The organism is Paenibacillus alba (assembly GCF_013204855.1).
In the GTDB taxonomy this organism is placed as follows: Bacteria; Bacillota; Bacilli; order Paenibacillales; family NBRC-103111; genus Paenibacillus_E; species Paenibacillus_E alba.
This window is the reverse complement of record NZ_JABMKZ010000045.1, coordinates 1-57,671: the sequence shown is the minus strand read 5'-3', so window position 1 is coordinate 57,671 and position 57,671 is coordinate 1. Positions and strand designations below refer to the sequence as shown.

At 45.9% G+C, this 57,671-nt stretch carries 45 protein-coding genes, 1 riboswitch and 1 other annotated feature (1 of these 47 running past the window's edge); of the genes, 8 read left to right on the top strand and 37 right to left on the bottom strand.

Going from position 1 to position 57,671, the window contains the following annotated elements; genetic code table 11:
* From HQN90_RS33225 to liaF, 13 genes are all read right to left on the bottom strand, one after another.
* Positions 1 to 787 carry the 5' portion of a DUF1800 domain-containing protein gene (locus HQN90_RS33225; RefSeq protein ID WP_173227078.1) on the bottom strand. Its footprint begins 533 nt before the window's first position, so 787 of the gene's 1,320 nt are visible here — the first part of the coding sequence; the start codon lies at positions 785 to 787; the stop codon falls past the left edge of the window.
* Between the two features lie 135 nt (positions 788 to 922).
* Positions 923 to 1,474, bottom strand: coding sequence for an NADPH-dependent FMN reductase (locus tag HQN90_RS33220; protein WP_173227076.1), 552 nt, complete (start codon positions 1,472 to 1,474; stop codon positions 923 to 925).
* 177 nt (positions 1,475 to 1,651) lie between these two features.
* Complete coding sequence (gene glnA / locus HQN90_RS33215) at positions 1,652 to 3,076, bottom strand: type I glutamate--ammonia ligase (RefSeq protein WP_173227074.1); 1,425 nt, start codon at positions 3,074 to 3,076, stop codon at positions 1,652 to 1,654.
* A gap of 244 nt (positions 3,077 to 3,320) precedes the next feature.
* A complete protein-coding gene (aroF, locus tag HQN90_RS33210) occupies positions 3,321 to 4,364 on the bottom strand; it encodes a 3-deoxy-7-phosphoheptulonate synthase (RefSeq protein ID WP_173227072.1) in 1,044 nt (347 codons plus the stop codon).
* A gap of 139 nt (positions 4,365 to 4,503) precedes the next feature.
* Positions 4,504 to 5,019: a DUF2062 domain-containing protein gene (locus tag HQN90_RS33205; protein ID WP_244208876.1), complete on the bottom strand. Its 516-nt coding sequence runs from the start codon at positions 5,017 to 5,019 to the stop codon at positions 4,504 to 4,506.
* A gap of 60 nt (positions 5,020 to 5,079) precedes the next feature.
* Positions 5,080 to 6,036: a 4-hydroxy-3-methylbut-2-enyl diphosphate reductase gene (locus HQN90_RS33200; protein WP_079409312.1), complete on the bottom strand. Its 957-nt coding sequence runs from the start codon at positions 6,034 to 6,036 to the stop codon at positions 5,080 to 5,082.
* A 46-nt stretch (positions 6,037 to 6,082) separates the two neighbouring features.
* Positions 6,083 to 7,564, bottom strand: coding sequence for a sensor histidine kinase (locus tag HQN90_RS33195; protein WP_173227070.1), 1,482 nt, complete (start codon positions 7,562 to 7,564; stop codon positions 6,083 to 6,085).
* Between the two features lies 1 nt (position 7,565).
* Positions 7,566 to 8,255, bottom strand: coding sequence for a response regulator transcription factor (locus tag HQN90_RS33190; protein ID WP_079409314.1), 690 nt, complete (start codon positions 8,253 to 8,255; stop codon positions 7,566 to 7,568).
* Positions 8,256 to 8,377: 122 nt separating this feature from the next.
* Positions 8,378 to 9,985: a S1C family serine protease gene (locus tag HQN90_RS33185; protein ID WP_173227068.1), complete on the bottom strand. Its 1,608-nt coding sequence runs from the start codon at positions 9,983 to 9,985 to the stop codon at positions 8,378 to 8,380.
* A gap of 142 nt (positions 9,986 to 10,127) precedes the next feature.
* Complete coding sequence (locus HQN90_RS33180; RefSeq protein ID WP_173227066.1) at positions 10,128 to 10,541, bottom strand: YugN family protein; 414 nt, start codon at positions 10,539 to 10,541, stop codon at positions 10,128 to 10,130.
* A gap of 86 nt (positions 10,542 to 10,627) precedes the next feature.
* Complete coding sequence (locus HQN90_RS33175) at positions 10,628 to 11,278, bottom strand: response regulator transcription factor (RefSeq protein ID WP_173227064.1); 651 nt, start codon at positions 11,276 to 11,278, stop codon at positions 10,628 to 10,630.
* Positions 11,262 to 12,335: a sensor histidine kinase gene (locus HQN90_RS33170; RefSeq protein ID WP_173227062.1), complete on the bottom strand. Its 1,074-nt coding sequence runs from the start codon at positions 12,333 to 12,335 to the stop codon at positions 11,262 to 11,264. Before HQN90_RS33170 ends, HQN90_RS33175 begins: the two co-directional genes overlap by 17 nt.
* 9 nt (positions 12,336 to 12,344) lie before the next feature.
* Complete coding sequence (liaF, locus tag HQN90_RS33165; RefSeq protein WP_173227060.1) at positions 12,345 to 13,469, bottom strand: cell wall-active antibiotics response protein LiaF; 1,125 nt, start codon at positions 13,467 to 13,469, stop codon at positions 12,345 to 12,347.
* A gap of 271 nt (positions 13,470 to 13,740) precedes the next feature.
* Between liaF and HQN90_RS33160 the strand changes: the two genes are divergently transcribed.
* A complete protein-coding gene (locus tag HQN90_RS33160; protein WP_173227058.1) occupies positions 13,741 to 15,030 on the top strand; it encodes an ammonium transporter in 1,290 nt (429 codons plus the stop codon).
* A gap of 41 nt (positions 15,031 to 15,071) precedes the next feature.
* Here the strand turns inward: HQN90_RS33160 and HQN90_RS33155 are convergent, their stop codons facing one another.
* The 5 genes from HQN90_RS33155 to HQN90_RS33135 form a co-directional block, all read right to left on the bottom strand.
* Positions 15,072 to 15,449 carry a hypothetical protein gene (locus HQN90_RS33155; RefSeq protein WP_173227091.1) on the bottom strand — a complete coding sequence of 126 codons (378 nt, stop codon included), beginning with the start codon at positions 15,447 to 15,449 and terminating at the stop codon, positions 15,072 to 15,074.
* Between the two features lie 78 nt (positions 15,450 to 15,527).
* Positions 15,528 to 17,054 carry a methyl-accepting chemotaxis protein gene (locus tag HQN90_RS33150; RefSeq protein WP_173227056.1) on the bottom strand — a complete coding sequence of 509 codons (1,527 nt, stop codon included), beginning with the start codon at positions 17,052 to 17,054 and terminating at the stop codon, positions 15,528 to 15,530.
* Between the two features lie 320 nt (positions 17,055 to 17,374).
* Positions 17,375 to 18,028 (bottom strand): 3D domain-containing protein, encoded by a 654-nt coding sequence (locus HQN90_RS39425; protein WP_275942642.1) that lies wholly within the window; start codon positions 18,026 to 18,028, stop codon positions 17,375 to 17,377.
* 177 nt (positions 18,029 to 18,205) lie between these two features.
* Positions 18,206 to 20,140 carry a threonine--tRNA ligase gene (thrS, locus tag HQN90_RS33140; protein ID WP_173227054.1) on the bottom strand — a complete coding sequence of 645 codons (1,935 nt, stop codon included), beginning with the start codon at positions 20,138 to 20,140 and terminating at the stop codon, positions 18,206 to 18,208.
* Positions 20,141 to 20,485: 345 nt separating this feature from the next.
* The gene (locus HQN90_RS33135; protein ID WP_173227052.1) at positions 20,486 to 21,448 is read right to left on the bottom strand and encodes a putative sporulation protein YtxC; all 963 of its coding nucleotides are present in this window, start codon (positions 21,446 to 21,448) and stop codon (positions 20,486 to 20,488) included.
* Positions 21,449 to 21,627: 179 nt separating this feature from the next.
* Here HQN90_RS33135 and HQN90_RS33130 point away from each other — a divergent pair, with 179 nt between their 5' ends.
* Positions 21,628 to 22,728 carry a GGDEF domain-containing protein gene (locus HQN90_RS33130; RefSeq protein WP_173227050.1) on the top strand — a complete coding sequence of 367 codons (1,101 nt, stop codon included), beginning with the start codon at positions 21,628 to 21,630 and terminating at the stop codon, positions 22,726 to 22,728.
* Between the two features lie 233 nt (positions 22,729 to 22,961).
* Here the strand turns inward: HQN90_RS33130 and HQN90_RS33125 are convergent, their stop codons facing one another.
* The 6 genes from HQN90_RS33125 to metA form a co-directional block, all read right to left on the bottom strand.
* Positions 22,962 to 23,570 carry a class I SAM-dependent methyltransferase gene (locus HQN90_RS33125; protein WP_173227048.1) on the bottom strand — a complete coding sequence of 203 codons (609 nt, stop codon included), beginning with the start codon at positions 23,568 to 23,570 and terminating at the stop codon, positions 22,962 to 22,964.
* 43 nt (positions 23,571 to 23,613) lie between these two features.
* Complete coding sequence (locus tag HQN90_RS33120) at positions 23,614 to 23,796, bottom strand: DUF4083 family protein (RefSeq protein ID WP_173227046.1); 183 nt, start codon at positions 23,794 to 23,796, stop codon at positions 23,614 to 23,616.
* Between the two features lie 355 nt (positions 23,797 to 24,151).
* A complete protein-coding gene (gene mqnC / locus HQN90_RS33115; RefSeq protein ID WP_079409336.1) occupies positions 24,152 to 25,288 on the bottom strand; it encodes a cyclic dehypoxanthinyl futalosine synthase in 1,137 nt (378 codons plus the stop codon).
* A gap of 135 nt (positions 25,289 to 25,423) precedes the next feature.
* Entirely contained in the window at positions 25,424 to 26,596 is a 1,173-nt protein-coding gene (locus tag HQN90_RS33110) for an aminotransferase class V-fold PLP-dependent enzyme (protein ID WP_173227044.1), read from the bottom strand.
* Positions 26,593 to 27,762 (bottom strand): aminotransferase class I/II-fold pyridoxal phosphate-dependent enzyme, encoded by a 1,170-nt coding sequence (locus tag HQN90_RS33105; protein ID WP_275942643.1) that lies wholly within the window; start codon positions 27,760 to 27,762, stop codon positions 26,593 to 26,595. The genes HQN90_RS33110 and HQN90_RS33105 overlap by 4 nt, the downstream gene beginning before the upstream one ends.
* Before the next feature lie 36 nt (positions 27,763 to 27,798).
* Positions 27,799 to 28,743: a homoserine O-acetyltransferase MetA gene (metA, locus tag HQN90_RS33100; RefSeq protein WP_173227040.1), complete on the bottom strand. Its 945-nt coding sequence runs from the start codon at positions 28,741 to 28,743 to the stop codon at positions 27,799 to 27,801.
* Between the two features lie 101 nt (positions 28,744 to 28,844).
* Positions 28,845 to 28,973, bottom strand: a riboswitch (SAM riboswitch).
* A 240-nt stretch (positions 28,974 to 29,213) separates the two neighbouring features.
* Between metA and HQN90_RS33095 the strand changes: the two genes are divergently transcribed.
* Together HQN90_RS33095 and corA are read left to right on the top strand one after the other, a co-directional pair.
* The gene (locus HQN90_RS33095; RefSeq protein WP_079409339.1) at positions 29,214 to 29,441 is read left to right on the top strand and encodes a hypothetical protein; all 228 of its coding nucleotides are present in this window, start codon (positions 29,214 to 29,216) and stop codon (positions 29,439 to 29,441) included.
* A gap of 305 nt (positions 29,442 to 29,746) precedes the next feature.
* Positions 29,747 to 30,682, top strand: a complete 936-nt coding sequence (gene corA / locus HQN90_RS33090; RefSeq protein WP_173227039.1) for a magnesium/cobalt transporter CorA — start codon at positions 29,747 to 29,749, stop codon at positions 30,680 to 30,682.
* A gap of 77 nt (positions 30,683 to 30,759) precedes the next feature.
* Here corA and tyrS read toward each other — a convergent pair whose 3' ends face one another.
* Entirely contained in the window at positions 30,760 to 32,016 is a 1,257-nt protein-coding gene (tyrS, locus tag HQN90_RS33085) for a tyrosine--tRNA ligase (protein WP_173227088.1), read from the bottom strand.
* Positions 32,017 to 32,069: 53 nt separating this feature from the next.
* Positions 32,070 to 32,328: a binding site (T-box leader), on the bottom strand.
* A 64-nt stretch (positions 32,329 to 32,392) separates the two neighbouring features.
* Positions 32,393 to 33,406, bottom strand: a complete 1,014-nt coding sequence (locus tag HQN90_RS33080; RefSeq protein WP_173227037.1) for an HRDC domain-containing protein — start codon at positions 33,404 to 33,406, stop codon at positions 32,393 to 32,395.
* A 198-nt stretch (positions 33,407 to 33,604) separates the two neighbouring features.
* Between HQN90_RS33080 and HQN90_RS33075 the strand changes: the two genes are divergently transcribed.
* Positions 33,605 to 33,898, top strand: a complete 294-nt coding sequence (locus tag HQN90_RS33075) for a DUF3055 domain-containing protein (RefSeq protein ID WP_079409342.1) — start codon at positions 33,605 to 33,607, stop codon at positions 33,896 to 33,898.
* A 58-nt stretch (positions 33,899 to 33,956) separates the two neighbouring features.
* Entirely contained in the window at positions 33,957 to 34,274 is a 318-nt protein-coding gene (locus HQN90_RS33070; protein WP_173227035.1) for a hypothetical protein, read from the top strand.
* Between the two features lie 75 nt (positions 34,275 to 34,349).
* Here the strand turns inward: HQN90_RS33070 and HQN90_RS39110 are convergent, their stop codons facing one another.
* From HQN90_RS39110 to HQN90_RS33040, 5 genes are all read right to left on the bottom strand, one after another.
* Complete coding sequence (locus tag HQN90_RS39110; protein WP_246362955.1) at positions 34,350 to 38,999, bottom strand: alpha/beta hydrolase fold domain-containing protein; 4,650 nt, start codon at positions 38,997 to 38,999, stop codon at positions 34,350 to 34,352.
* 13 nt (positions 39,000 to 39,012) lie between these two features.
* On the bottom strand, positions 39,013 to 40,575 hold the full coding sequence (locus tag HQN90_RS33055) for an extracellular solute-binding protein (RefSeq protein ID WP_173227033.1): 1,563 nt from the start codon (positions 40,573 to 40,575) through the stop codon (positions 39,013 to 39,015).
* A gap of 12 nt (positions 40,576 to 40,587) precedes the next feature.
* A complete protein-coding gene (locus HQN90_RS33050; RefSeq protein ID WP_173227031.1) occupies positions 40,588 to 41,649 on the bottom strand; it encodes an SGNH/GDSL hydrolase family protein in 1,062 nt (353 codons plus the stop codon).
* Positions 41,650 to 41,837: 188 nt separating this feature from the next.
* Entirely contained in the window at positions 41,838 to 43,247 is a 1,410-nt protein-coding gene (locus HQN90_RS33045; RefSeq protein WP_173227029.1) for an extracellular solute-binding protein, read from the bottom strand.
* Between the two features lie 116 nt (positions 43,248 to 43,363).
* The gene (locus HQN90_RS33040) at positions 43,364 to 44,848 is read right to left on the bottom strand and encodes a tagaturonate epimerase family protein (protein ID WP_173227027.1); all 1,485 of its coding nucleotides are present in this window, start codon (positions 44,846 to 44,848) and stop codon (positions 43,364 to 43,366) included.
* A gap of 179 nt (positions 44,849 to 45,027) precedes the next feature.
* Here HQN90_RS33040 and HQN90_RS33035 point away from each other — a divergent pair, with 179 nt between their 5' ends.
* A complete protein-coding gene (locus HQN90_RS33035) occupies positions 45,028 to 45,882 on the top strand; it encodes an AraC family transcriptional regulator (RefSeq protein WP_173227025.1) in 855 nt (284 codons plus the stop codon).
* Positions 45,883 to 46,198: 316 nt separating this feature from the next.
* On the opposite strand, the gene HQN90_RS33030 is transcribed toward HQN90_RS33035, so the two are convergent.
* The 3 genes from HQN90_RS33030 to HQN90_RS33020 all read right to left on the bottom strand — a co-directional run bounded on the left by HQN90_RS33030 (position 46,199) and on the right by HQN90_RS33020 (position 51,436).
* Entirely contained in the window at positions 46,199 to 47,086 is an 888-nt protein-coding gene (locus HQN90_RS33030; RefSeq protein ID WP_173227023.1) for a 5'-3' exonuclease, read from the bottom strand.
* Positions 47,087 to 47,220: 134 nt separating this feature from the next.
* Positions 47,221 to 48,333 carry a response regulator gene (locus HQN90_RS33025; RefSeq protein ID WP_173227021.1) on the bottom strand — a complete coding sequence of 371 codons (1,113 nt, stop codon included), beginning with the start codon at positions 48,331 to 48,333 and terminating at the stop codon, positions 47,221 to 47,223.
* A 4-nt stretch (positions 48,334 to 48,337) separates the two neighbouring features.
* Positions 48,338 to 51,436, bottom strand: coding sequence for a hybrid sensor histidine kinase/response regulator (locus HQN90_RS33020; RefSeq protein ID WP_338042418.1), 3,099 nt, complete (start codon positions 51,434 to 51,436; stop codon positions 48,338 to 48,340).
* A 297-nt stretch (positions 51,437 to 51,733) separates the two neighbouring features.
* Here HQN90_RS33020 and HQN90_RS33015 point away from each other — a divergent pair, with 297 nt between their 5' ends.
* Positions 51,734 to 53,074: an alpha/beta hydrolase family protein gene (locus tag HQN90_RS33015; RefSeq protein WP_173227019.1), complete on the top strand. Its 1,341-nt coding sequence runs from the start codon at positions 51,734 to 51,736 to the stop codon at positions 53,072 to 53,074.
* 98 nt (positions 53,075 to 53,172) lie between these two features.
* Here the strand turns inward: HQN90_RS33015 and ssuE are convergent, their stop codons facing one another.
* From ssuE to HQN90_RS33000, 3 genes are all read right to left on the bottom strand, one after another.
* A complete protein-coding gene (ssuE, locus tag HQN90_RS33010; RefSeq protein ID WP_173227017.1) occupies positions 53,173 to 53,715 on the bottom strand; it encodes an NADPH-dependent FMN reductase in 543 nt (180 codons plus the stop codon).
* A 160-nt stretch (positions 53,716 to 53,875) separates the two neighbouring features.
* Positions 53,876 to 57,076: a glycosyltransferase family 39 protein gene (locus tag HQN90_RS33005; RefSeq protein ID WP_173227015.1), complete on the bottom strand. Its 3,201-nt coding sequence runs from the start codon at positions 57,074 to 57,076 to the stop codon at positions 53,876 to 53,878.
* Positions 57,077 to 57,159: 83 nt separating this feature from the next.
* Positions 57,160 to 57,387, bottom strand: a complete 228-nt coding sequence (locus HQN90_RS33000; protein ID WP_173227013.1) for a DUF7667 family protein — start codon at positions 57,385 to 57,387, stop codon at positions 57,160 to 57,162.
* Between the last annotated feature and the right edge of the window lie 284 nt (positions 57,388 to 57,671).

The following is a 57,671-nucleotide window of genomic DNA, read 5'->3' as shown; positions in this document are numbered from 1 at the left end:
CTACTTGTTGAACCCAGCTTTCAGAAGGGTTATCCGCGGCAAAATATTTGAGCAGTTTGGTTGCCAGAAAGGTGGACAGCGTCTTCTGGTGGACAATAATGTCAATGGCCGCTTCCGAATCCAAATTCCCTTTCTCTCCGAGCAGCTGCTTCATATCATTATCATGCTGCTTTTGATTAAAAGCGACCGTATTGTCCTTCTTGTCGTACGTCCAGCCAGTGAACGCGCGTGCCGCTTCCTTGACGTCGTTTTCTGTATAATGACCAATCCCGAGGGTGAATAGCTCCATCACCTCACGGGCGTAATTCTCATTTGGTTTTCCTTTTTTATTGCGATTCACATCCAGCCAAATCATCATAGCGGGATCTTTGCTAATCGCAAGAAGCAGATCTTGAAAGTTGCCAAGAGCAAACTTACGAAACAATGCATTCTGTTGAACCATTAAGGCAACATCATTGACTTTGTAATTCGCCGTTGCAAAATGGCCATGCCAAAACAAGGTCATTTTCTCAACCAGCGGCGCGTCCGAATTAACCATCCGATAGAGCCAATACATTTGCTGGTCAGCCAATTGCATAGGGTCCAGCGCTTTCTTCCCATCAGCAGTTAATTGATCAAATGGAATTAATACAGATGCTTGTGTTAGCAAGCTTTCACCAGCTATTAGACGGCGTACGGTCTCCTCACGACCATACGCTACACAAGCGGCGATCTCTTCTTGCGTAGCGCCAAATCCGGCACGAAGCAATAAATGAACAACTTCCTTGTTGGTCCAGGGTAAGCTCATAATTTCCCTCCTCGCCCTAATTTCCAAACTGTACCATACAAATATGTCAAAAGTGTGTGGAAAGCAAAAAAATAAACCGAAAATTCCGGTTTATTTGGGATCATTTATATGAAGTTCATTTATCGTATGGCTTTCTTACGAATTGACAGATAATTGTTTCGTTAAATCAAGGAAAGAACTTACGACACGTCGAACCCTTTTATCTACATCCGGGTGGATGTCGCTATGCGCCACATCAGCTTGAAAGCTTTTTCGTTGATCGCCGCCGATGGATAACCATTCTGGGCAATTAATGCCATGAAGGTTGCGTACAATCGTTTGCAGCTGGGTTAAGGAGCTAACGGCAATCGCTCCGCCTGCCGAGCTGACGGATAATACAGCTTTATTGTGGAAATAGTCCTGACTAATATGATCAAGCGCGTTTTTAAGTACGCCTGAAATTCCGCTATGATACTCCGGCGTTGCAAGAACAATACCCTCGGCTTCATGCAGCGCATGCTTGTACGTCTCCAAAGCCTCATGACCGCCGTGAGCATCATCCGGTGAATAAAAAGGAAGCGGAGATTGGTACAAATCAATCAGCTTGACCTGATGACCCTCTTGCTGGATCAGGTGCTGAATATATTGGCCTAACTTAGTACTTGTCGCTAATTTCTGATTACTTCCTGCTACAATGGTTATTTTCAACTTTCATCGTCCTTTCTTGCATCCATATCGTTCTACTATTATACAACATTTGCTATCAAATGGAATGGCTAATTGATAACTATTATTAGGAAAGTTTAATTATAAATAAGAGCCGCCTCTTCTATATTTACAATAGAAGAAACGGCTCTTTCGTTATTCATGTATAAGTGCTAATGATTAGCAATCGAAGTAAAGGTTGTACTCGTGCGGGTGAATACGGATTGCAACAGCTTTCGCTTCGCCACGTTTCAATTCGATGTAGTTATCGATGAAATCTTGTGTGAATACGCCGCCTTCGATCAAGAAGTCGGAATCAGCTGCAAGTGCATCCAACGCCTCATCCAATGTACCTGGAACGCTGCGGATTTCAGCTTTCTCGCTATCTGACATTTCATAGATGTTTGTATCGAAAGGACCGTATCCAAGAGCACGTGGATCGATTTTCTTTTTGATACCGTCAAGACCAGCCATCAACATTGCCGCGAAAGCAAGGTATGGGTTAGCTGTGCTGTCTGGTGTACGGAACTCAATACGACAACCTTTAGGTGTCACAGCTGCGATTGGAATACGAACTGCTGCGGAACGGTTACCTTTGGAGAATACAAGGTTAACCGGAGCTTCGTAACCAGGAACTAGACGTTTGAAAGAGTTTGTGCTTGGGTTCGTCAAAGCGATCAAAGCTGGCGCATGGTAAAGGATACCACCGATATAGTTGATTGCCATTTCACTTAAGTTTGCATATGCTCCTTTTTCATAGAACAAAGGCTCGCTTCCGTCGAAGATGGACATGTGAACGTGCATACCGCTACCATTGTCACCAAACAGTGGCTTAGGCATGAAAGTTGCTACTTTACCATATTCTCTAGCTGTGTTAGCAACGATATATTTGTATTTGAGCAGGTTATCTGCTGTTTTCGTCAATGTGTCAAAACGGAAGTTGATTTCAGCTTGACCAGCTGTAGCTACTTCGTGGTGGTGACGCTCGATGCGAAGACCTGCGTCAGCAAGCTTGTTACACATTTCAGAACGAATGTCTTGTTGGGAATCCATCGGAGCTACTGGAACATAGCCGCCTTTAACTGGAACTTTATAACCAAGGTTGCCGCCTTCTTCTTTACGGCCAGTGTTCCAACCTGCTTCTTCGGAATCAACTTCGAAGTAGGATTTGTTCATGCCATTTTCGAAACGAACGTCGTCGAAAATGAAGAACTCGGATTCTGGTGCGAAGAATGCTGTTGTACCTACACCTGTTGTTTGCAAATATTCTTCTGCTTTTTGAGCAATGCTGCGTGGATCGCGATCATAACGCTCGCCTTCAGGCGTATGGATGTTACTCATGATAATCAAAGTTGGATGAGCTGTAAAAGGATCAACGTAGGCAGTTTCTGTATCTGGCATCATTACCATGTCAGATTGTTCAATACCACGGAATCCTGGGATGGATGAACCGTCAAAAGCTACCCCATTTACGAAAGTATCTTCGTCTACTTCAGTAGCAGGCAAAGAAATATGCTGTGCTTTACCGGAAAGACCTACGAAACGAAAATCTACCCACTCGATGTTTTTTTCCTTGATAAGGTTCAACACGTTTTGAACTGACATTTAAAAAACCCTCCCATTTCCGTACATTCAACGTACTTTACATGATTAATGTTCAACTTTTGCTTGTTATCTTGCACATATTATATAGCGATATAGCTTACACAGTCAATACTTATGTCAGGTATTTTTTATTGATGTGTAAGCTAATCTTACACTATTTCATATAATTGTCGCATATCCAAAAATAGGAAAACTGGTTTTCTTCTATAGAGAAGAAAACCAGTCTTCGGAAAACAATTGGCGATTAGACCAAAACAGTCTCTTTTTGTGTATCGAACTTCTTACCAAGAAGTGGTGCCAACTTCTCAAGATCAACAAGCAGTTTGGCGAATTGCTCTGGGAACAGGGATTGTACGCCGTCACCTGTCATGGAATTATCGGGATCCGTATGCATCTCGATAATAAGACCGTCTGCTCCGGCAGCTACGGAAGCTTTGGTCATTGGCACAACAAGTTCTCTGCGGCCTGTGCCATGACTTGGATCTGAGATGACCGGAAGATGGCTCAATTGTTTAAGTACAGGAATTGCTGACAAATCCAAGGTATTGCGAGTGTACGTTTCGAATGTTCGGATTCCGCGCTCACATAACATAACATTCGGGTTCCCGCCAGCTAAGATATATTCGGCTGCATTGAGGAATTCGTCATAAGTTGAACTGAAACCGCGTTTCAGCAAGACAGGCGTTTGAATCGTTCCCAGCTTGCGAAGGAGGTCAAAGTTTTGCATGTTGCGTGTCCCTACTTGCAGGATATCTGCGTACTCCGCGCATACATCCACATATTCCGGCGTCATGACTTCTGTAATTGTCAGCAGGCCATGCTTCTTGCCCGCTTCTGCCATCATGATCAAGCCTTCAACGCCTACGCCTTGGAAGCTGTATGGCCCTGTTCTCGGTTTGAATGCGCCGCCGCGTAGAACCTGACCGCCTGCCGCTTTGACTAGACGAGCAATTTCATCGATTTGTTCCGGTGTTTCTACCGCACAAGGACCACCCATGACAACTAGCTGTTCGCCGCCGATTTCAACGCCTTTGATCTTAATAACGGTGTCAGCCGGATGGAAGTCACGGCTTGCTAATTTGTAGGACTTAGAAATTTTCACGACTTGTTCAACTCCTGATAATTGACGTAACTGTTCTGCCAGCTTAGGATCTGCTTGACCAATAATGCCGATGACAGTTCGGTCCTCGCCTTTGGAAACATGAGCTGTGACACCTTGTTTCTCAATAATTTGGACAATTTCCTGAATACGCTCATCTGTTGTGTTATGGGATGTAATGGCGATCATATGGACACACTCCTTTTGTTATATGGGCTATTTCACTATATCACTTCAACGCTTGTTCGCTTCTATGCTTCTACGCTTTTAACCACTAAAGTAAATATACAACGCTTGACGAATATTCGTCAAGCGTTAATTTATTTGCTTATTCTTTTGTATGTGAAGCTACTAGTTGATCCTTGCGGAGTTTGCGTTTTTCTTTGCGACGATTCGAATGATACTTAAGCAAGAGCATGACCGGGAAATAGGCGATGAGTCCAAGAATGGTTCCCACAACCATACCGCCGACAATCAAGTCCAAGCCGCTCCTAATAATATTAGAGAGCATATGCGGTAAATGATGGATCAGGTAAACCTTGAAGTGCTTCGGCACCAGCCAATCTCCGACTTGCTTGTTCAGGATTGAGAACGGGATATAAATGATTTTACCAAACACAAAACCAATCAGCGCCGCTGGCAAATTAGCCCTTAGTAAGTAGACCAAGGGAAAGATAAGAACGAAAGCAAAACCTGCCGTAGGCAAAGTAAACATTTCTATGGCTAAGCCAATGGAAAAACCTCGCGCTACCTTAGACGGACCGCCTTTGGCCCGCAGAAGACCTAAATATTTATATCTAAACCAGCGTTTTGTGCTTTTCCAATCGTAGCGAGTTTTCATCATTTTCACCTTCTGAGTGCTCTGCATGCTGGTCTCAATCCCGCCCTGTGGAATAATGAAGGTTTACTCACTGCTGGCTGCTTTGGTTTTCACAGCCGGAATGAGCTTCTTCATATTAATAGTACGTGTAATTCCCCAACTGGTTTCATCTTTCGGATCATAAGCTTCCAGGTAAGTTATGACTTCTTTGGTAATAGGAGTCGGAGTTGAAGCGCCTGAGGTTACACCCACCTTCCGCACGTTTTCCAACCAATGACGGTTCATTTCGGAGACATCAGATATTCTATACGCTCTGACTCCTGCAATTTCCTCTGAAACTTGCGCCAGACGATTCGAATTGTTGCTTTTCGGATCTCCGACGACGATCACAAGATCGACTTCCTTCGCTTGTTCCGCCACCGCTTCTTGTCGCACCTGCGTGGCAAGACAAATTTCATTATGAATTTCAGCTTTTGGAAAAAGCTCCAACAACCGATTCATAATGTGCTTGATATCCCACTGACTCATCGTTGTTTGATTCGTGATGATAATACGCTGTGCTCGAATGTTCAGAAGATTAGCTTCCTCAACCTTCTCGATCAAGTGCACATGCCCAGGAGCTACGCCAACAGCACCTTCCGGCTCAGGATGGTTCTTCTTGCCTATATAGATGATCTCATAGCCATCGGCTACTTTTTCACGAATTAAATCGTGCGTCTTGGTAACATCCGGACAAGTCGCATCAACAACAGTCAGCCCTTTATCCCTTGCCCGGCGTCTGACTTCAGGTGAAACACCATGCGCTGTGAAGATGACAGTCCCTTGCTCAATTTGTTCAAGAATTTCAAGACGGTTCTCACCATCAAGGGTAATAACTCCTTCTTCTTTGAAGAAATCCGTCACATGCGCATTGTGAACAATCATGCCTAATATATAAATAGGTCTGGGAAGATTTAAGTTTTTAGCTGTTTGCATAGCAAGTGCCATAGCGTCTACGACACCATAACAATAGCCTCTTGGAGATATTCGAACGACTTCCAATTCTTCCACCTGCCTGTATAATCATATTTCCTTTTATTATAGCTGATTACACAGGCATAGGAAAGTTAGCCGGCAACCAGATCATAAAGCTGCTGCCTTCATCCTTGCGAGTTGTTACTTCGACAGAGCCGCCGTGTTCATCTATAATCCATTTGGCAATGGATAAGCCAAGTCCCGTACCGGTTGTTAAGCCTCGTGATAAATCAGCGCGATAGAATCTGTCAAAAATATGAGGAATATCTTCCTTATCCATTCCTATTCCCGTATCGGTAATTTGGATACCAATAAAATTATGCGTACTTGATACCTCGAAAGATACGGTCCCCGAAGGTGTGTACTTAAAAGCATTTTCAATAAAAATAAACAACAGCTGCTGCAAATAGTCACGGTTGCCCTGTACAACTGCGTTGTCCAGAGCATCCAGCTCGCCAACGCGCCAAACGGCTGTATGTTCCAGGAGTTGTGCTCTCCTCGTCACTTCCTGCACAAGCGGCAGCATCTCAACCGGCTTCTTCTCCATAAGAATACCCGCATCCGCTCTGGCCAGTGCCAGCAGATCGTTGACCAGTCGGCTCATGCGCTGAGCTTCTCCTGCAATGTCATGCATAGCCTCCAAGGACATCTGCATCTGCTCCGGTGTAGAGAGCTCTGTACTTCCAGATGTTTGTTTCCACATCTTCTCAAGCAAATCAACATTGCCGCGGATCGTTGTAAGCGGAGTTCTCAGCTCATGCGAGGCATCCGAAACAAATCTGCGCTGAGCCCTGTACGCTTCATCCAGCTCCAGGTAGGTGATCTGAATTCGGGACAACATCCCGTTAATCGTTTGGGTGAGACGACCTATTTCGTCCAAGGGTCCCTCGTATAAGATCCGTTTCTCCAAATCATCACCGCTGCCAATCTGGTTTGCGGCTTCAATGACGCGTTCGATCGGCTTAAGCGCTTTACGCGCTAAGAACCAACCTAAGGAAGCTGCTACGATAATCGTTAGCAAAGCCCAAATAAAGAGCGTATTTCTGAGCGTTATGGACGTTCGCTCATAGCTGCCAATCGGGACAGCCGCTTGAAGGACACCGATAAGCTGGTCCTGTCCATTAGCTTTCCCCCAGATTGCTTGATGATAAATAAGGAAATCTTGTCCAAGCACCTTCGTTTTTTCAAAAAATCCATCATCACCCTGCTGCAATCGTTCAATCACATTTTTCGCTAACGGCAAGGTCACATCATAAAACTGCAAGTTGGCAGAACGATTAAAGCTTTTGAGCGCCACATTATATAATTGCAAAAACGTATTCGTTGAATAAAAATCTCTGCTTTCCAGTTCCAAATCAACAACAAGCCCTTTTTGGGAAAGGGCGAAGCTCTTCTGAATACGTTGAGAGGTATTGCCCGCTTCTCGCTTGACATCCTGCCGAATTTGGTCATAAAGAAAGTAATTCAAAAAAAAGTAAAGAACAATCCCAAAAAGCAGCATAGTCAACGCCAATATCCCTGAATACCAAAGCGTTAGTCGGAGGCGAAGAGACATCTTAATTCTCTCCTCTCAATACATACCCTGCTCCCCGCACCGTTTGAATTAATCGTTTATGGCCGAATTCCTCTGTTTTTTGGCGCAGCAGCGCAATATAAACCTCAAGAACATTGGATTCGCCACTGTAATCATAGCCCCATATTTTTTCCATAATAACGTCTCGGGACAGCACTCGTTTCGGATTCTGCATGAATAAATGCAGCAAATCAAATTCCTTCGTCGTTAACTCAATCAGCTTCTCGCCACGGAAAACCTCACGCGTATCAAGATCCAAAATGGTATCTTCATAATTTAGACGATTCGTCTGCTGCTCTGGACGCTCCATTCTCCGCCTAAGAAGAACACGCACTCTTGCCAGCAGTTCCTCCAATGCAAAGGGCTTGACCAAATAATCGTCAGCACCAAGGTCCAGGCCTTTGACACGATCACTAATCTCATCTTTGGCCGTCAGCATAAGAATCGGCACCTCGCTGCCGCCTTCACGAACACGGCGCACTACTTCCCAGCCGTCAATATGCGGCATCATAACATCTAGAATGAGCAGGTGAGGCTCTGTTCTCAACATTTGCTTAAGCCCATCAGCACCATTGCTTGCTGTCTCCACCGAATATCCTTCAAAAGCCAAGCCACGTCTAAGCATAGACGTAATTTTCTCGTCGTCATCGATTACCATAATGTTTTCTCTCATCGGTGAGCCCCCTTCTTTTTCTTTCTATTGTACCAAATTCCACCACAAGCAAAAAGAAGCAGAGCCTGCAAGCTTGCGGCCGCGGGTCTCCACTTCCTTTTATACTTACTTTAGGCCATCTCTTATTCAGCAGGTGTTTCCGCTAGCGAGTTTTTGTCCCCAACGGTTACAGGCACTTCCATACGTTTGCCATCGCGAATAAGACCTAAGGTTACTTTGTCGCCTACCTTCGTACCTTGAACCTTCGTGATTAACTCTTGCGAATTTTTCACCTTGGCTCCATTAATATCTATAACCACATCATATTGGCGCAATCCAGCTTGGAAAGCAGGACTTTTCCGTTGAACACTGCCAACCAATGCCCCATCCGTGTTAGAAAGCTTCAGTTCGCTTACCCAGTCTTTGCCGATGTCTTGAAGGCCAACACCCAAGTAAGGAACAGGTTCTTTCGGAATTTGAACGTTGTTTTTAAGGTTTTCAAGAACGGAAGAGATCGTGCTAGTCGGAATCGCAAATCCGATACCTTGTGCTTGAGAGCTAACCGCTGTGTTAATTCCGATAACTTCCCCATTCAAGTTAAGCAAAGGTCCGCCGGAGTTACCAGGGTTAATGGAAGCATCTGTTTGGAGTAAATGCTTGTATTCGCGAGTTCCTTTGGAATCCGGGATGCTGATTGGACGTTCCTTCGCACTCAGTACACCTACAGTTACTGTATGGTCAAAGCCGTACGGGTTACCGATAGCCACAACCCAATCGCCTACATTTACATCTTCTGCTTTGCCCAGTGGAAGAATCGGGAATTCTTTGTCGCCTTCGATTTTGAGGACAGCCAAGTCCAAATCGTAGCTGTTCCCTAATAATTTAGCCTTAAACGGCTTATCGTAGCCTTCAACTGTTACTTGGATTTCATCAGCACCGTCTACAACATGCTCATTGGTCAAAATATAACCAGTTTTTTCGAAAATAAACCCGGTTCCCATGCCTGCTGGCTGCAATTCACCAGTACCGGAATCTTGTTTGTTGCTCTTGGGTGTTGTACTGCCGCCGCCGTTATCCCCAAAGAATTGACGGAAGAACGGATCGTCGAAAAGGGAGTTGCCACCGTTACTGCGAGTAGACTGCTTTGTTTTCACCAAAGACTCCACTTTTACGATCGCAGGACCTGCGTTCTGAGCAATCGCCGCAATGTTCCCCGGACGAACAACATCCAGTCCCACATTTTTCACTTCGCCGCCGCTGCCATTCGATCCGTTGGTCGAAGATACCGTCGTACTGCCTGATGCAAGCGGTTTAGAATTGCCTGTAAACATGTTCATCTTATCAGCGGTAAACATGAGAGCTCCTACAACCAATGCCCCAGCCATGAAAGCCGCGAAGACGCTTTTCACGGATGAACGTTTCTTTGCATGATTCGGATCCCATGGCCCTTGTCCCTGTGAATTCGTCACATCCGGTCCGAAGCTGAAGGGACGCAGGTTTTTGGGAGGCGTTACTTCTACACTGGAAGTTCCCTCAGTTCCTGATGCGGAGGTCACCAAAGATTCTTGTTCATTATTTTCATTGAAAGCCGACTTGTAGGGACCATAGGAATAGTAGTAAGAAGGCCGCTCTTTGTTCGGATCCTGTGGCTCCTGATGATTGGCATTGTCAGGCGTTTCCTTGTTCATGTTATCGCTATTGTTGTTCTGCGACTTAAAAAAATCGCTATAGTCTTTTTTGTTATCTTCCATGGTCTTACCTCCGATTGTTTAATAAAGTTATAAGTGCATGTACTTGTTGGTTGATGTCTTTGTTGTCTGTAGCTCTATCATGCACCCACAACCTTAAACGAATATTAAAAAACAATAAAATGGAGGTAAAAAAAGGGCTTTATTACTGGAGCCAAGCTTGCTCTACTTTTTGAAGCAATCCCGTCGCTTCCTTCACCCATTTATCTTCAATGTCGGCATCCGCGTCCAGCGGAGTTTGGAACTGATCAATGAGCGCGCCATAGGTTTCCGCTTCCGCCTCTTGATCAAGCCCTTCATTATATACATGCTTCAGCACAAAAGGAGTTCCGACCTCAACTATCGCATCGGTAGCTTCTGTATCCCCGTCGATTCTTCCCGTGACGACTTGAAAAGGAATCCGCAGCCACACTTTATGACCTTCATCCAAAGAGCGATCGAAATAACCATGATCGTACTCCCAATTACCGCCTAAGGCAAAATCGAATTCATGCAAATGATCACGTACACTGTCAAAGGATTCTTGCACTTGCTCCAACGTTGATGATAAAGTTTTCATTCAGGCACTCCCTTAGCGCTCATATTATTTGTCCTTACGCATAGAGTGTGCCAAATTGTAGTTTTTATGTGTGATTAATTCCTTATCTACACCCAGCCTTTGCGATGAGCAAAGATAGCAAGCTGTGTTCGATCCTCTAGTTCACATTTCATTAGAAGGTTGCTGACATGGGTCTTGACCGTTTTGATACTGATAAAAAGTTCTTCCGAAATATCCTTATTACTTTTCCCCTCTGCAATCAAAAGCAGTACTTCTCTCTCTCTTGAGGTTAAGCCTTCTTCTGCCGGCAGCTCATTGCGCTGTCTGATGCCTCTTGTGAGCGCCAACGACACTTCCGAATTCATCACAGGCATGCCGCGGTAAGCACTTTGAATCGCATGAATCAATTGATCCGACGAAACCGTCTTCAGCATATAGCTGATGGCTCCCGACTCCACTGCTTCAAGCACCTTCGCTTCCTCTAGAAAGCTGGTTAGCATAATGATCTTCGTCTGCGGAAACTTGCCTGAAATTAATTTCGTAGCACCAATCCCGTCCAGCACTGGCATCGTAAGATCCATCAGGATCACATCCGGAATACGTTCAACTGATTCTTGACTTAATTTATCAAATGCTTCTTGCCCATTGCTGGCTTCCCCTACGACTTCCAATCCTGGCTCCAAGGAAATGTACGTTCGCAATCCAACTCGAACCATATCGTGATCATCAACAATCATAACTTTAATGTTCGGACTCATTCGTTTCTCCCTCTCTCTCCTTCAATACAGTAACAGATTGGCCTGTAAACCTCGGAATGCGCACGCGCACTCTTGTGCCCGATCCTAATTTGCTGTCAATCTCAACTTCCCCTCCGAGCTTTTGCGCGCGTTCCCTCATGGTCGATAAGCCATGTGAGGCGGAAGGAATATCTCTTCGTTCAAAACCTTGCCCGTCATCCTGTAATTGAAGCACATACTGGTGCTCCCGTTCATAAATGGATAGCCGTATCTGTTTAGCTGAAGCATGCTTCACGACATTCGCAAGGCCTTCTTGAATAATGAGGAAAAATTGATGCTCGATCGCTTCCGATATAGATTCACGCAGCGAAACGTCAAGCTGGCCCTGCAGCTCATGATTCCGGCAATATTCCGGAAACCACTTCTCCAGGGCTTCTTGTAAGCTCATATCATTCAGCTCAATCGGTCTTAATTGGGAAATCAAACCACGCATCTGCTTCTGGGCATGATGAGACATTTCGATAAGCTGACTCATCACGGACGGAGCTGCGCTTGGATTTCGCTCCAGAATCTTCGGCAGCGAGGAAGCCGACATATGAATGGCAAAAAGCTCTTGGCTAACAGTATCATGCAGATCCCGCGCCAGGCGCCGTCTTTCTTCCATAACGGCATTCTCCGTTAATTCTTGATCACGTATCGCTTCAGCTTCGCCCAGCTGTTGCAGCAGTTGAACGCGTTCTTCAACGGCAGAAGCCATTTTGTTGAAAGCATCATATAAATATAAGAACGGTTCAACTGGCTCCATCTCAATACGACTGGAGAAATTCCCCTTGGACAACTCCAGCATAGCCACATGGAGTTCATCCACCTTGCGCTGCCAGCGTTTGGTCGCCACGTATCCTACCGTTAAGCAAACCGCAAGAATAGCCACAAGGAACCACATGCGAAAATTCCAATTGGCTAGCTCTGCACTATAGTATTCAAGGACTACATATATACTTAAAACCGTAAGCAAACTGGATATAAGAAAGTAATTCAGCAGCTGCCACTTCATATTGAACATTCGCAATTTGTACATGCCCCATCCTCAACCAATCTTTTTAATAGTAATGTCTCCGATAAACATACTCGTTGTTACGATTAGTTTCCGATCTGCTTCTTCATATTGCGAGGTTTGTGTTCTAACGCTTCGCAAGAAACCACTCTCGCGGCGGTCCAGCACTTTCATATCACCAATGAAAGAACTCGCCATGACTCGAACCTCGACATCGATATCATTCGGGATAAAAATTTTCACATCACCGATAAAAGCCGTAACATGAATGGTGGTTTCACCCAATGGGATAGAAGCACGCGTAAGATCAATAACGGAATCCCCAATAAAGTGCGAGATCTGAATCGGTTTCAGTTCCCATGCTTCTTGGCCAAGATGCACATCACCGATAAAGCCATGGCGATGAAGCACGTCACCATTATCAAAATTCCTTACGAACTCATCGTATTTGTGCTCTTGATGATGAAAAGCATGTGTCTTCGGCTGACGAGGCGCATGAGGTTTCACGGCAGGATCCTTCGTTTCGGGCGATGCACCGATCTCCCATTCCTCGAGATGCTTGTCACGAAACTCGCCATGAATATCCTTGAGCACAGCCTTTTCTTCTTCACTAAGCTCACGCTTTGCTTCATTAGAAGGAAATGCTGCTTCCTTGTTCTTGTCAGTGCTCGCCCCTGACTTGGTTTCATTCCATTTGGGCTGGTCCCAAGGGTTCCGATGCTTATCATCATGCTGCCGTCTTCTTGCTTCTCGTCTTTCCCGTCTGAGCTCTTCTTTGGCTTCTCGAATAGATGGCCACTCCGGGGATTCCTTCCGGCTTGGTTTGAAAATTACATTCAAGCCAAACAAAATCAGGGCAACTGGCGCAAGAAACTTAAACATTTCTCCCAGCGACAGGTTAGTTACATGTAAATTTTTGAGGAGAAAGATCGTCCCAACGCCACATACGAGCAAGCTCCAAATCGAACCTCCCCAGTTATATTTGCGCTGCCAAACGAAGCCTGTCAGTCCATAAATAATCAGAATAACAGGCCAGTAAGTGGAAAACATATACGCAAGATCAATCTCAATTAACCCCATTTGATTAAGTAAAAAGAGGGTACCTGCCGTCACAAGAACAAGCCCCCAGATTATCCGTTGAAACATGTGCGGATTCATACGTTCTTCCTCCATTTGTGTCCATCATCGTTAAGCTTACCTCTAGTCTATAAGATACGAGCCAGATTGAAAAGAGACGAAGGATTGAAGGCCGCCTCGGTCTTAAGGCTGAGTTTTGATTGGTAAACTTGGAATACCTCACATAGCATTTCGAAAAACGAACAATATCGTTCTCATGTTATGTATTCTTACGCATTTCGTTGACATGTTTATCATCAGAACCGTATAATTGGTGCAAAAGAATGCGTCTACTATGAGGAGAGATTAGAGTATGGCTACAATCCAACAGCTTTCCAGCGGTCTAGATACCATCTGGGTTGTTCTGACAGCTGCCATGATTTTATTGATGGAAGGCGGTTTCGCCTTGCTGGAAGCAGGCTTTGTCAGACAGAAGAATGCGGTAAGCATTATTATGAAGGTATTTGTTGACATCGCCTTCGGAGCTCTTATATTTTATTTCATTGGTTTTGGCCTTATGTATGGAAAAGATGCCGCAGGACTCATCGGAACGACAGGCTTCTTCATGGGAGGAGATTTGACACATATCGCCCTTAATATCTCACATGAGACTTATTGGCTGTTCCAATGCGCCTTCGTTATTGCTGTTATCTCCATTGTATCGGGCGCTGTTGCCGAACGTATCAATTTTCGGGCTTACATTTTGTATACGATCGCAATGACAGGCTTTATATATCCAATAGCAGGCCATTGGGTGTGGGCGATTAACGGGTGGTTAGGCAAACTCGGCATGATTGATTTCGCCGGTTCCGCCGTCATCCATGGACTTGGCGGATTCTCCGCGCTAGCCGCAGCGATCATCATAGGTCCAAGAATCGGCAAATTCTCGCCGGATGGCACCGCTAATATCGTGCCCCCCTCCAATTTGCCGCTGGCCTCGGTCGGCGCTTTCATTCTATGGTTCGGTTGGTTTGGCTTTAACTCCGGCAGTACCCTGAGCGCTACCAACACGTCGATTGGGCATATCGCCGTAACGACCATGCTGGCAGCGGCAGCAGGAAGTGCAACCTGCATCTTGTTCACCATGATGCGATACCGCAAAGCCGATCCACCGATGGTCATCAACGGCGCTCTTGCAGGTCTGGTTGGCATTACCGCAGGGTGTGCCTTCGTTAGTGATGTTGCCGCCATCCTTATCGGGGCTGTGTGCGGGATCTCCATGGTCTATGCGACAGAAATGCTGGAAGCCAGACGAATTGATGATCCCGTTGGCGCCTTCCCCGTTCATGGCATTAGCGGCAGCATCGGAACGTTGGCTGTTGGATTGTTCGCACAACCGGACAGTATTCGTGAAGGGACTGCGGGATTATTTTATGGAGGCGGCTTCAGTCTGCTTGGGGTTCAAGCTTTAGGTTTAGTTACGGTTTGCGTCTGGGGCTTTGCTATTACATGGGGATGTCTGAAATTAATTAATCTCATCGTCCCGCTGAGAGTCACCCGCGACGAAGAGCTTGTAGGACTTGACGTTGGCAGTCACGGCGTCCCGGCTTACAGCCAAGAAGATGGATTCCTGGACTTGCAGCAATTGAAGAACGGAAAGTAACAACGAAAAACCCTTCCGCTTCGGAAGGGTTTTATCTTATATTAGGAGAGTAATTCTTCAATATCATCCGGTATTGAAACGACATCGCCGGGTTTGGATTCATTCATAATTTGTCTGACATGGGCAATTTCAGCACGCAGCTTTCTCACTTGCTCCATAGGTTTCTTCACATAATGAATATATTCGACAGCAAGATGATGATCCGGCTTTTTGCCAGAGAACATGCGGCGAAGAGAAGACATGGTCTGATAGGCGCGTTCTTCTTTCATTCTTTTCACTTCATAGCGCTCAACAACCTGTTCAATCTCTAAGACTTGCTGCTCCTTGCGGGTAATGTAAGCTTCCAAGAAAGGAAATACCTCTGCAGCCTTCCTAGGTGTTCTATGAGGATTTCCGTCCAATCGCAAAGCATTCAGCATCGTCACTCACCTGTCTCCCCGTGTCAAGATTCATAACAGTAATCTTATTTTACACTAAAAAAACAGATTTGAGAACCATTATTTCAGAATTAAATCGATTCCTACAACGCCAATCGGGGTACCCATGTCATCTATTATCGCTTTGGATAACGTAATGCATGGTTTTTTGGTAATAGCTGACACATATTCTTGCGAAACGAAGAGTTCTCCTCCCATCGCCCGCTTCCACCATTCTCTCCCCTTGCCATTGACCAAGCCCGCTTCAGGCATCGAAAAAATGAACGTGCCATCGGCGCGATTCGACCAAATCGCTTCTACGCCTTCTGTTTTCTTCAAAATAGCAGCTAAATGTGCAGCATGCTGGCTATCCAACAATGAAGTGATGTCAGGTTGTAGCACAAGAGCGCTCAACATTTGTTTGATCTCTTGAATATTAACATCGAGGACCCCTTCTTTGCTTTTCAGTCCGACGGTTTGGATCGCCTGAATCAATTCAGCAGAGGAGCGGTCTAAATTCTGATTGATACGCTGCAGCATGGATACTTCTTGGCGCTGCTTTTTCATTTGCTCCAAGGTAATCTCCACACTCAACATCGTCTCATTCATCAAATCAACCACTTGCCCAAGGGAGGATCTTGTCCCAGTAACTAAGGACGATTGCTGCTGCGTCGAGCTCGTCGTACTAGCGACAAGATTGTTCACATGAACAATTAATGAGAAGATCGTATCAATCTTTTCTTTCATAATTTTCATTTCGGCTATGCCGTGAGAGACCGATGCTTTCTCTTCGGCAACAGCCGCTACGACTTGCGAAACGCCACTCTCGATGGAAGCAAGGATTTCGGAGGATTTCGTAACCGCTTCATGGCTTTGAGTTGCAAGCTTCTTAATTTCCTGCGCTACAACAGAAAAGCCTCTGCCATGTTCCCCAGCGCGTGCTGCTTCAATGGAAGCATTCAGAGCAAGCAGCGAGGTTTGCGAAACCACTTCGGCAATAAATGTATTGATTTCTTCAATTTTGGAGGTATGTCCGGTCAGATCCAGAATTTTTCTCTGCATCGTATCATTATTCCTATGTAGATCATTCATCACTTCATCCGTTGCATTCAGGGAACGACAGACATCCACAACAGTATCCTTGGTTTGTTCGCTCTCATTATGCATATGCACGGAAGAACTCAAAATTTCATCGGCCGCAGCGGCTACTTGCTGAATCGCGGCAAAAGCTTCTTGTAGCTGCCCAACTGCTTGATCACTGCGGATTTTCAAGTCCTCTTCCCCTTGAATCGAAGAATCCGCTATCTGCAGCAAATGTCCAATGGACCGATTTACTTCCTCCACAGCAGCAGCCAACCTATCTGCAACGACTTGAGACTCTTGAATAAAAGTCCGAAACTGCTCTTGTTGGTCCTGTCCTTGGTTTCTCGATTTCGATGATTTGATACTCAGCCATGTTAAAATACCTATAAACAAAAAAACAGCCAAAGCGGCAGCCGTAAACCAACGTGATGCAGATGATGCAGATAATAAAGCGCCTACACTGACTACAATACCAATGAAGATTAAACCAAAGAACCAAGCTCTTTGTTTCGACTCTGCCTGCATAAGCAACTGGCACTCCTCCCCGAAGAACCTTAATGTTAGTTTTTGTTACATTATATCGAAAATAGGAGGAGATGAAAAGAAATAAAAACAGAGATCGAGCCCGATCTCTGTTTTTACTATGTTTGCTTACACCTTATTTGTTTTGGTTTTGCGTATTTGTTTGTTGCTGCTTGTTTGGCACCGATGTTTCACTGGCAAATTCTACGTCTTGAGCTGCTTTTTTGCTGTTTTTGTTCTTAGCCATGTTCAATCACCTCCTGTATGTATAGAGTTTCCCAAACAGGATATTTTATGATGGAAATGTTTAGCGAAATTGAACTTTATAGCGCTTTGGCCGGTGCAAGAATCTCATCCTTCAATTGATTCCAGATGAGCTCTGTCACCTTGCCATGCCCCTCTTTGACAACGAAGACCTTCACCGTCTTCTTGCCCCACTCTTTGTATACTTGGTCTTTGGTGTCGAAATAAAGATCAATCTTCTTTCCTTTAATCGCACTTCCAGTGTCCGCGACAACCCCATAGCCATACCCAGGTATAAACAAGACGGTACCTAGCGGAAATACACTCGTGTCTGCGGCAATGGTGGACAAAGCTTTATCATCCCTTTTCACCTTAATACCCGAATAAGTAATCCCATATTCCGGATGATCCGGATTCTTTCCCGTCGACTCTTTGCCGGCGAAATAGCCTGTTGCGGTCACCTCAACCGCCCTGAGCTTGGACAAATCGGAGTCCAGTTTCGGCACATAGCGGTAATTGATTTGTTGTTGTTGGCGTTCTTGCACGACCGGCATTGAAACAGGTTCCGTATTTCCTGAAAGCTCCATCCGCTGCGGTGTTTGTATATGCGTGACGGTTTCCCCCGTCGTGTAGCTACCTTGATGGCTTGATGCTTGTCCAAACAGCGCAATGAGAACATTTACGATCATCCATACCCCCAACCATCGAGGTTGAGTAATTAGTTCCCTAAACATTGTTTTAATACCTCCCCTACTATTGCAGGTTCTCCAGTTCATTCCAGCTTTAAACCTCCATATGCAGACTCACTGTTTAAGATGTCCTCCCTACGCTCCCTTATACATACCCAAATGTCGAAATTTGAAAACAAAAAAAGCAGAGAAGAAAGTCTTCTCTGCTTGAGATATTACTTATTATAGTTTTTTACTAATTTCCTCATTAATCATCCCAATGACTTGCTCAATCGGATGCGTACCGAGATCTCCTTGACCGCGTTTGCGGATCGACAAGCTTTCATTCGTCACTTCATTTTCTCCGACGACAAGCATGTAAGGAATTTTCTCCAGCTGTGCTTCCCTGATTTTGTATCCCAGCTTCTCATTGCGATTGTCTGCTTCTACACGGATACCGGCAGCTAGCAAACGCTCTGTAACTTGATTCGAATATTCTTCGAATGCCGGGGAGACCGGAATCACCTTCGCTTGAATCGGCATCAACCAAGTTGGCAATGCACCTGCATAATTTTCAAGCAAGAACGCTGTCATACGTTCCATTGTACTGATAATCCCTCTGTGAATAACAACAGGACGATGCTTCTGACCATCTTCACCTGTGTACTCCAGTTGGAAACGTTCTGGCAGCAAGAAATCAATTTGCGCAGTCGAAAGCGTTTCTTCTTTCTTCAGAGCTGTTTTGATTTGAACATCCAGCTTAGGTCCGTAGAACGCCGCTTCCCCTTCAGCCTCGAAGAATGGAAGACCAAGCTCTTCAACAACCTCACGCAGCATGCGTTGGGAAGTCTCCCACATTTGATCATCTTGGAAGTATTTCTCTGTGTCCTTCGGATCGCGGTAGGACAGACGGAAACGGTAGTCGGTAATCCCGAAATCAGCGTAAACTTGACGAATCAAGTTCACAACACGCGAGAATTCTTCTTTGATTTGGTCCAAACGGCAGAAAATATGAGCATCATTCAACGTCATCGCCCGAACACGGTGAAGACCGGTTAACGCGCCTGACATCTCATAACGGTGCATCGTGCCAAGCTCAGCAATCCGGATCGGAAGATCGCGGTAGCTGCGCATATCACTTTTATAAACCATCATATGATGCGGACAATTCATCGGACGAAGAACAAGTTCTTCATTGTCCATGATCATTTTGGGGAACATATCCTCGCTGTAATGCTCCCAGTGCCCGGAAGTTTTGTATAATTCAACGTTGGCTAATACAGGTGTGTATACGTGCTGATAGCCAAGACGCTCCTCTAAATCGACAATGTAACGTTCCATGGTACGACGCAATTTAGCGCCGTTTGGCAGCCAAAGCGGCAAACCTTGTCCTACTTCACGGGAAAAAGCAAACATTTTGAGCTCTCGGCCCAATTTGCGGTGGTCACGTTTCTTGGCTTCTTCCAAGAGGTGGAGATGCTCGTCCAATTGCGCTTTTTTAGGAAATGCGGTACCGTAAATACGCTGCAGCATTTTGTTTTTCGCATCTCCGCGCCAGTAAGCTCCGGCAACGCTCAGCAATTTGAAAGCTTTGATGCGGCCTGTCGAAGGCAAATGCGGTCCGCGGCACAGATCAAAAAATTCCCCTTGATCATAGATCGTCAGAACAGCATCCTCGGGCAGATCGCGGATCAATTCCAGCTTAAACGGATCTTCCATTTCAGTGAAAATACGAAGGGCTTCTTCACGGGAAACAACACGGCGAGTGATCGCCAGATTTTCGCCGGAAATGCGCTCCATTTCCTTCTCAATTTTCACCAAATCCTCCGGATTCAGTGGAGTTTCCAGATCAATATCATAGTAGAAGCCGTCTTCGATGACAGGTCCGATCCCTAATTTGACCGCTTTTTCGCCATAAATGCGTTTAATCGCCTGCGCCATTAGATGTGCTGTGCTGTGACGATACATCTCTAAGCCAGCTTCGCTATCCAGCGTCAAAATTTCTACGTCTGCATCTTGTTCCAGCGCGAAGGAGAGATCAACCGATTTCCCGTTCACTTTTCCACCTACGGCATTCTTCTTCAGTCCGGATGAAATGGACTCTGCCACTTGTTCAATTGTCGTTCCCACTGCATATTCTCTTACAGCACCATCTGGTAATTTCACTTGTACAACCATCTTCGTTCCTCCTAGATATTCATTTGAACGCAAAAAAGCACACTGCATCCCATAAGGGACGAGTGCGCTCAGCTCGTGGTTCCACCCTAGTTCGACTCGCTGCTTACCCGCTCAGGCAAGACGAATCCTCATCAGCATTCGGTAACGGGAATGATTCCGGTATTATATACTATCAAGCCTACAGATTAGGTTGAATTCCACAATACGGCTACAAAGGGGTAAACGATCCGGTTCACTGAAGGAGATTCCAGCCTAGTCTCCTCTCTCTGAGCAGTTCTTGCAGAAAGTTCATGTCTTTGATCTTAACGCCTTCGTTCATTATTATAATTGGCTCTTTGCCCAAGGTCAAGGGGATAGTTGATCCTGATGCTTCGCTTCGCCCAGATAGATGTCGCAAGTCCGACAATAGGAGCATACGGTTGTCCGATCCTCGAAGATTTGCCGAATTGTTTTGATAATCGTCATTTCCGGATCCCGTGTGTGAATGTAGATATTGGCGGGAGACACCGTAATTAACGTACTGACGATCATATCTTCGAAGTTGATATCCTTCTCCAGCACCTCAAGCTTAAACGAAGCATCAAATTCGTTCGCATCTATGAGCTCAAGCCGATCATTCAAAATAATAAACTCATGACCGCCCTTATGAATCAAATGAGCCACAGGAATCTTGGCTTCCTGAATGTAGACAAAATATTGCAAAAGGGAAATAAATTCTTGATATTGCCGATCCATCATGAACTCATCTATGGCATATTCCGCTATTTCTCTAAGCTCATCCGTATAGTCCTGCAATCGGAACTTGAGAAAACCATCCAAACTTAATCGCGAGGTTTCCTCCAAAGCAAGCAAAAGCTGATCCGACAAAACTTGCTTGCGCCGCAGCCGTCCGCTAATACCGCTATTTAGCAAAGAAGCTTCCTCTATCACAGTCTCCGTGTGCAAAGATTGCTTACAATAGCTTTCAATAGCCTCAACATCTTCTTTGCCTTCGTATTTAAATTCTTTCATTATTAGATTCCGCAGGATTGTGGACTCTTTGTCCACCATAATATGCTCAGCCAAAGCATCTGCCAGACAGGGACTCACTTCCTTGCGAATTGCAGCAACATCCTTTTCATCTATTAAGGCTTCAATATGCAGGGAAGCGTGCGTCTCGAATACTTCATAGTGAACAGACAACCCACATTCAACGATATGTAAAAGCTTGAGCTCACTTTCAATTTGAGCGCTTAGCGAACGTACATATGGTTCTTCCGCTTTCATCACAATGATTGCAAACAGTTCCATGACCTCACTCCTTTCCATCACTACATCCTCCTCTTAAGAGTATATGGTCGATAAGAAGCAGATATACAACGAACAATTTGCCATTTCTTTTCAGTAATTTTTGTCAAATCTTTAGGTAAAGTTATTCCAATCACGCAGATATTCATGTTATGATACGGTTAATAGTGCTTAAGTAGCATATTTTGGAGTGGGTACCTATGCAAATGGACGCATCTAATCAACATAAACAGGACTGGAACCGGAAGTTACTTAATGCCTACTGGTTGCTTGTATGGATACAGTTGCCTTTCCAACTTCTTTATGCCATTTCGGAACAACAAGATTTAACCTTCATCATTAATCGGCTGATCATTCCTCTACTCATCATGATCCTCATCATGTTCCTACTTGAATTCATTAACATGTACAGTAAAATGCTATTGGACTACTACATCATCAGCGGAGGCGCTGTTTTAGCTTTTACCCTGATTTACTGCAATCATGATTTGAAACTTGCTCCACTCTATCTATTTCTCCCCATCCTTGTTTCTATTTTTTACTTTCAACTATCCAAAATCATTTATACTTTAGCGCTTTCCCTCGTTTCCATTTCAATTCTTTATTGGATCAAATTAAGCGTATTCTCGGATTATCATGCCATCGATTTGCTTACCGTCATTCCCGTCCTGATCGTTGTTTCCATCATAGCTTCAGGGATTATGAAGCGCGGCGCCGAAATTCTCGATAATCTCAAAGCCACCACAGAGCTTAAACAAGAACTAATGATCAAAAATATCATTATGGACAAGCTGTCCAAGACGGATGCCTTAACTGATCTTTACAATCACATCACCTTCCACGAGTATTTAGACGAGCTTATCCAGCAAAATGAAGCCGGTCAGTTCTGTATCCATATTGCCGTACTCGACATCGATAATTTCAAAAAAGTCAACGATACGTATGGTCATCGAGCCGGAGACGCCGTCTTGAAGAGTGTCAGCAGTACGTTAAAAAACCGCGTTGGTCTCAATGATTTCGTTGCCCGATATGGCGGAGAAGAGTTCGCTATCATCTTCACGGAGAAAGACACGGATGAAGTATTCGAGCTGCTGGAACGTATCCGCTGGCAAATTTCCCAGATGAAATATGAGGAACTACATGGCCAATCTGTCACCATTTCCATCGGGCTCAGCGAGTATCGGCCAGGGATATCCAAGGAATCTCTTTTCGCCGGCGCCGATCAGTCCTTGTACACCGCTAAGAAAACAGGCAAAAATAAAACCGTTATTCATAACGCGCCTCTGAAGGAAGCCAAATGAAGATAAATGGGATTTTCGCTCAAATCGTGTGAAAACAGAGAAAGCCTGCGATTATGCAGGCTTTCTAAGCTTTTCTACCCTGAAATCGTGAAAAGCTCTCAAAAGGATGCATAATCGCAGGCTTTTCACGATTTCACTCATTCCCAAGTCGAAAAAGATGCATATTTGCAGGAAATATGCCGAAATGTACGACGTAAGCCAATCTGACAGCTTGTGCAAAACTGGAGCTAATCCTATCTTTCAAAACAACCTTCAATTACGATCTTTTCCTTACCATAGTAATCTATGGCATGTTCGCCTAGTTCAATCTCTTTCCATCCCTCAAATAGTTCTCTACACGAATCAATACTATAAAAGTATCTGTCAATCACATGCACTTTTTGCGCATCTTCATCGTTAACAGAATTTAATCGTATTAGGAATAGTCCTTTATCGCTTAGCATTCTTCTAACTTCACCCAAAATCTGTTTGAACAAGTTAACATCAAAATAGTGTAGTGACAAACTAGCTACAATAAACTCAAACCCACCATCCTCAAAAGGAAACTTGTTTTGCGTATCATGATGCAATATTTGAACGGTAGGAATGTTAGATTCGACAATTGACAAGGCAACCTCTGAAAAGTCAGTTGCAGTCACTTTGAATCCGTTGCCCACCAAAAATCTAGTATCATTTCCACTACCACATCCAATTTCAAGGACTTGGTTGAACCCTCTATCATGTAGGATAGGAAGGTAGCTTTTCAACCATGAATTCGGTTCAAAATATTGAATCCCTTTTTCCTTAAATTGACTAAATTGCTCATTCCACATGTCTAAAGCATTACGCTTCGAAATAGTCATATTGCCCTCCTAACAGTCAATGCTGCGTACTTAAATCGCATATTTAAGACCTATCCTTACCAAGCAATTCAATCACTTTATCAAGCTTCTTACCCATTTCAACATCGTTTTTCTTCTTCCAATTAAAATATCTTATGCCACTTATCAACGCAACTACTAGCAATACTATCAAAAGTAACGAAATCAGCTGCATTAAACCAGTTATTACTGAAAACGAATAGGCCATCTAGTATTTTCTCCTCTCAACGTATCAATAAATTCATCAGTTAACATAAAGCATGGGAGCTTTTGATTAAGATAGCAGCCATATCCATGAATCCAAAACAAGTATCGGCAATAAAACCATTTTACCTTTTTATCCCTATTGTACCATTTGGCTTAACGCTTAGTTAATAATTTATCGCTCATTAAGTTTAGTGTCGCTGGTCTAAAGCGCATAGGGTATCCTCCATGAGTTCACGACAAAAAACAACGCATATCCATACTAATCCCACCAGTGGATTTAATATTAGATAAGCGTTGTAGTTATTACACCTATAAAATTTTCACCCTATAGTTCACGAATTGCCCTTTTTCATCCCTTAGTTCTGCATTACGAAATCTTTATCAATCTTCACATTCACGTCATCAAACACACGCAAAGTCTGGTACTTCGTATTCCGCTGCGCAGGAATTTTGCCTGCTTGACGGATGATATCGAGCGTCGAACTCACGTTGACTTTGTGCGTTGTGCCCGCCGCGGAAACGACGTTCTCCTCAATCATCGTGCTGCCGAAATCATTACAGCCATAGCTGAGCGTCTGCTTCCCAACCTCAGGTCCCATCGTGACCCATGAGGATTGGAAGTTCGGTACATTGTCGAGCATAATCCGGCTAATTGCCAATGTTTTCAAATATTCTTCCGGCGTCACTTTCTCCGCCTTCATGTTCGTATTGTCCGGTTGGAACGTCCATGGGATGAATGCCAGGAACCCTGGTGTATTCAGCTTCTGATGAATAACATCGTCCTGTGCATCACGAATGCGCAGCATATGAAGCGCGCGCTCTTCCATGGATTCCCCGAATCCGATCACCATGGTGCCGGTTGTATGCATGCCGATTTTGTGAGCGGTTTGCATGACGTCCATCCAATCGCGCCATGATCCTTTGAGCTTGCTGATTTTGCGGCGAGTCCGGTCATCCAGAATTTCCGCACCGCCGCCAGGCAAGGAGTCAAGCCCAGCTTCATGCAGCTGACGAATAACTTCCTCTAACGATAAACCGTCAGAAACATCTTTCATTTTCATGATTTCAGCAGGAGAGAAGGAATGCATCGTGATGTCAAAACGCTTCTTGATCTCGCGCAGAATGTTCGTGTAGTAGCTGAATGGCAAGTTCGGATTGGTGCCGCCCTGCATAAGGATCTCGGTGCCGTCTACATCAAGTGTTTCTTGAATCTTTTGGAAAATCGTTTCATCCGGCAGCACATAACCTTCCGCTGAGCCCGGCGCACGATAGAAAGCGCAGAAACGACAGTATACGTCACAGATGTTTGTATAGTTAATGTTCCGGCCAATAACGAAGGTCGTGATCGGGTCTGGGTGCCATTTCTTCATAATCTGATTGGCTGTATCGCCAATTTTTTCTATTTGATCGGATTCGAACAGCGTAATGCATTCTTCTACATCAATTCGTCCGCCTGACTGCGCTTTATATAAAATGCGATCGATCGGTTTCATAGCAACTCACTCCTTTAATTTCTAAAAGCTTGTATCCATTCATCGTATCATATTCATGCCAAAAAAGCAGCAAATGCTGCTTTCCTAGAGGATGTACACGTTTTAAATATGACTAATTTTCGAAAAACAGACGCACTAACCCCGCAGTGCTTGTTCCAAATCTTCTATAATATCTTCGATATCTTCCAAGCCAACGGAATACCGTACAAGACCGTCTGTAATGCCTCGCAATAAGCGAACTTCCTTCGGCATCGCAGCATGGGACATCATCGCCGGATATGAGAGGATGCTTTCAACAGCCCCCAAGCTTACGGCAACGAGCGGGATACGCACTTTGCTGAGCAGCTGCTTGGCACGCGCGCCAGAGCCAACATCGAAAGAAACGACAGCACCATACCCGAGAGACTGCTTCTCGTGTACCACTCTACGAGGATGATTAGGAAGCCCTGGGTAGTAAACAAATTCGATATCCGGCTGCTCGGAGAGCCACTGAGCTAGTCTGCGGGCCCCTTTTTCAGATGCTTCCATACGCGCCTGCAAGGTTTTCATCCCGCGGATCAGCAGCCACGAATCTTGAATTCCCAGCACATTTCCCATGCCATTCTGGATTTGCTTCATCCGACGGCCCAGACTGTCGTTAGCCACTACAGCTAATCCAGCAAGTACGTCACTGTGCCCGCCAAGGAATTTCGTAGCGCTGTGAAGGACGATATCAATACCGAGCTCAATAGGACGCTGGTGGTACGGTGTCATGAACGTATTATCGAGCATTGTCAGCAAATCGTGTTCTTTGGCAAAAGCGGCGATTTCGCTAATATCCGTAATTCTCAGTGTTGGATTCGACGGTGTCTCGATGAAAACTGCTTTAGTGTTGGAACGAAGAGCCGCACGGACTTGAGCGATATCGGTCATGTCTACGAACGTAGATTCAATCCCCATACGACTCATAATCGTTGTCAGCAGCCGATAAGTGCCCCCATATACGTCTTCCGTACAAATAACGTGATCTCCTTGAGAGAGCAGCATTAGCGCAGATGAAATCGCCGCCATGCCTGAAGCGAATGCGAAACCGCGGGTACCACCTTCCAAGAGTGCTATGTAGTCTTCCAACGCTTGACGTGTCGGGTTACCCGAACGCGTGTAATCGTACTCTGGAGAAGTTTCCAAATCTGCTTGATGGAAGGTAGAGGCTTGGTACAAGGGCACGCTGGATGCCCCTGTCGCCTTATCAATCTCCCCGCCAAAGTGAATCAGTTTCGTTGCGAATTTGCCTTGAGGCTTGCGTTTGTCATCAGATGGATGGTTCATGAAAGGGATTCTCCTTGGATTTCGGCTTGGGCTTGACTTAAAGCGTTGGAAAGGTCGGCGATTAAGTCGTCAATATGCTCGATACCTACCGAGAACCGCAGAAGACGATCGTCTACACCGATTTGCTGACGAATCTCAAGCGGAATATCCGCATGGGTTTGCACTGCAGGATAAGTCATTAGAGATTCAACGCCGCCTAAGCTTTCCGCGAAAGCAATCAATTGAATATGTCGCAGAATCGGTTCAATCAATCTGGCATCCGTTACTTTAAAAGAGAAAATTCCTGTATTCCCGCTTGATTGTTTATTTTGAATCGCATAACCAGGGTGTGATTCCAACGCTGGGTAGAAGACTTCATCAATGAGCGGATGCTCTAGCAAGAAATTCGCAATCGCAGTTGCATTCAGCTCATGACGCTCCATGCGCAGCGCGAGTGTCTTCATGCCTCTCATCAAAAGCCAACTGTCTTGCGGCCCAAGGACGGCTCCGATGGAGTTGTGCAGGAACGCCATTTGCTCGGAAAGCTCTTTGCCCTTCGTCACGATGAGGCCGGCGAGTACGTCATTGTGGCCACCCAAATATTTGGTCGCACTATGGATGACGATATCTGCGCCTAATTCGATCGGTCGTTGCAGATATGGCGTCAATAACGTATTGTCAACAATCGACACGATGCCCTTCTTACGGGCCCAAGTACAGACAAGTTCAAGATCTGTAATCATCATGAGCGGGTTCGTCGGCGTCTCAATGACCAACCCCTTCGTATTCGGTTGATAGGCCGCTTCCAAGCCATCCAAATCATTCGTGTCCACATACGTCGCAGTCACACCGAAACGCGACATGATTTTCTCCAGCAAACGGTACGTACCGCCATATAAATCCAAGGACACAATCAGGTGATCCCCTTGGCTAAAATAAGCAAAAATAGTTTGCAGGGCGGCCATCCCTGAGGAACAAGCAAAGCCTGCATCTCCCGATTCCAGCTGAGCGATGGCATCTTCAAGCACTTTGCGTGTAGGGCTTTTGGTACGAGCATAATCAAAGCCTGTGCTTTGACCAAGCTTCGGGTGACGAAAAGCAGTAGCTTGGTAAATCGGGAAGCTAACAGCCCCCGTAACAGGCTCTTCAATGGAGCCAATTTGGGCGAGACGACTTTCAATTTTCAACAACGGGAGTTCCTCCTCAGGGATATGGTTTCAATTTTACAATTGTGAGCTAGCCCAGCTTTCATTAATGTTCACATTTAATTCAAAAGGTGTTTCTTGATACACGTAGTAATTCAACCAGTTGGAGAATAACAGGTTCGCATGGGCTCTCCATGAATTATAAGGTTTCCTGCTAGGATCATTATTCGGGTAATAATTGCGCGGAATCTCAATATCAAGCCCCTTGCTTACGTCCCGATCGTACTCCCATTTCAAGGAATCCGCATCATATTCTGAATGGCCTGTGACGAAAATATGTTTCCCGTCACGCGTAGCCGCGATGTAGACACCGGATTCTTCGGATTCTGCCAAAATCTCCAAGTCCGGACATCGAACAATATCTTCACGTTGAATGTCCGTGTGACGCGATTGAGGGACATTGAAAACCTCATCAAAACCGCGCAGCAGCTTCGTATTCGGTACGCCAACGGTATGTGGGAACACACCGAACATCTTTTGATCCAGAGCGACCTTGCGCACACCGAAGTGATGATATAAGCCAGCCTGTGCTGCCCAGCAAATATGCAAGGTGGAAGTAACATTTTGCTTGCTCCAGTTCAGAATTTGCGTCAACTCTTCCCAGTACGTCACATCTTCGAATTCCATTTGTTCAACTGGGGCACCTGTAATAATCATGCCGTCCAGCTTCTCATCTTTAATATCGTCAAAAGTTTTATAGAACATTTCCAAGTGCTCAGCAGACGTGTTCTTTGAAGTATGAGTTTTCGGATGCAAAAGGACGAATTCCACCTGCAGCGGGGTGTTTCCAATCAAACGCAGCAATTGCGTCTCCGTCGTTTCCTTCGTTGGCATTAAGTTGAGCAAAGCAATGCGAAGTGGACGTATATCCTGATGATACGCGACGGATTCATCCATGGTGAAGATGTTCTCTTGGTTTAAAATTTCTTTGGCTGGCAGGTTGTCTGGAATCTTGATCGGCATCCTGTTCACTCCTTTTCATAAGGGTTATATGGGCTGTAAATGCAAAAATGACCTTCTCTGGGATCAGAGAAAGGCCATGGAAAGTCAAAGTCAATGTCCTTCTCTTATCTCCCAGATTCGCGATGATTCGCGTTTCCGCAAGAATTAGCACCGTGCATTCCTTTGTTTCCAAAGGTTTGTCGGTTGCCGGGTGTCATAGGGCTAGTCCCTCCACCTACTCTTGATAAGAAAATGTAACGTATGCGATTAAAAATATCATAGCTATAAATGCAGGGAAAGTCAAGGCGTTTTGTGGCTGTAAAAAGGGATAAAAAAGAGAGAATTTGCCAGGGGTTGTCTGCCTGTGTTATGCTTGATACGAATCGTATCAAGCGATGATGTTTAAACGGAGGCTGATTACGGGTACATATATATCAAACTGTATGTCCATTCAACGCACGCAAAATTGATGCTTAGAAAAGAGGTCCATTATGACAACCCAAACATCGGATCATTTCTCCGCCTTCGCTTCCTTAAATCGATATTTTGCCTTGTCCCAGACGTCCAAACCTACCTTGCAGCAAGCTGAAGAGGCCGCTGCCCAGCTATATCTCATCTATGGCGCTGCCAGTGAAGAGGAGCTGCTCCAGAAGGCAGATTCTGAAATCATTGAAATCTACACCGAAACGAAAAACAAGATTTTCAATGCCGCCATGTAATTTCATGGCGGTTATTTTTTTGACACGAATCAAGCCTATTTCCCATATTGTATCTAAGCAGCAAATCCCGCGAAAAATCAAACTTTTTGGCTTGAAAGAGGATATTCGAAGGGTTATACTAGACAAGTATTATTTGACACGGACGATAAAGGGGGGCATACGTTTGGACGGAGAACCGAGGAGTAGCATCGGCAAATTAAGAGAACAATTTCATAGTGTAGGAATGCAGTCGGTTCTTCCTTCATCCGTAGCCTCGCGCAATTGATGAACCTAACCGACTGATTCCATTCAAAGGGGTGGATCAGATGAAAACACGTTGGGTTCAAGATGGCATATTTACGTTAGTCGATGACGTGTCTATCGCACTTACACCTCCAACAAGAGGCTTTTATTGGATTGACGCAGGGATTGAGGATTTAGAGCTTCTACAGCCTATGTTCCATCTTCATGATCTAGCCGTCGAGGATTGTTTAAGTGAAGAAGAGCAGCGTCCTAAGATTGAGATTTATGATTCGCATTATTTCATTGTCATTAACAGCATTCGATTCGATGATGAAGAAATTTTTCTTCGCGCACTCAATATATTTCTAAGCAAACATGTCATAATTACGGTTACCCGGCAAAAAATTAATGAAATTCGCGCTTTGAAGCCTTTTCTTTGGGAAGAGGAAGTCAACAGCGCTGATCGATTCCTCTATCATCTCGTCGATCTTGTCGTCGATAATTACGTCGCGGTTGGCGATCGAATTGAAGCGAAGATCGAAAAGCTTGAAGAAGACATCCTCATGGCCACGAAGAAATCCCATCTGAATGAAATTATTGGACTTCGTTCCGAAATACTCTGGCTCAAAAAAGTACTTGTACCTCAGCGAGACGTCATTGGGACACTAGGCAAAAAAGAACTTCGGCTGATTGACCATCAGCTCCAGAAGTATTTTGGCGATATTTATGAAAATGCCGTAAAAATTGTCGATACGTTCGATACGCTGCGCGATCTAATGGGCAACTTGCGAGAAGCCTATCAATCCAGCGTCGCCAACCGAGCGAATGATATTATGCGCGTCTTCACTGCGCTGACAACCATTTTCATGCCACTAACCTTCATCACCGGTGTGTTCGGGATGAATTTCGATAATATTCTTGGACTTCATGTCGAACATGGCGATGAATTCGTGCTAGCTTTCATGGGAGCGCTCGGTATTGCCATGTACGTGTTGTTCCGTAAGAAAGAATGGCTATGAGTACCTGCTCATTAGAACAAAGGATAAGGGCTTCTTGAAAGCAGCTTGCTGCGGACAAGGAGCCCTTTTGAGTATGACTAGCCCAACTTAAGTCTAACAAACTTCCGTTTACCAACCTGAACGATATCACCATCTATCGGTGTTATTTTCGCATGGATATCGGCAATTTTCTGCTCATTGATTTTCACAGCACCTTGTTCCACACTGCGCCTTGCTTCCCCATTGGAAACCTGCAAGTCGAGCGCCACCAGAAGCTGAATAATGGAGATCTGTCCTTCTTCCAGCAAATTGACTCTCAGCAGTTTCTCCTCAATCTCATCCGGCAAAGCCTTCTTTTGAAACACCGTAATAAAATGCTGCTCAGCCTCATCCGCTGCTTGAGCGCCATGATACATGCTCACATACGCTTTGGCTAATTTCATCTTGGCATCTCTCGGATGAATCGTACCCTCCTCTAAACCTTGGCTTAGCTCATGCAAATCTGCATGGGACAAGGTTGTTGTAAGCTCGTAGTACTTGAGCATGAGCGTATCGGGAATGGACATCGTTTTGCCGAAAATATCATTCGGATGCTCGTCGATGCCAATATAATTACGCAGGCTTTTACTCATTTTCTGCCCACCATCAAGTCCTTCAAGCAGCGGCATTAAAATAGCGACCTGTCCCTCTTTCATTTCATAAGCTCCCTGCAGCGTCCGGCCCATCAAAATATTAAAGGTTTGATCCGTTCCCCCCAGCTCGATATCCGTCTCGAGGGAGACCGAGTCATAGCCCTGCATCAAGGGATAGAAAAACTCATGCACATGGATCGGCTGATTGGCCGCATACCTGTTGGCAAAATCATCACGTTCCAGCATACGTGCCACGGTGACTTTCCCCGCTAGCTTAAGTACATCATCAAACTTCAGCTCGCCCAGCCATGCGGAGTTATAGTAAAAAGTCGTTTTGCTTAAATCCAATATTTTCGTCAATTGAGTCTGATACGTCTGTGCGTTGCGCTGCACATCCTCTTCAGAAAGCTGCTTGCGCGTTTCGGATTTACCCGTAGGGTCCCCAATCCGCCCCGTAAAATCTCCAATAATGAGCTGCACCTCATGACCCAAATCCTGAAATTGACGCAGCTTCTGCAGAACCACCGTATGACCGATATGGATATCCGGTGCAGAGGGATCGAGTCCCAGCTTCACCTTCAGCGGAATTCCGGTTACGACGGCTTTCATCACTTTCTGTTTAAGCGCCTCTTCCGGCACGATATCAGCAGCTCCACGCTTAATAATAAGCAGCTGCCGCTGCACCTCTTGCTGCTGTTCATCCGTTAATTGCTGCCATGTCATCATACCTTCATTCCTCCTTCTAAGAAAACAAAAAGAGACAATCTCCTCGTCCACAAAGGGACGAGAACATTGTCTCGCGGTACCACCCTAATTAAAGAAATACGCATGCAGATTTCCATATCGTATGATCTTTCACTTAGTTGAATAACGACATATAAATGCCGGGTATAAGCTACTGATGCCCGCAATGGAGCATGTTCCCTCAACCAACTCAGAACTGTAATTCGAAGCTATGCTTGCATCGGTTCGCACCATCCACCGACTCTCTGCTGCAGCGGCATTTCTCCTACTCAGGGCCTTGCCCATGTTCGTCATCGCTTTGCCTAATATTCAGATTATTGACCATTTAAACACAATCACTCCGTCTCTGTCAACCTTAGCTTGCAGCTTGGGAGGCGAGATTCTCCTTCTCCCTGCGAAAACGCAGACGCAGTAAACGCAGCCATTCGTAGGCGCGGTCCAGCTCTTTCCCTTTAAGCTCCTCCGTCCCCATAATACGCTGAAGGACCGGCTTCAAATAACGGTCGCCTTCCGATTCGAAGGCGCTCCATGCCTTGATGTGCTCGTCCTCCGGAACAGAGGTCAGCTCCGCTTCCACCAGCGGATCCATATCGTAGCCTTCCCGGTCAAGCTCCTCCACCCAGAGCAGAAGCTCCCTGCGCGGCAGCGTCAAAACCGCTTGGAGATCAGCCAAGCTGCCCCCGCCTGCAACGATCTCCAGCAGCTTCCGCTTGCTGACCTCGCGGTCAAGCTCCATGCGCAGCTTCTGCTCCTTCTGGGCAAGGAGCCATGACTCAAACTTGGCTGTATCTACGTTCTTGGCTACCCAATCCAGCGGGAAGCCGCTCGCTCGTGTATGCTCCGCTGTACAACGAAACACATCCGCCGCATACATCGTCGTCTTCTGTTCGCCAAAGCCTGGAATTTGCTGCAGCTCTTCCTTGCTCTGCGGCAAAAAGACGGAAATCATGCGCAGCACACGGTTCGTTGCCAGTATATATGGAGCTTTCCCTTCGCGGGCAGCTTGCTCCCTTCTCCACGCTCGCAGTTCTTCATATACCTCTTCGCTTGGATTTTCCTCGCAATAATAGGTCAGCATCTGAGTCATTCGAGCCTTGCCGGACAACGTTTGTGATGATTCCAAATCCGTGCTGACTAACGGGCGGAAGCCAACCCGCACCTTCTCCCTCAGTCCATTGCGGAACGCGCTCAGCATCTCGTCCCAGCTCATGCCCTGATACCACTGATCCTGCTGCAGCTTGCCCCCCTGATCCGGTTCACTCCATAAGACGCTCCAGATCCCTTGCTCTTCCCCAATCGATACTTGCGCCGAAATTACGCGATGATCCCCCGCTTCCTTCTCTAACGTGTTCACAAATACAATGTTCATCCCTTCTCCTCCAAACATCCCAAAATTAGTTTCAGAAAAACGAAAAAGCACCCAATCAGCGCTAGGCTGAAAAGGTGCTTCCCTCTTCCTAATATCCAAATCATACCATGTATGCCAGCTAGGCGCAAGATATGTTTTGTTGACAGGCTGACTTCGGTTATAATGAATAACATACTAGAAAGTGAATGGAGGACCCTCATGTCTGATTATGACTTTTTATACGATCATCAGGAAGAAACGACAACAAGGTTCGTCTGTTTCGTAGGCAATGCTTTGCACCGGTTCGATCTTGCCATTATGACAACAACTCGTTATTTCGGGAAAAAACTTGTTATTGATTTACAATCCGGACGCAGCGCTGTTATTGGTCCCGACGATCTGGCTGAAGAAGGATATCTGGAGTATGTGTTTAAGCTAAATGAAGAACAAGCGCTGGAACTGAATGAGTTCTTGTCGCAAATTATCGGTTCCATTCATTTCACGGATATTTAAGATCTGCTTGGGGGACACTGGAAAAAGCTTGAGCAACCCTGAAGAGGAGGCTTTTTCCATGAAAAACGAATCCATCAAAGACGAGAAACCACGAGCAGTCGGCTTTATATCTGAGGATCGCGATATTTACACCGATTTGGAAACCGTTGAATCCCAGCGCAATGATCTTATTCCGGAAGAATTCCCGGAAGGTCCTTATGGTACTAATTTGACCACCGAAGGTCTTGGTAAAAACTCGCCATGGCGTGAAGATCAACGCCCGCCCAACCGATTCTCTTACGAGAATCGCGAGCTTCACGAAGGCATCAAACGGGATTATCCAGGCGAAGACGACAACCGGAATGAACCCACGAATAGCGATAATGCCTCTAAATAAAAAGAGCCAAACGTTTGTTTATCAAGCGTTTGGCTTTTTTATTATCAAATTAACGTTCCTCTTATTTCGTTACTTTCACTGCCATCTCATCACTCGACCATTCGGCGGTTCCACTTCCTCCAAGACCGTGACACCTGGGGCTTTCAAGTAGTTCGTACCGCTGTTTGCCAGTATATTTCCTCTAAGCACAATACCAGTCCCAGCTTGGAGCCCAATGCCATTGGAGTTCCCGGTAATCGTATTATTCAAAATCTGCACATTTTGCGGGTCGCCTTCACCGATATAGTTGGCTTTATCGTCCCCTTTGTCATGCTCTAACAGGATAGCCCAATAATTAGGGGCTGTATTATTTCGAATGATGTTATTTCTAATAATGGTTCCTGGCCCGTTCAAAACTTTAATGCCTGAAGCTTCATCGACATTCGTCGTGTTTTCGATGACATTGTTCGCAATAATCGTATCCGGGGTTCCCATCGTAACTACAATACCTTCTCGAGAGTTTCGAATGATATTATCATGGATATAGTTTTTGGGACCTGACTTACTATGATTACTTGGCGCTGTGCCACCCGTATTACCAAGACCCACAGCTCCACCCGTGACTATATCGGTCACCAGATTGCCGTATATGTCATTTAAATATTCCAGTTCCCCATGAAGATCAATCGCATCCAGCTTGGTCATATGGAAATGATTGTTACGTACGGTATTGTTATGCGCGACAAATTGAATGAGCGCTCCATGTCTTAAGTAAGGCCCCTCAAAGGATGAATCTTCCACTAAATTCCATCTTGTGTCATTGTCATACCCAAGCCGATCCACCTTCGCCATCCCTTGGATCGCAACTCCATACCCCGACCCGCCAGGGCCTACATCGGTGGCCTTGCGGAAGGTGCTATTTTTTACAACTACATCATGGCTATTATCGATGCGAATTCCCATACGAGTGAACTTTTCAACCGTTACTTGATCTATAGTGATATTGTAGGAAGGATATTCACCATAGTTCGCAATGACGATCAAGCTGTCCGGTCCGCCACTTGCCGGATTGTTAACCTTATGATCTGTCGTATAAGCGCCTGCCCATGTGGAGGTTAGCGTTAGATTAGAAATAACCAGCTCATGCTGATTGGCTGCTTTTAACATCGTGCTGTTTTTAACTTTGTTAAGAGCTGTTTTCAAAACCGTTCCGGATTCACTTTCACCGCGGAGGTTGACCCCCGTTTTCAATAAAAGATTTGTAGTACCGTCAGGAGCTGTATTCAGATTGTACGTTCCATTCGGCAGGTAGACTTCATCCCCTGCAACTGCTGCATCGATAGCCGCTTGAATGGCAGGACGGTCATCCGTATCGTTATCTGCCAGGTCCGCACCGTAATTCAGCACATTAATAACCCGGCCCGATGTTGCATGGGGCATGTGAACAGGATGATTCGTGCCATCCGCATTTGTCATTCCTGGCTCGGTAAAGGGTACGGCTCCCGGAGGCGGTCCTGGTACCACATAAGGAATAATGGCAACCGGAGTATCCCCATTAGCGAATGGAGCATACATATGAACATCCGTTAGGCTTATGAACGTGCTGCCATCCGAGTTGCCATGTCCAGTAATTCTTACGAATCTGGCGTCCGTATCCGGTATATCAAAGGCTTGCATAGCCGTAGTCTTGCCGCTGCTGGAACCGCTGAACCTCTGCGTCCACATTGTTCCGTCAACAGACGTCTCGATTTCGAAATTCGTTGCCCGCACATCTCCCTTATAAAAACCGACACCGACATAACCAACACGTTTGATTTCATCCAAATCGTACATAATCCATTGTCCATCTCCCGATGAAGACCAACGGGTGTAGGAATTGCTGTCTATCGTGTTAATCTCGATGTTTCCATCGCTGCCGCTTGCGGTTACACCTATCACCGGTAAGGGTGTCAGCGGAGACGAAAGCGTTGTTCTGCTAAAAGTCAGCGGAGACGAACTGATATTCCCTGCTGCGTCTAAGGCTTCAACGCTGAAAGTATACGCGGCTCCTGGACTCAACCCTACAGCGTTATAAGAAGTGCTTCCTTTTAGCGCTGCCAGCAACGTATTATTCTGATAAACCCGATACTGGGTTACTTTTTTATTATCTACCGCAGCAGGCCAAAACAAGTTGATGAAATCAGTCCCCAGGTTGGACACTGCCAAATGACTGCCGCTCGGCCATGAGGGTGGAGTGTTATCGTCTGAGATATCGATGATCTCCTTAACAGCTAATCGGGGCCTTGGATTACTCGTACCGTTGGCTTCCTTCGAATAGATGTTTAAGGAAATGCCCGTATTCGCCGCATCTCCCACAACAAAGGCAACCTTGCCTTGAGACGAATGGCTTCTGACATAATCAGATACATCCACACTGTATAATTCCGGACTGGACCCTTTATCAGTCGACACCGTAAATTGGCCAATAAACGCGGCAGCAGCCAGATTATTGAGCGGCGCATTGCCCCATGTCAAGCCTGTTTCAACCCAATCCGTATTGTCTATACCGTAAAGTGACAGCTCCACATTGGTGTTGGAGGAGCCTTTTTTCCCGGCCACTTGAAATATATATGTGTATGCAGGATCGCTCAAGCCCGATAAATCATATTTAAAATAAACATATTTTTTATTGGTGCTTCCTGAGGAAACACTGAATAATCCAGCGCTTGTTCCCGTGGCGGAATTGAAATTCGCATCTGCTTTACTGCTGTCAATGAGGGCATCGTCCGTTGGCAGCAGGCTGCCTATTTCATTTTCTACAAATGGTCCAGGTTCGGGAGGCTGCTGCTGCGGCATCACCGTTATTTCACTCTCCGCATATACCTGCTGATTGACGGAGGTTGTAATAGTTGCCCGGATCTTCGTCCTGCCAGAACTTGCTGCTGTCACCAATGCGGTTGTTAATCCAGAGGCGGAAACGGTTGCAACGCTGCTATCATAAGTTGTCCATGTGACCGTCTGTGCTGCGGTGTCATTAGGTGTTAACGATACGGTCAACTCCTTTGACCCGTTTGCCTCCATCGTAAATACAGAAGGGTCCAATACAGCTGAAACATTTGGACCGCTCGGACTAGTTGGGGTATGGCTATTTTTGTATAAAATGTGTTCCGTCACGGTCCTATTCTTCACATGCTGATCCATAAATGCCCATGCCTCCGCATTGGCCGTTTCGGATGCTGTTCCTGTAAATCCGTGGCCCTGACCGGGAACAACTTTGAAGTCAACGGCACTAACTCCCGCTGCTGTTAGTTGATTAGCAAATGTAACACTATCTGTATAAGGAATCGTAGAATCCGCATCTCCATGCCGGATCCAGAATGGCGGATCATCCGGAGATGCATACGTACCGGGCATGGCGAGTCTTGCCTGATCTGGCACCGTGAAGGCTTTGTTCCCGCCTAGAAGCGCCGTTACAGAGCTATAGTTATTTGCAAAAGCAGTCGTGAAATCAGCAGGCCCAAACCAGTCAGCCACGGCCTGCACTTTATCTGAATATTCCTGCCAGCCTCCTGAGCCTTCCAGATCTGGCACATGCACCGTATTTCCAGTATTGAGGACCACTTGATCACTCGTTAAGAGATCCCCTGAGGTACCTAGCAGTGAAGCAAGATGGCCTCCCGCCGATGAGCCCCAGACGCCGATCCGATCTGGATCAATATAGTACTCAGCGGCATTGGCTCGCAAATAACGAATTGCCAGCTTCACATCCTGGATCTGAGCCGGGAATGGCGCTTCAGGCGTGAGGCGGTAGTCAAGCGAAACGCCGATATATCCTCTTTTAGTCACATATCCGCATATGTTAGCCAGCGCTTGTTTTCTGTCCCCATGATTCCAGCCTCCACCATGTATATAAACAACGACAGGCATCGGAGCCGTAGGCAACGTACTAGGAACCGCTATCGACGCATAGATGGGGCGGGTACCGGCTGTTCCAATTTCTACATCTTCATACAAGTTAACCCCACCGGGTACAGGAAAAGGTGTCGGATCCGTAGATGGCCCAGGTCCAGGCACCGGTGTTACCGCAGGCGGGATTCCAGGAATAGCTTGCCCTTTAATAGACACACTGTCCATGTACATGTTCGCCTGCATGGCTTCTCCAACTCTGAATCTTATCTTAAGGTTAGTGTTATTGTTGGCACCCGCTCCTAGTGCCCACGTTTTCAGTTTGTTGGATTCGCTGTTTTTTTGCTCAGCCGTTCCTTGGGGCAGCTTTAATTCTTCTAATAGCGTCCAACTGCTTCCTCCGTCCCCTGACCACTCCACGACAATACTTCCGCTCATATAAGATGACGCCCTTGTATAGTAGCTCAGCTTGATGTTCCCATAACCGGTCGTATTGAGCGGTAACGTCATTGCATCAGTAGCATCCAATTTGACAAGGTTAGGTAACGATGGAGCGCTAGTTGATGTTGATGTTTTGGCAAGGCTTCCCCCAGTGCCTTCTTGCACCCAGGGAGACGGTATGATTACATTGCCGGCTGAACCGTAGTTGTCCGGATCGTCGAAATTATCGGAAAAGAATTCGATTTCCGGTCCTTCAGGCTGTGGGGTTGAAGGCTCGTTCGGTGTACTATCATAAAAGAGCTGTGTATCCACCGACTCGGCCGAAAGCGTTTCCAACATAAGATTTGGTGAAACAACGGTCATCAGCAGCATGATACATAAGGCTATACGCATCTCCATACTTCGCAGTAAGTACTTCATTATATCCCCTCGCTTACTTTGTTATTCTTGAAAGGTTAACGCCCTCATTTTTGTTGAATCTCTCCGTAGCTTCCTGGATAACTGCATTGCCGCCTTTTTGCTTCCATTCCTCTAAAACTTTCGGATACTCCGAGATCGGTTCCTTGCCATACACCATCTTCAAAACATGCGTGAGTATAACGGGCGGAAGCTTATCTCCAGTTGGAGCGATGTCCGGATTTTTCAAATATCCCTGCAGCTGCGGCTCGAATTGAATACCGTCACGTCCTTCCTTCGCCAATACCGTGTCATACAGCTTCATGAGATTTTGCCCCTCAGGCGTAAGACTCAAAACACCTTTGTTATACGTCGTATCCTGAACGAACCAGAGCAGCACCTGCCGATAGGTCTCCTCATCCACATCCTTTGCATTCGTCGGCGCTTTATAATTAATTTTGCCGTTCTCCTCCGTGTAATTCTCCCCTTTAATCCCAAAGGTGAAAAATGTCTCCGCCTCGCTGCTGACCATCCAATCGAAAAATTTGATGATCGCCGCAGGATCCTTTGCCTTTTTGTTGATCAAATAGGCTCTTGTTACGTTGCCGACAAGCCTTAATCCACCCTTGCCGTCCGGTCCGGTCGGAGATGGAATCAATTTCATCTTGCCGGTTGCCACGCTTTCTCGCAATTGCTGATCCCATTGCATCAGCAAATTGGCATTCATGTTCCAGATTCCTGCTTTTCCGGCTAAAATGTCATTTTTGAACTTCGTCGGATTGGTCGTTTCAAACTCTTTGCTCATCAACCCTTCATCTACCATCGTTTTATAGGTTTGAATGGCCTTTTGCATATTTTCTACGTTAAAGAACTTAGGAACGATTTGATCGCCTTGCTTCATAAAGAAATTGCCGAACACATCATAAGCCCCGTAGAAAGCATCCGCATACACGAAATCCTCCCGTCCCATAAAAGGATTTTCAACGCCCAGTTTCTTGAACGCACGCATTACGTTGAGGTAGTCATCTACCGTTTTGGGCTCGGGCAGGCCCGTCTTTTCCAATAAATCTGTACGTATCCAAGTCGCTCTTCGGGACGGATTCGACAACCACTCCGGGATCGCATAAATGTTCCCTTTGGCGTCCGTTTCTTTCTCCCATGCTTCTTTCGGTATTTTTTTCAAAAGGTTTTGACCGTGCTTTTCCAATAAATCATTCAACGGTAAAAATACACCTGCTTGCACGGACCCTGCCAGCTGCGGATTCGTCAAGCCTGAGCTTGCCTGTACAACATCAGGAATCTCATTAATGGCGAACATCTGGATCATCTTCTGGTCAAAGTCTTTGTGTGTCATCAAGCGGATGTCCAGATCTGTATTCGTTAGCTCCTCCAGCTTCTTTACCCATTTCTCATCGTTAAGGTTCGGATGATTTTCCGCGTACGAAATATTCCCGGACCGGAAGGATATCGAGAAGGCCGCTTTCCCGCCCTCAAGCTTGCCTGCGGCTGCTGTTTCCTGCTTCCCTGCCTGCGAGCATCCTACTGCGGTTGCAGTTAGCAAAGACGCACTGATGATGGATAAAAGCCATTTCTTCCTCATATCAATCTCCCCTTATTTGGAAATAATTGCATCTCTCACGTGTGATTCTCGCAGCTGATTAACAATAGGCAGCATGAAACCTGCCAACTTCTCTCCCATCCGAATATGACCATAATCAGAAGGATGGATGAGGTCGCTAGTCAACGAAGTAAAGTCATCCATGATCTCGTTTCCGTCCAATACGTAGAGGAGGGAGTGATTTTTAGCGGCGGCATATTGCCTTAGAATTTCGTTATAGCGTCTTTCAGCCTCGCTGTACACATGGCTGTAATCCGTGAAATATGTAGCTCGGTTCGGATAAATATAGGTCAGGAAAACTGGCTTCTGCGGGTGTTGTTCAATAATTCGGTCCAGCAGATAGGATGCACGCCGCTGAAATTCCTCAGGAGGAACGACCGCTCGCATATTGACGCCAATCTCCAGATAAACCATATCCCAGTCATTGCGCTGTGCAATATGATCAGACAGTTCTTCTTCACAGAAGCAGGAACCGCTAAGCCCTAAGTTTAACGCATCTATTTCCAGACGTCGGGCAGCTTGCTGGATATAGCCGTTATAATGGCTTATAGCGCCTGCCCCTTGCGTAATCGACGAGCCGTAAGCTAATAGCGTCAATTGAGGCATCTCCTGCGGATGAGGAGGTCTCACCGGAAAACCGAATGCATCTATATGGTAGAAGACCGCGTTAAACCGTTCGCAAAAAATACGCCAAACATTGGCAGAAAACGCCCGATTGTTCAGTTTCTCCGGGATCACTTGAGCAAACCTTTCTGGCTCTTCCAACGGGATGGTTGTCATAACTCCCGCCTCCAACTCATGAGAAGAATGCAAGAAATCCCCTTTGAACACCAGCACTTTACCTTTCGTATCTTGAGAGGCTAGCACCACTTGCACATACTTCGCCTCTGTCACAAAACGCAGCTCGCAGCCGTTCGACTGCACTGCTTTCGTTCTCCCCTTCTCCGTTAAGCTGTGACGAACCTGCTTAGGAAACCGCTGCAGTCGAAGTCCCGGCAGGTAGGAGAGCTGTTCAAGCTCCGATACATTGTGAAAATAGACATCATTATGCAGCATATACGTTCTCCTTCCCTTCATTTTGCGCATTTCATCTGACTCATATCTAACTCATATTATCATGATATCTCTATGTAAGCGTAGTCATTGTAGTTTTCTTTAGTTCGACTTGTGATTTTATGAGGTGGAAATAAAAAAGGCGCAGGCTCTTTAGAGGAGTCTGCACCTGCGTTTATGTAGGAATATGATCAAGAGGAATGAATGATGTTGCTCTCATTAGCTTCTAACAGCAATTGTTCCAATCTAGAGCTAAGATCGGCCTTCGTTTGCAGACCAGACAGGAATAACATAATGTCCCGCTGAATGCATTTTAATTGGTAATTGCTGAGGCCCAAATGCGTAATTAGCCGGAAAGATGGGCATATGTCCCTGTACAAAAAAAATCTCGAAGGGCGATACCCGAACTCCTCCCCCTCCCATTCCATAGCACGCTGGTGAGCGGCAATATTCAACGTTTTACGACGAAGCAGCAATTGAATCTCGTAGGAGCTCAGAAAGTCGACCAACAGCTTTGCTGCCGCTTTGTTAGGAGAGCGGCTGTTCACAGCCAGTCCATTAATAATGAGCAGCGTACTCGAATCCGCTAAACCCGGCAGCTGGGAAATTTCAAAGCTTATGTTCGAATTCCGCAGCTGATTTAAGAAAAAATAAGTCGTCATAATCACCGAAACTTTTTCTTCCAGAAAAAGGGCCTCCGCATCGGCATTGCTTTCCGCAAGAATTCTTGGAAATACATCCGTCATCGCCAGCAAGTCTTGGCAAACTTCTAGACTTTCTATGATCTTGGTTCCATGCAAACGGTAGTTTCCGCAGTCATCGGTTTGAAAGGTTGTCCCACTCTGCAGCATAAAGATCGGCCAACGGTTGCGCGAAGGCAAATAAAAATAAAAGCCAAAACGTTCATTCTTCACAGCTAGTTGTTGACCATAGGTAAAGAGATCCTGCCATGCCCAGCTGCTTTCCGGCTGTGGAACTTGGGACTGTTCGAAATGCTTTTTGTTATAGCATAATACGACAGGCGAATAATTAAACGGCCGAACCAGCGTTTGACCACTTTGTTGGAACGGTTCCGTCAAAAACGGATACAACTCATCCATCAGCTCCATTGGCTCCAATAAATGGGTACAGTCATTTTCCACAAAATCTTGAAAATTATTATTATTCATCATAACGGCATCGAGGAGCTCCGATTCCATATACTGTTTCAATGACTTGGAATAGCTGCCTGAAGGAAGTTCCACTCTTTGGACAGCTATATGCGGATATTGCTGTGTGAACGCTGCCAGCAGCTCATCCAATTCGACAAGACCAGCAAATGAATGAACATAGCCAAATTTAATAACTGTCTTTTGTTGAGAGGCGGCATTTATGACCCTATTGCCTACTCTAGGAATTTTTTCAATGAATCCTTCCTCTACAAGAACTTTCAGACCGTTGCGAACGGATGCATTGCTGAGCTCGAATCGCTTTTCCAGATCACTTTCGGAAGGCAGGTAGCTGCCGATAGCGGTTTGGCCAGACAGAATCTCTTGACGCAGCGTAACAATCATATCTTCCAGCCGAACGCGAAAATGCTTGCGGCTTAATCTCTTTTGCATGCAGGTACCTCACTATCTTACTGTCTTGCTCTTACTTGTTTAATCATACTTAAATCATTGCGGGTCTACAAGCGATAGAAAAAAGCCGACCTCCTAATGGAGGCCAGCTCTTATTATTATTTGCCTAACAATTCCAAATGTCTGCCAATATGATGGCGAAGTCCCGCAGCGAAGACATCTTCTTGTTCGGCCAGCGTTTGGAAGAACTCATCTGCGAATTGCTTGCTGCCATCGGCATTTTTAGCTTGCAGAAGCAAGCCGTACGTGATGTGCAGTAGCTGGCGGGCATTGTTTTCTTCCATGTAGTTCGGCAGATCCGCATCGCTCACTTCAGCCAGAGGGACGATAGCGTCAATATCGGTCGTTACATGATAATAAGCTGTCGCCTCACTGAAATGTTCTAACGCATACTGATGCATACGGCGGTATAAAGAAGGATTGACCTTCGCTACAACGCGTACCGCTTCAAGCCAGTTCGTACCGGCTGTTTTGATATGGAACAAACCGTTCGTGTATTGCCCGATCAGCGGGAATACGCTGAATTTATCACTGCCGGAATGAATGCTCAGCTTGTATTCAAAATGTACGGCAATCGCCGCATGGCTGGCTAATTCACGCTCAAATTGCGCGATATCGCCAATGTAGTCGATTCCCTTCTGGAATTCGCCGCAGAAGCGCGGCGCCATGCTGAAAATCGTAACCCCGCGATCGCGAAGCTCATTCGCTACCAAATAGTGCGCTTCCGGCGAGGTAGGCGTCGCTGTTTCATCAATAGAAATTTCGAAATCGACTGCACGATCCAACGTGACGATGTATTTACGGAAGATCGCTTCCATGAAATTAATCGCAGCGTCATAGATCAGCACATCTTTCTTCAATGCTTCCGGCGTATACGCTAACGCAGCGCCTGGCACATTAGGTGCCGTTTGTAAGTAACGCTGCTCATAATGGCTGCGCAAACTTGCAGGAAGCTGCTCGTATTTGGCTGCGATTTCCGCTTCCGTCAAGGATTCGATCGTATTGTCAATATTTTCTGAGCAGTCCAGTGTCAGCATCGTAAACCCTAGGCGCAGCGCATACTCGATGTCTTCTTCTTTCTTCAAATGGTCGCCGTCCGCGCCATAGCCGTCTTTGTAGCCTTCTTGAAGTACGGCATAAGCAGCAGCATCCAGCACATCCTCATACGTACGGCCCGTTAGCGCAAGCTCGCGGATACTTTGCTGGGCCAGCACAGGACGAATATCTTTGCCGCGAATAGTTTGAATATGGCCAGGGCTGGCAATTCCAAGACGGTCCCCTAGTCCCATGGTAGCTACTTGCGTTCCAAAGGCTTGTGGAGCTGTATATGGCAAAAATTGATTAAGTGTCAAACGATTTTCATGAGATAACGGTGCTACCTTCCCCTCGTCAACGAGTTCCCCTTGCAATTGATCAAACAGTTCGCCTTCACCAACAACGATTAATTTCTTTCCCGCTTCTGTCCGTACCAAAAGGAGTGAAGATTTGCCTACTTGTGTCAATGAAGCTTCATATACGTGAACACTCGGTGAAGAGAACGACGTGATATTGCCTGATTTAATTGCTTTGATAAGCTGTTCCATGAAGTAAATCCTCCCTTATTTTGCAAGCGTTTGCTGATTACCTATAAATTAATCATATCGCAAGTAAGGAGCGTTTTCTCTTCATCTATTCCTATTTTCGGCAAAAACTATTCATATTTTTCACAAGAATCATGCTATACTATTTTCGTTACTGATTGCACTCAAAAGGAGTTCAAGCTATGTCTCGCACCGTCACCTTTGGCAATGAAGAAGAAGGTCCCTTTTATATCCAACATATTCATCGTTCCGGCTCTTTTGAACGGACTCAGCATTTGCATGAGATGTACGAGATTTACTATTTGTATGAAGGCGAACGCATGTATTTCATCCGTGATCGTTCTTACCTGATTCTTCCTGGAGATCTCGTGCTCATTAATCGCCGTGATGTGCATGCAACCTCAGACTCGGATAAATTAGGACATGCACGCGTCGTGATCAATTTCAGCGATAGTTTCTTGGAAAATGCCATCAAGGATGCGCCCTACCTGCTCGATGCGCTTACGCACAAAACTCCCGTACTCCGACTGGATCTGCCGACTCGCCGCTTAGTTGAGGATATGCTGGGCAAAATGCTCCATGAAGCAGAAGTGCCTCAGCTTGGGCAAATCTTCTCCCTGCGGCAGTATTTAGCAGAACTACTGTTATTCACAGCGAGATATATGCGTATACATCCGATCACTTCGCCTGAACATGTATCCCCTCTGCATCGCAAAATTTCCACCATTGTACGCTACATCAATACCCATTTCGGCGAACAAATCCGCTTGGAAGAGCTTGCTGAGCGGTTTGAAATCAGCCCGGCCTATTTAAGCCGAATGTTCAAGGAAATCACCGGATTTTCCATGGTTGAGTATGTCAGTCTTGTTCGTGTACAAGAAGCCCAAAAACTGTTAACCCAAACCAATATGAAAGTGATTCTTATTGCTGAACAAGTGGGCTTTGGCTCTTTGGTCCAATTCGGCCGGATGTTTCGGCAAATCACCAAAACGACGCCGCTTCGCTATCGGCAATCCCGCTATTCTTCAAGTAGTTAAGCTCAAGTAGCTAAGTGAACCTCAGCTCGTTTATGAGCTGGAGCAAGCTGCATTGCCGCTGGATGCGACTGTCCTCTAGGTAAGCCTGCGATTATGCATCCTTTTTGGCTTGATTTCACCCGTTGGAGGCATATTCCTGCGATAATGCATCTTTTTCTGACTTATTATCCATTTCCGGCTCAAAATGCCTAAAATGCCTGCACAATCGCAGGAATTTTCACTGATGTAAATTAGCCTACCAAAAAACGCCTCCATCCCCACTAGGTAGTGGTTTGGGAGGCGTTTTTCACGTTATTTGTAATTTGTGTACTTGCCTTTAACCATTTACGACCTCAGCCAGCACCTTCACCAAGCCGCCGAATTCCAATTCTTCGAACTTTCTTGCGGCAGCCTCATGACGAAGAGCCCACAGGCAATCATTTAAAGCGCACTCCACAGGGACATCCAGTCGAATACGCGCGAGGTCTCTCGAGAGATGCAGCATGTCCAAGTTGTCTTGAATCTTTTTCTTGACACTCGCAGGGAGCATCTCCAGACTTTCGAGGCATCCCTCGACCGATTTATACTCTGTCAACAGCTTAAGCGCCGTTTTTTCGCCGATCCCCTTAACGCCTGGATAATTATCTGCGGTATCTCCCATGAACGCCTTCATATCAATGACCTGAAGAGGAGTTAGCTGCTTCGTGGTATAAAGGGTCTCTAGATCATACACCGTGTAATTGGATCGTCCTTTATTCATAATGACAATCTTAACTTGTTCGGTAATTAACTGCAGCATGTCATGATCCCCGGTTAAAATGTAGACTTCGGAGTCACTTTGAAGTTTATTGGCCAGCGTGCCAATACAGTCATCCGCTTCATAGCCGACTAAACCAATATTGGGCACACCCATCTCGGCTACTACCTCTTTGACCAAATTAAACTGGGGCAAAAGCTCAAGCGGAGCTTCGATCCGATTTTGCTTGTACAAACTATAGGTCTCATTGCGAAATGTACTGCTCCCCATATCCCAGCAACAAATGACGTGCGTAGGGTTAAACGTGCTTATTGCATCAAAAAAATATTGAATAAAACCATATACCGCATTGGTAGGCACGCCTTTACTCGTTTTGCGAATATACCCCGAATAGGAAGTCGCATAAAACGCTCTGAAAAGAAGTGCCATCCCATCGACTAATAAAACTTTTTTGTTCTCGTCGCTCAACCTGATCTCTCCACTCCGAAACTGATTTCTTCCACTACCTACATAGTATCACGTTGCCGCAAGAGTCTCCAACCCAAAATTCTCCATTATCTGCGGCAACACGCACGTGGATTCGACAATTTAATCGAGCCTAATTAATTAAGATAAGCCGCAACTTTCATTCTCATTTCCATCGGGGGCTCTATCCCAAGCTCCTTTTGGTACAGCGTTTCAAATCTGTCATATTGCTTCGCTGCTTGTTCCTTCTTCCCGCTATGCACATAAATATCCATTAACAACTGCTGCATATCCTCATTCAATGGATACTGGGTCAGGTATGTTTCCAGTTTCTGCTCGGCCTTGCTGTATTCATGCTTGGCCATGTCTCTGTCAATCAAACTGCGGACAAGCAATGTGTACTGCTTGCTGTATCCGACCTCAAGTTGTACCTTCCATAGATAATCCTTCCGATCCAGAAGGATCCCTTGATATAGGGAGCACAATCGTTCCGACACCGCTGCATCCTCCAAGCATTCCAATAGCGCCGTTTCATTCTTGGGGAACTCCAGCAGATCGTAGGTGGAGCTTAAAGTATCCAGCATGTACCCATCATTGATTTTGACAATGTCCATGCCCGTCTCTTGCTCTTTCATCATCTTCTTCAAACGATAAATCGTATTGTGCAAGTTATGCGTGACCCTTTCCTCATTCATGTCAGGCCACAGGATATCACTCAATTGCCACTTGCTAATATCCTGATTAGGGTGGCACAGAAAAAAAGCGAACAATTCCTCTGTTTTGCGTGTAGGCCAGCGGACAAGCTTACCTTGTGGATTTCTGACCTCGAAGCCGCCGAAACAACGAATCGAAGCATACTGCGCTTGCGGTTTCATGGTTGCTGGGATGAGCTCTAGCTTGAGAAGGCGATTCGTAATTTTATCAAGGGCTGAAGGTGTAATCGGCTTTAAAATATAGTCAAAAGCATACACCTTGAAAGCATCCAACGCATATTCCTTATAAGCCGTCGTAAAAATAATTTTGGTCTGATCGGAGATTTCATTCATTCTTGCCGCAAGCTCAAGACCGTTAATCTTAGGCATCTCTACATCAAGAAAAACGATATCGGGACGCAGCTCTGGAAAGCTGGCGAGCGCTTCAAGCGGATTGCTGAAGGCGCCAATAATAGCATAATGTGAATTTCTTCCGATAATGACTTTCATTAATTCAAGAATCGGCTTTTCGTCTTCCACGATAATAACATTGAACATCGCTTTACCTCCTTTCTATGATACGGACTTGATCCGTTTTCGCTAAAGGAAAATACATCTTCACCTTTGTTCCATAGCCAAGCTCCGATTGGACATCCAGTGTAGCGCCAGCAATCGCATTCAGACGCATGCGGATATTGGAAATCCCTATGCTGCCGTTTAGTTTCTCGGTGCTGACAATCCGATAGAGCAGATCATCAGGGATGCCCACACCATCATCATGCACGGTGATTTGCAAATAGCGATCGCCCTCTTGAATCGTCAAAGTCACTCTGCCATATCCATCCTTCTCGAATAAACCATGACGAATGGCATTTTCAACAAACGGCTGAATGCATAAAGAGGGGATTGCGACATTTTTCAAACTTTCATCCACAATACAGACAAATTCAAAGCGCTCCCCGAAGCGAGCCTTTTCAATCTCAACATAGGCTTCAATCAATTCCAATTCTTGATGGAGAGGAACGAATTCATCGTTGCGGTCCATGTCCAAAATATAGCGCAAATATTGACTGAGCCGCGATAATAAATACGCCGCCTTCTCGCCGTCCGTATAACAAAAGGAGATGACACTGCTAAGCGCATTATACAGAAAATGCGGTTTAATTTGCGCTTGGTGAAAGGCAAGTTCATGACGGATAGCCTCTTGGATCGAGGTTTTCATAGCAATCAACGTTTGAATTCTGGCGATAAGCGTTTCGGCTTCAAACGGCTTCGTTAAATAATCGTTCGCTCCCGCCCTGAAGCCCATAGCGATGTCCTGCGAAGTATCCTTCGCTGTTGCGAATAAGATAGGCAAGTCCAGAATCGAGTATTGAGAGCGCAGCTGGCGACAAAGCTCAATGCCCGATGTGCCGGGCATCATCACATCCAAAATAATGAGATCGACCTGAGGATGCTCCTTGATTTTGACCCATGCCTCTTTGGCTGAGAAAGCAGCTATCACATTATAGCGATGTCTTTTCAAAATATTCAGCAAGGTATGAATATTGGAGGCTTCATCATCCACAATTAAGACCGTATAGGCATGCTCTTCCAAAATATCAAGCGAGTCAAATTCCTCGAACGTATGTTCGCGATGCGCATTCGCATTGTTGAGCGCATGATGAACAGGAAAGTTCTCTTCATAAGGCAGCGTGAACGCCATGCGAGTCCCTTCTCCGACATCCGACCATTCAACCTGTATGTCTCCCCCCATACGTTCGACAAGCTGGCGGCTAATATACAAGCCAACCCCCATGCCCAAATATCCATCGTCAGGCAGCACCTGATCAACCTGCTCAAAATACTCGAAAATCTTCGTGTGCTTGTCTTCCGGAATCCCAATCCCTGTATCTGTTACTGAAATATTCACGATCCCATTCGAAACTCTTGACCTAACGCTGATTTCCCCTATTTCCGTATGCTTAATCGCATTGTGCACCAGATTGTACAGAATTTGCCGCAATCGGCTTTCATCTGCCTGCACCCATACATTCGGCCGAACCTGATTATCCAGCCGCACCGCCCTGCCCGCAAGCTCAAATTGCAAAACATCGAATACGATCTGCGTCACCGCTCTTACATTGACAGCAGTCATATTCAAACGCAGCTGACCGTGTTTTAAACGAGTCACATCTATCAAATCATGCATGAGCATCGACAGCTTGACCGAAGTATCCTTGATTAGCCAAAGATTCTGTTTTTGCTTGGAAGACAAATTATGCTCGTCGTCATCCAGTAAATAAGAGGTTATGTTCATAATTCCGTGCAAAGGAGTCTTGATCTCATGCGACGTATGCATGAGAAACTCATCTTTGAGCTGATTGGAAACCGTTAGTTGATGCGTCAGCATCTCCGCTTTCTCATAAGCGTTCGTGAACCGCAAGGCAAGCAGGATGTTCATCAGTGTAATGAAAGAAATAACGCCAATTTTACTCAAGACATCCGAAGTAACCACATTTTCTGCATACAAAGAGCTATCCACCAAATAAATCATTAGCGATATGATTACAAAGATAAACAAAATGAGTTCTCTGCGTTCCGAGGTTCCGCTCTGGCTCTTCCTGTATAAGTAGATCATTCTACCAAATATGAAAAGAGGAGCGAGTGCGATATACAGAAAGAACATATATCTCACTTCGTTGTAAATGGCATAGGGCAAAACAAAAATGGCTGCTATGTAACACACAAGCGGTGAGACCAGCCACATGATCATTCGCTTCGAAAGAAGCCTGCTATCAATCGAACTGAAAAAAAGGATGCTCAGCACAGAGCTTACAAACTCACCTACATCCAGCGCCTTGTAGACAATCTCAAAAGGGATGCCTGGGAGCATTCTCTGAAAAATTTTCTCGCCAAACAGCAGCTGGACGAAGGACAGCGAGAATAAATACAAACCGCTGGTCAAGTAGATTTTCTCACGCCTCCGAAGAAAATAGAGGTTCAGATGATATGCTCCGAATATACTGAGCAGCAATATGCTCGCTAGGTCACTGCCCATCAGCAGCGTATTCAGATTCATGATGTCCCCATACCATCCAAATTGAATAGAATTCACGATACCACCGGTAAAAAACACATAGTTCGATACTTGAATCAGAATTTCAATCTCTTTGGTTTGCGGATGAATAAAAGCGCTGTATGGCGTGTTGCCAGGTCGATGGGCTGCCTCCGTTGCGGCAGGGTGCCCGCTCTCTCCTTCCAGCTTGCCATCTATATATAAACGATGAGACATCCGGATGCTTCTCAATTTCACACCGTAGATATCGTCAGAAGCATTCACAAGCAGTTTGAGACGATAGGTTCCATAGCCTTTTCCCGCCATGCCCCCATCTTTATTTTTGCCCCTCCAAGTACCAGGAACAGGTAAATAAGAGACATCGTTTCGCTCTCCTAATTGAAAATCAATAGGCTCCAACAGCTTTCCTTCATAGAATTCCCACTCGCCATCCAGAGTGACCAAGCCTTGTTTATGAAAGTCCCAGTGGGTTAAATCCAGGACACCTCGCTTTGCAGGCTCAGTAACATGATTAGGCAGCATTTGCCAATAGAGACTAAGAAATAATGAGATTAAGAAAAGAGAAAACAGAATAATTCCTATGCGTCTAGGAAAGCTCTTCACGATAGCTCCTCCTTTCTTCGAAATTCGCTACGTTTGATTCTATCATTTCAAACTCACAAAAAACTCACAAGATGATATGTAGTCCTATTATAGCAAGTTGAGACGCTGTTTGAGTAAAAAACGGTTAATGGAAGCTGGCTTGATGTCCTGCCCTAGCAATTAGTTGCGCCACGTGGCGTATTTGCTTCGTAAATAAACACTTTTCTATCCTAATTCCCATATTGTAGACTGTGCATGATATTAACCTATTCTTTAATGAGTTGCCTGAGAAAATGATTTGGAAAGCAGGAGGAGAACATGTACCAACAATATTATCTAAATCACTGTTGGTGTTATGAATACCCAGTTAGTTTTATGGAACCAACACTTCAAATGTATGCACCAGCCGCATTATCCCTAACATATCCAGCCCCCTATCGTGGACCGACGTATGGAGTTTCTCTCACGAATTTCTTTTTCAAAGATAAATCATTTCATTTCGAAACGCTGCGTGCAGTTGGATTCGCGGTTGACAACGGCGCCGATCTCAACGAAGTGCTCTTGACCGCTGCCGCAATCCCGGAGGGTGATGAAGAAGCATGGATGAGGGAGTGGAAGGCTACCGCAGACCGTATTTATGAACGCGGCAACTATTCCTTCGAGTATGGAGACAAGATCAGCGCACGGGAGGCGTTCTTGCGCGCTTCGGCCTACTATCGCAGCGCTGAATTTTACCGTCGCAAGGAACCCCTGAACGATCCGCACGTTCCCGAGCTGTTCGGTCTGTCTCGCGAGGCGTTTGTGAAGGCGGGCAAACTGCTGGATGGTCCCTTCGAGGAGATCTCCATCCCTTACGGCAAAGATAAGCTCCCCGGATACTTGCTCCTCGTGGACGACAGCGGCAAACCCCGGCCGACTCTCATTTATACCAATGGATTTGACTCGACGACAGAGGAAGGCTATTTCGTCATTGGCGCAGCCGCGTTGCGGCGCGGTTTCAACGTGATCCTGTATGACGGTCCCGGTACGGGACGCATGATCCGCGAGAAGAGTATTCCCTTCCGTCCGGACTGGGAAGCAGTGCTTGGTCCAGTCATGGATTATGCTGAGACACGTCCAGAAGTCGACAAGTCCAAAATGGTGCTATTCGGGTACAGCATGGGCGGATATCTGTGCGCTCGCACAGCGGCCTTTGATCATCGTCCGGCAGCCATCGTGCTCGACGACGGTATGACGAGCTTTTTCGCGACGTATCCTCCGCTTCCGGAATTCCTCGTGGAGTGGATCAAAGCCGGACGCGATGAGCAGGCGATACCCGTACTTGAATGGATCAAAAAACACGACACCTACGCCCGCTGGGCGCTGCAAAATGGCGTGTGGGTATTTGGCACTTCGAACGAACCGGCATATATCCGGAAAAGCGGACAGTTTGCCCTCACCACCGAAGACATGCACAAGATCAAGTCCCCCGCTCTAATTCTGGAGGGAGAGAACGACCTTGTGTTCAAGGGCCAGGCAAGCAAGCTTGCGTCCGAGCTAAAAGCTCCATACAAACATGTATTGATGCGGAACGCTGATGGTGCAGACGAGCACTGCCATATGGGCGCAATGCGTCTGCTTCATCAGACCATTTTCGACTGGCTCCATACGACCCTGTGAATTGTTCGTTGAGCAGCATGAATATGGAAAATGTCCGTCACTATGCAAAAAAACCGCCGCCAGCAAAGGTGCTGGCGACGGTTTTCCAAATTCGAATCTTAACGGCTTGTATGCCACTTTATTTCTTGAATGAAGTCAGCTACCGACTGCTGCAAACGAGCGGAAATTTCATCATCCAGAATCGCTTGTCCTTGTTCCCCCCATGTAACTTGCTTATCCAATACGAAAACGCCTTGCAAAATATTCTGTGCACCCAGTGCAGATAACACGGGTTTCAGAGCGTAATCAATCGCAAGCAAGTGAGAAATAGTTCCTCCTACAGCAAGCGGAAGCACGACCTTGCGCTCAAGTCCTTTTTGCGGCAGCAGATCAAGGAAAGCTTTCAAGACGCCTGTATAAGAAGCTTTATATACCGGCGTTGCAACGAATACAGCATCAGCTCCGGCAACAAGCGCGTTAGCGTTCACTATCGCTTCACTGTCGAACTTCGCATACAGCAAATCTTCAGCTGGAATATCGCGAACTTTAATCCAATCTACTTCGATACCCGCTTCGATGAGCGCGGCTTTCGCTACTTCAATAACACCATGTATACGGGACGTGGGCGTTGGGCTTCCTGAGATAATGACTACTTTGGGCATACGGTTCACTCTCCATTAGGTTTAGGTTAAAAAAAAGACTCCACTTTCTTTGCTTCATACAAAGTGGGAGTCTCCAGTTGTCAGGTCGACTTAGTTAATTCATAGTATTTTACTTGGAATAATTTTACCATTGCCTATTGCGAACGTCAACACTTTTTGTTTAAAAGAAATTCCAGCCCGGCAGCCACCGGAGGAAGAAGGAGTACGCAGAGGGAATTATCATCCCTGATAAAATAGGGTAAAACAGACCGAACAAGACAAGCACACCAGCCAAATAGCCATATACCCATCGTCTTTTATGCAGCGGTCCTTGTTCCAAGTACTCTTTAATATAATAGGTCAAGATCAGCACTAGGAAGGGAACCATCGCGAAATAATGATAAATAAAAGTGAGCCTTGGCACCAGAATCCAAGGTAAGTACTGCGAGCAGTACGCAATGAGCAGCACGCTCAAAATTCTATCTTTGCGTTTAAAGGCAACGTAGAACGAGTAGATCACAGCAACAAATCCTGGCCACCAGACCAGTGGATTGCCGAACGAAACGATGCTCGAAAGCATGCCCTGCGGCATCAGCTTTGCTTGATAATACCAGATCGGACGAAGCATTAACGGCCACTCCCACCATGGCGAGGAGAACGGATGCGTAGCTACGAGATCTTTGTGATATTTGTACATATGTACTTGATAAGTCACGACATCCTTCAGCCCATGCCCTGGCCCCGGCACCATCATGAATGGAATGTAAGATAGCGTATAGACACCGAGCGGTACAATTACAAACATCAGTACGCACCAAAGTAATGTGAGCAGCGTATTTCTTAGGAAAAGCTTACTGACAAGCGAAAGCCGGCTGCGTTCTGCTTCTGTCCACTTGTCCCCCTCGCTCTCGGGATCGGGTTCGTCCGAATTTCGCAGAATGCGCCGCGCCAACCTATACTCGCTGTATCGCTCGAGCAGAGACAAGAGAAGCAATAAAGCAAGCCCTGCACCGCCATAAATGACAATCCACTTGGAAGCCGCTCCAATGCCGAAGAATAGACCGGACAACCCTAAAGGCACCAACGTAGTCCACAGCTTCTCCTTATAAAAGCTTAAGGTCGTATAGCGATACATGAAATAGAACATCAGCATGATGAAGAATACCCCATAAACATCAATCGTCGCAATTCGCGTTTGTGCGAAATGCATGAAATCAAAGCTCAACAGAAAAGCAGCGATAAACGCATACTCCGAGCGTCCAAACATACGCTTAGCAAATACGTACATGACCGGAATCATTCCGACACCAAACAAGGTTCCGATAATGCGCCAGCCAAAGGGATTTAGGCCAAACACATAAATTCCAATAGCCATAAGCACTTTGCCAAGGGGCGGATGCGTGCTTTCATAGGGCTCGATTTGGTGTAAATGCTCATATGCAGTTCTTGCATGATAAATCTCATCAAAGTACGTCCCGTTCATATACGTAGGCGTATATGGAACTACGCTGGCTTCATCGAAAAGATTAGCCGTTTTCCCTTCGTCAGCCGGGTTTACATCTTGCTCTGTCACCTTAGCAATCGGAAGAATCGTGGAGCTGCCGTCACCGAAAATACCGATTTCATGGAGGTGCAGCGCAGCGCCTTCCTGCGCATCCATAACCATTTTCACGTAACGCGCATCTTTCTTAGGTTCGACCGTATTCCATGTGAGCACTTTGGTATGATCGGATTTCACCGCTATTTGATCTTGCCACTGTGTGCCATCCATAGAAAACCAGAAGGAATAGGCGCCTTCACCCACACCTGCAAAGCTGTTAATTCGCGTAATGTTATGTGAACTGCCGAGGTCTACAATAACCGCTTCCCCTGCTTGAGTTGGCTTCCAGAACGTTGTAGGAGCCTTATGTCCCCCTAAATGGAACAAGGCGATTATCGTATAAATCACGACGAGGGCGCCGAGATACAGCACATCCTTTTTCGTGAAAAATCGTCCTTTGGCACTTCTTTCGATTCCGTCTTCCTTCGGTTGGATAATCTCCCTCCATCGTTGGGCAGGGGTAAGCTTGCTTTGTTCTGTTCGAAGCGGAGTCTGATCTTGATTCTCGTTCAGTCTCTCCACCTCGCGTTCTTGTTGTGATCCCACGAAAAGCCTCCATCCTAATCTGCTTGCATAAATAAATAAGAGAACATTGATTGCCGATACCTCTAACATCAAGGGATCATAGCGCGGGATGTGATAATCCTGATGAAAGCTGCGCAGAAGCACATCGGCAAGATTGATAAAATGAGTCATGCTAAAGCCGATGAACACCCAAAGTATGCGGCGATCCTTGAGATAAATGAAGCTGGCCAGAGCCAGCAGCAAGCCATAGTGCAAATAGCGCTCATGCATTTTGGTCATGCACATAAAGACAGCGGTTATAAATAAGAAAGCCACGTAGAGTAAAGCTCCGGGCCTGCCATTGCTGCGCACATACAAGAAGCATGTGTATACTAGCGCCAACGGCATCAGTACCCAGCCTAGCCATTGATAAGGAATGTGCAGGAACGTGCTGTTCATATCGATGAAATTTCCACCCAGCAGCGCCATGAGATTAAACGCATTCAATGAAGCGTAGGGATAAGAGGACAGGGTGCCCGAATAGAGCTCAATCAACCAGCCATATCCTCTGCCAATCGCAAAAGGAAGCGCAACGATCGTCATCGTCGTTAACCCGCTTAGAACACTTAATAAGCCTATCATTAGATTACGCTTTCGAACAACATCAATCAGAAGAAAAATACCAAAAAGAAGTGCCTGCGGCTTCAATAACAGGGCTAGCGCGATGAAGATCGAAGCCTGCGGGAGTTTCCCTCTCTGCTGCTGCAGCAGTGTTGCAAGAATAAACAGCATAAAAAACGAGTCGACCTGCCCCCAGACCGCAGAGTTCGCCCATATGGCAGGATTAAAGGCAAACAATGCCGCAATCCCGACAGCTTGCAGCCAGCTGCACGCACCGCCTCGAAAGCTCTTGGCAAGGCGAAACAGGAGGTAAACGGATACAATATCAGCCATAATGGCAGGCAGCTTAAGAATTAATAAGGACTGTCCGCTCTCCCACGGAATCGACAGTTTATGGTGCAGGAACCCCACTACATACAGTACATACATATAACCAGGCGGATAGTCTAGAAAGTAGTCCTTGGCATTCGTATACATGCCTGATAACCCAACCGTATACGCGCGGTCAGCCCATGCGAAAAAGGTTCGAACATCCGTGTCATAACCAACCCAAACGGGTGCAACATATAATCTTAGCAAAAATGCGGTCAATAGCAGTAATCCTAGAAGTAAGTACTTATAGGGGGCTTCCCCCACTTGCTTGAACCAGCTTACCATGCGGCATCTCCTTAACGATTAGACTATTACCATTATACCTGTCCACACTCTTGCAGAAAAGGAAAAAAGCACCGACCGTGGGGTCAGTGCTTAGGTTCAAGCTTTTCGATGCGCTCGCATATTTCATGCAGCCAATCATAGTCACTTGTGAGGGATGCACAAAGCGATAAATTTTCCAACTTTAATCGGTTCCATACATAGCTTGCGTTAGCTTCCATACACAGCAGCAGCTCATCCTGCTCTGCCCGTGTCAATTCGCGCGCTCTGCGTAATGTCCATAACTCCGCCATACGTTGATGAACAGCCAACATCGTTTGGGTGCCCTCCTGCTAGTTAAGTAGCTACTATTATGCAGTATGGACAAAGAAAGGAAAGACGAAACAGATGGATGGGATTTGATCCTCTTTCCGGCTCGAGACTGCCTTTTTGGCAGTCTCAGCGGGGGGTTGTCGCTTTTCTGCTTCTGAGACGGCGTTTTCGAGACCGTCGAACAACTCCTCAACAAACCCCCACCCATCCTCTCCACAGCTAAAACGCAAACTTTTTAGCTGCAAAAAGGCATTCCTCGTCCATTCGCCTCACTCTTTGTTCCCTC

Excerpts from the sequence above, each read along its gene's own strand:
- glnA (WP_173227074.1), bottom strand. The coding sequence starts at position 3,076 with ATGTCAGTTCAAAACGTGTTGAACCTTATCAAGGAAAAAAACATCGAG.
- aroF (WP_173227072.1), bottom strand. The coding sequence starts at position 4,364 with ATGATCGCCATTACATCCCATAACACAACAGATGAGCGTATTCAGGAA.
- HQN90_RS33205 (WP_244208876.1), bottom strand. The coding sequence starts at position 5,019 with ATGATGAAAACTCGCTACGATTGGAAAAGCACAAAACGCTGGTTTAGA.
- HQN90_RS33195 (WP_173227070.1), bottom strand. The coding sequence starts at position 7,564 with ATGTCTCTTCGCCTCCGACTAACGCTTTGGTATTCAGGGATATTGGCG.
- HQN90_RS33190 (WP_079409314.1), bottom strand. The coding sequence starts at position 8,255 with ATGAGAGAAAACATTATGGTAATCGATGACGACGAGAAAATTACGTCT.
- HQN90_RS33185 (WP_173227068.1), bottom strand. The coding sequence starts at position 9,985 with ATGGAAGATAACAAAAAAGACTATAGCGATTTTTTTAAGTCGCAGAAC.
- HQN90_RS33180 (WP_173227066.1), bottom strand. The coding sequence starts at position 10,541 with ATGAAAACTTTATCATCAACGTTGGAGCAAGTGCAAGAATCCTTTGAC.
- HQN90_RS33175 (WP_173227064.1), bottom strand. The coding sequence starts at position 11,278 with ATGAGTCCGAACATTAAAGTTATGATTGTTGATGATCACGATATGGTT.
- HQN90_RS33170 (WP_173227062.1), bottom strand. The coding sequence starts at position 12,335 with ATGTACAAATTGCGAATGTTCAATATGAAGTGGCAGCTGCTGAATTAC.
- liaF (WP_173227060.1), bottom strand. The coding sequence starts at position 13,469 with ATGAATCCGCACATGTTTCAACGGATAATCTGGGGGCTTGTTCTTGTG.
- HQN90_RS33160 (WP_173227058.1), top strand. The coding sequence starts at position 13,741 with ATGGCTACAATCCAACAGCTTTCCAGCGGTCTAGATACCATCTGGGTT.
- HQN90_RS33155 (WP_173227091.1), bottom strand. The coding sequence starts at position 15,449 with ATGCTGAATGCTTTGCGATTGGACGGAAATCCTCATAGAACACCTAGG.
- HQN90_RS33150 (WP_173227056.1), bottom strand. The coding sequence starts at position 17,054 with ATGCAGGCAGAGTCGAAACAAAGAGCTTGGTTCTTTGGTTTAATCTTC.
- HQN90_RS39425 (WP_275942642.1), bottom strand. The coding sequence starts at position 18,028 with ATGTTTAGGGAACTAATTACTCAACCTCGATGGTTGGGGGTATGGATG.
- thrS (WP_173227054.1), bottom strand. The coding sequence starts at position 20,140 with ATGGTTGTACAAGTGAAATTACCAGATGGTGCTGTAAGAGAATATGCA.
- HQN90_RS33135 (WP_173227052.1), bottom strand. The coding sequence starts at position 21,448 with ATGGAAAGGAGTGAGGTCATGGAACTGTTTGCAATCATTGTGATGAAA.
- HQN90_RS33130 (WP_173227050.1), top strand. The coding sequence starts at position 21,628 with ATGCAAATGGACGCATCTAATCAACATAAACAGGACTGGAACCGGAAG.
- HQN90_RS33125 (WP_173227048.1), bottom strand. The coding sequence starts at position 23,570 with ATGACTATTTCGAAGCGTAATGCTTTAGACATGTGGAATGAGCAATTT.
- HQN90_RS33120 (WP_173227046.1), bottom strand. The coding sequence starts at position 23,796 with ATGGCCTATTCGTTTTCAGTAATAACTGGTTTAATGCAGCTGATTTCG.
- mqnC (WP_079409336.1), bottom strand. The coding sequence starts at position 25,288 with ATGAAACCGATCGATCGCATTTTATATAAAGCGCAGTCAGGCGGACGA.
- HQN90_RS33110 (WP_173227044.1), bottom strand. The coding sequence starts at position 26,596 with ATGAACCATCCATCTGATGACAAACGCAAGCCTCAAGGCAAATTCGCA.
- metA (WP_173227040.1), bottom strand. The coding sequence starts at position 28,743 with ATGCCGATCAAGATTCCAGACAACCTGCCAGCCAAAGAAATTTTAAAC.
- HQN90_RS33095 (WP_079409339.1), top strand. The coding sequence starts at position 29,214 with ATGACAACCCAAACATCGGATCATTTCTCCGCCTTCGCTTCCTTAAAT.
- corA (WP_173227039.1), top strand. The coding sequence starts at position 29,747 with ATGAAAACACGTTGGGTTCAAGATGGCATATTTACGTTAGTCGATGAC.
- tyrS (WP_173227088.1), bottom strand. The coding sequence starts at position 32,016 with ATGACATGGCAGCAATTAACGGATGAACAGCAGCAAGAGGTGCAGCGG.
- HQN90_RS33080 (WP_173227037.1), bottom strand. The coding sequence starts at position 33,406 with ATGAACATTGTATTTGTGAACACGTTAGAGAAGGAAGCGGGGGATCAT.
- HQN90_RS33075 (WP_079409342.1), top strand. The coding sequence starts at position 33,605 with ATGTCTGATTATGACTTTTTATACGATCATCAGGAAGAAACGACAACA.
- HQN90_RS33070 (WP_173227035.1), top strand. The coding sequence starts at position 33,957 with ATGAAAAACGAATCCATCAAAGACGAGAAACCACGAGCAGTCGGCTTT.
- HQN90_RS39110 (WP_246362955.1), bottom strand. The coding sequence starts at position 38,999 with ATGAAGTACTTACTGCGAAGTATGGAGATGCGTATAGCCTTATGTATC.
- HQN90_RS33055 (WP_173227033.1), bottom strand. The coding sequence starts at position 40,575 with ATGAGGAAGAAATGGCTTTTATCCATCATCAGTGCGTCTTTGCTAACT.
- HQN90_RS33050 (WP_173227031.1), bottom strand. The coding sequence starts at position 41,649 with ATGCTGCATAATGATGTCTATTTTCACAATGTATCGGAGCTTGAACAG.
- HQN90_RS33045 (WP_173227029.1), bottom strand. The coding sequence starts at position 43,247 with ATGCAAAAGAGATTAAGCCGCAAGCATTTTCGCGTTCGGCTGGAAGAT.
- HQN90_RS33040 (WP_173227027.1), bottom strand. The coding sequence starts at position 44,848 with ATGGAACAGCTTATCAAAGCAATTAAATCAGGCAATATCACGTCGTTC.
- HQN90_RS33035 (WP_173227025.1), top strand. The coding sequence starts at position 45,028 with ATGTCTCGCACCGTCACCTTTGGCAATGAAGAAGAAGGTCCCTTTTAT.
- HQN90_RS33025 (WP_173227021.1), bottom strand. The coding sequence starts at position 48,333 with ATGTTCAATGTTATTATCGTGGAAGACGAAAAGCCGATTCTTGAATTA.
- HQN90_RS33015 (WP_173227019.1), top strand. The coding sequence starts at position 51,734 with ATGTACCAACAATATTATCTAAATCACTGTTGGTGTTATGAATACCCA.
- ssuE (WP_173227017.1), bottom strand. The coding sequence starts at position 53,715 with ATGCCCAAAGTAGTCATTATCTCAGGAAGCCCAACGCCCACGTCCCGT.
- HQN90_RS33005 (WP_173227015.1), bottom strand. The coding sequence starts at position 57,076 with ATGGTAAGCTGGTTCAAGCAAGTGGGGGAAGCCCCCTATAAGTACTTA.
- HQN90_RS33000 (WP_173227013.1), bottom strand. The coding sequence starts at position 57,387 with ATGTTGGCTGTTCATCAACGTATGGCGGAGTTATGGACATTACGCAGA.